The sequence below is a fragment of the Microbacterium sp. NPDC091382 genome, assembly GCF_044757025.1.
Lineage (GTDB): Bacteria > Actinomycetota > Actinomycetes > Actinomycetales > Microbacteriaceae > Microbacterium.
In genome coordinates, this window is record NZ_JBIVUD010000002.1 from 230,687 (window position 1) to 285,331 (window position 54,645).

Annotated in this window: 59 protein-coding genes, 3 tRNA genes and 1 other RNA gene (2 of these 63 only partly in view); 40 read left to right on the forward strand and 23 right to left on the reverse strand. The window is 68.7% G+C overall.

From position 1 onward, the window contains the following. On the reverse strand, positions 1-1,480 hold the 5' portion of the coding sequence (locus ACIQLK_RS08500; RefSeq protein WP_400364187.1) for an ATP-dependent DNA ligase. The gene continues 902 nt to the left of window position 1, outside the view; the window shows 1,480 of its 2,382 coding nt (coding positions 1-1,480); the start codon lies at positions 1,478-1,480; its stop codon lies off the left edge, out of view. A 61-nt stretch (positions 1,481-1,541) separates the two neighbouring features. Between ACIQLK_RS08500 and ACIQLK_RS08505 the strand changes: the two genes are divergently transcribed. Next, a complete protein-coding gene (locus ACIQLK_RS08505; RefSeq protein ID WP_400364188.1) occupies positions 1,542-2,456 on the forward strand; it encodes a Ku protein in 915 nt (304 codons plus the stop codon). Here the strand turns inward: ACIQLK_RS08505 and ACIQLK_RS08510 are convergent, their stop codons facing one another. The 3 genes from ACIQLK_RS08510 to ACIQLK_RS08520 form a co-directional block, all read right to left on the reverse strand. After that, positions 2,457-3,233 carry a DedA family protein gene (locus tag ACIQLK_RS08510; protein ID WP_400364190.1) on the reverse strand — a complete coding sequence of 259 codons (777 nt, stop codon included), beginning with the start codon at positions 3,231-3,233 and terminating at the stop codon, positions 2,457-2,459. 73 nt (positions 3,234-3,306) lie between these two features. Further along, positions 3,307-3,388: transfer RNA gene (locus tag ACIQLK_RS08515), tRNA-Leu, on the reverse strand. Between the two features lie 73 nt (positions 3,389-3,461). After that, positions 3,462-4,085: a flavin reductase family protein gene (locus tag ACIQLK_RS08520; protein WP_400364191.1), complete on the reverse strand. Its 624-nt coding sequence runs from the start codon at positions 4,083-4,085 to the stop codon at positions 3,462-3,464. Between the two features lie 104 nt (positions 4,086-4,189). On the opposite strand from ACIQLK_RS08520, the gene ACIQLK_RS08525 reads away from it, so the two are divergent. The 7 genes from ACIQLK_RS08525 to ACIQLK_RS08555 are packed head-to-tail and all read left to right on the forward strand — an operon-like array spanning position 4,190 to position 8,592. Further along, entirely contained in the window at positions 4,190-5,353 is a 1,164-nt protein-coding gene (locus tag ACIQLK_RS08525; RefSeq protein ID WP_400364192.1) for a CpaF family protein, read from the forward strand. Continuing rightward, a complete protein-coding gene (locus ACIQLK_RS08530; RefSeq protein WP_400364193.1) occupies positions 5,350-6,210 on the forward strand; it encodes a type II secretion system F family protein in 861 nt (286 codons plus the stop codon). Before ACIQLK_RS08525 ends, ACIQLK_RS08530 begins: the two co-directional genes overlap by 4 nt. Next, positions 6,207-7,118 (forward strand): type II secretion system F family protein, encoded by a 912-nt coding sequence (locus ACIQLK_RS08535; RefSeq protein WP_400364195.1) that lies wholly within the window; start codon positions 6,207-6,209, stop codon positions 7,116-7,118. Before ACIQLK_RS08530 ends, ACIQLK_RS08535 begins: the two co-directional genes overlap by 4 nt. Positions 7,119-7,141: 23 nt before the next feature. After that, entirely contained in the window at positions 7,142-7,345 is a 204-nt protein-coding gene (locus ACIQLK_RS08540; RefSeq protein ID WP_400364196.1) for a hypothetical protein, read from the forward strand. 11 nt (positions 7,346-7,356) lie between these two features. Continuing rightward, positions 7,357-7,746, forward strand: coding sequence for a TadE/TadG family type IV pilus assembly protein (locus ACIQLK_RS08545; RefSeq protein WP_400364198.1), 390 nt, complete (start codon positions 7,357-7,359; stop codon positions 7,744-7,746). Beyond that, a complete protein-coding gene (locus ACIQLK_RS08550; RefSeq protein ID WP_400364199.1) occupies positions 7,721-8,188 on the forward strand; it encodes a TadE family protein in 468 nt (155 codons plus the stop codon). Before ACIQLK_RS08545 ends, ACIQLK_RS08550 begins: the two co-directional genes overlap by 26 nt. Continuing rightward, the gene (locus tag ACIQLK_RS08555; protein ID WP_400364200.1) at positions 8,185-8,592 is read left to right on the forward strand and encodes a pilus assembly protein TadG-related protein; all 408 of its coding nucleotides are present in this window, start codon (positions 8,185-8,187) and stop codon (positions 8,590-8,592) included. Before ACIQLK_RS08550 ends, ACIQLK_RS08555 begins: the two co-directional genes overlap by 4 nt. 6 nt (positions 8,593-8,598) lie before the next feature. Here ACIQLK_RS08555 and ACIQLK_RS08560 read toward each other — a convergent pair whose 3' ends face one another. After that, complete coding sequence (locus ACIQLK_RS08560) at positions 8,599-9,873, reverse strand: MFS transporter (RefSeq protein ID WP_400364918.1); 1,275 nt, start codon at positions 9,871-9,873, stop codon at positions 8,599-8,601. A 26-nt stretch (positions 9,874-9,899) separates the two neighbouring features. Here ACIQLK_RS08560 and prfB point away from each other — a divergent pair, with 26 nt between their 5' ends. The 4 genes from prfB to smpB all read left to right on the forward strand — a co-directional run bounded on the left by prfB (position 9,900) and on the right by smpB (position 13,630). Then, on the forward strand, positions 9,900-11,012 hold the full coding sequence (gene prfB / locus ACIQLK_RS08565) for a peptide chain release factor 2 (RefSeq protein WP_400364201.1): 1,113 nt from the start codon (positions 9,900-9,902) through the stop codon (positions 11,010-11,012). 94 nt (positions 11,013-11,106) lie between these two features. Continuing rightward, a complete protein-coding gene (gene ftsE / locus ACIQLK_RS08570) occupies positions 11,107-12,177 on the forward strand; it encodes a cell division ATP-binding protein FtsE (protein ID WP_400364203.1) in 1,071 nt (356 codons plus the stop codon). Beyond that, positions 12,174-13,088, forward strand: a complete 915-nt coding sequence (gene ftsX, locus ACIQLK_RS08575; protein ID WP_400364205.1) for a permease-like cell division protein FtsX — start codon at positions 12,174-12,176, stop codon at positions 13,086-13,088. The genes ftsE and ftsX overlap by 4 nt, the downstream gene beginning before the upstream one ends. 65 nt (positions 13,089-13,153) lie before the next feature. Further along, entirely contained in the window at positions 13,154-13,630 is a 477-nt protein-coding gene (smpB, locus tag ACIQLK_RS08580) for an SsrA-binding protein SmpB (RefSeq protein WP_400364207.1), read from the forward strand. A 3-nt stretch (positions 13,631-13,633) separates the two neighbouring features. Here the strand turns inward: smpB and ACIQLK_RS08585 are convergent, their stop codons facing one another. Further along, on the reverse strand, positions 13,634-13,843 hold the full coding sequence (locus ACIQLK_RS08585; protein ID WP_400364209.1) for a hypothetical protein: 210 nt from the start codon (positions 13,841-13,843) through the stop codon (positions 13,634-13,636). Then, positions 13,840-15,330, reverse strand: coding sequence for an SDR family NAD(P)-dependent oxidoreductase (locus ACIQLK_RS08590; RefSeq protein WP_400364210.1), 1,491 nt, complete (start codon positions 15,328-15,330; stop codon positions 13,840-13,842). The genes ACIQLK_RS08585 and ACIQLK_RS08590 overlap by 4 nt, the downstream gene beginning before the upstream one ends. A gap of 38 nt (positions 15,331-15,368) precedes the next feature. Between ACIQLK_RS08590 and ACIQLK_RS08595 the strand changes: the two genes are divergently transcribed. Together ACIQLK_RS08595 and ssrA are read left to right on the forward strand one after the other, a co-directional pair. Then, positions 15,369-15,779 (forward strand): NUDIX domain-containing protein, encoded by a 411-nt coding sequence (locus ACIQLK_RS08595; RefSeq protein WP_400364211.1) that lies wholly within the window; start codon positions 15,369-15,371, stop codon positions 15,777-15,779. 101 nt (positions 15,780-15,880) lie between these two features. Continuing rightward, positions 15,881-16,253: a transfer-messenger RNA gene (gene ssrA, locus ACIQLK_RS08600) on the forward strand. 60 nt (positions 16,254-16,313) lie between these two features. Here the strand turns inward: ssrA and ACIQLK_RS08605 are convergent. Beyond that, on the reverse strand, positions 16,314-16,886 hold the full coding sequence (locus ACIQLK_RS08605) for a hypothetical protein (RefSeq protein ID WP_400364213.1): 573 nt from the start codon (positions 16,884-16,886) through the stop codon (positions 16,314-16,316). Continuing rightward, complete coding sequence (locus ACIQLK_RS08610; RefSeq protein WP_400364215.1) at positions 16,883-17,707, reverse strand: inositol monophosphatase family protein; 825 nt, start codon at positions 17,705-17,707, stop codon at positions 16,883-16,885. The genes ACIQLK_RS08605 and ACIQLK_RS08610 overlap by 4 nt, the downstream gene beginning before the upstream one ends. Positions 17,708-17,822: 115 nt before the next feature. On the opposite strand from ACIQLK_RS08610, the gene ACIQLK_RS08615 reads away from it, so the two are divergent. Then, positions 17,823-17,895: transfer RNA gene (locus tag ACIQLK_RS08615), tRNA-Lys, on the forward strand. Positions 17,896-17,972: 77 nt separating this feature from the next. Here the strand turns inward: ACIQLK_RS08615 and corA are convergent. From corA to ACIQLK_RS08660, 9 genes are all read right to left on the reverse strand, one after another. After that, positions 17,973-18,971 carry a magnesium/cobalt transporter CorA gene (gene corA / locus ACIQLK_RS08620; RefSeq protein ID WP_400364217.1) on the reverse strand — a complete coding sequence of 333 codons (999 nt, stop codon included), beginning with the start codon at positions 18,969-18,971 and terminating at the stop codon, positions 17,973-17,975. 102 nt (positions 18,972-19,073) lie between these two features. Beyond that, entirely contained in the window at positions 19,074-19,286 is a 213-nt protein-coding gene (locus tag ACIQLK_RS08625) for a DUF2945 domain-containing protein (RefSeq protein ID WP_400364219.1), read from the reverse strand. Further along, the gene (locus ACIQLK_RS08630; RefSeq protein ID WP_400364220.1) at positions 19,274-19,876 is read right to left on the reverse strand and encodes a DUF2238 domain-containing protein; all 603 of its coding nucleotides are present in this window, start codon (positions 19,874-19,876) and stop codon (positions 19,274-19,276) included. The genes ACIQLK_RS08625 and ACIQLK_RS08630 overlap by 13 nt, the downstream gene beginning before the upstream one ends. Next, positions 19,873-20,691: an endonuclease/exonuclease/phosphatase family protein gene (locus ACIQLK_RS08635; RefSeq protein ID WP_400364221.1), complete on the reverse strand. Its 819-nt coding sequence runs from the start codon at positions 20,689-20,691 to the stop codon at positions 19,873-19,875. The genes ACIQLK_RS08630 and ACIQLK_RS08635 overlap by 4 nt, the downstream gene beginning before the upstream one ends. Beyond that, positions 20,688-21,473 carry a glycosyltransferase family 2 protein gene (locus tag ACIQLK_RS08640; RefSeq protein WP_400364222.1) on the reverse strand — a complete coding sequence of 262 codons (786 nt, stop codon included), beginning with the start codon at positions 21,471-21,473 and terminating at the stop codon, positions 20,688-20,690. Before ACIQLK_RS08640 ends, ACIQLK_RS08635 begins: the two co-directional genes overlap by 4 nt. Positions 21,474-21,476: 3 nt before the next feature. After that, complete coding sequence (locus ACIQLK_RS08645) at positions 21,477-22,391, reverse strand: ABC transporter substrate-binding protein (protein WP_400364224.1); 915 nt, start codon at positions 22,389-22,391, stop codon at positions 21,477-21,479. Between the two features lie 39 nt (positions 22,392-22,430). Further along, entirely contained in the window at positions 22,431-23,153 is a 723-nt protein-coding gene (locus ACIQLK_RS08650; RefSeq protein WP_400364225.1) for an ABC transporter permease, read from the reverse strand. Then, a complete protein-coding gene (locus ACIQLK_RS08655; RefSeq protein ID WP_400364227.1) occupies positions 23,150-23,827 on the reverse strand; it encodes an ABC transporter permease in 678 nt (225 codons plus the stop codon). Before ACIQLK_RS08655 ends, ACIQLK_RS08650 begins: the two co-directional genes overlap by 4 nt. A gap of 7 nt (positions 23,828-23,834) precedes the next feature. Then, positions 23,835-24,671: an ABC transporter ATP-binding protein gene (locus ACIQLK_RS08660; RefSeq protein ID WP_400364229.1), complete on the reverse strand. Its 837-nt coding sequence runs from the start codon at positions 24,669-24,671 to the stop codon at positions 23,835-23,837. Positions 24,672-24,806: 135 nt separating this feature from the next. Between ACIQLK_RS08660 and ACIQLK_RS08665 the strand changes: the two genes are divergently transcribed. Next, entirely contained in the window at positions 24,807-26,222 is a 1,416-nt protein-coding gene (locus ACIQLK_RS08665) for a dihydrolipoyl dehydrogenase family protein (protein WP_400364231.1), read from the forward strand. Between the two features lie 6 nt (positions 26,223-26,228). On the opposite strand, the gene ACIQLK_RS08670 is transcribed toward ACIQLK_RS08665, so the two are convergent. Further along, positions 26,229-27,020, reverse strand: a complete 792-nt coding sequence (locus tag ACIQLK_RS08670) for an IclR family transcriptional regulator (RefSeq protein ID WP_400364232.1) — start codon at positions 27,018-27,020, stop codon at positions 26,229-26,231. A gap of 104 nt (positions 27,021-27,124) precedes the next feature. Here ACIQLK_RS08670 and ACIQLK_RS08675 point away from each other — a divergent pair, with 104 nt between their 5' ends. From ACIQLK_RS08675 to ACIQLK_RS08685, 3 genes are read left to right on the forward strand one after another with little or no spacing between them, the layout of a single operon-like run. Further along, entirely contained in the window at positions 27,125-27,898 is a 774-nt protein-coding gene (locus ACIQLK_RS08675) for a CoA transferase subunit A (protein WP_400364233.1), read from the forward strand. Between the two features lies 1 nt (position 27,899). Beyond that, entirely contained in the window at positions 27,900-28,550 is a 651-nt protein-coding gene (locus ACIQLK_RS08680) for a CoA transferase subunit B (RefSeq protein ID WP_400364235.1), read from the forward strand. Next, the gene (locus tag ACIQLK_RS08685) at positions 28,547-29,728 is read left to right on the forward strand and encodes an acetyl-CoA C-acetyltransferase (protein ID WP_400364237.1); all 1,182 of its coding nucleotides are present in this window, start codon (positions 28,547-28,549) and stop codon (positions 29,726-29,728) included. The genes ACIQLK_RS08680 and ACIQLK_RS08685 overlap by 4 nt, the downstream gene beginning before the upstream one ends. A 12-nt stretch (positions 29,729-29,740) precedes the next feature. On the opposite strand, the gene ACIQLK_RS08690 is transcribed toward ACIQLK_RS08685, so the two are convergent. After that, positions 29,741-29,995, reverse strand: coding sequence for a hypothetical protein (locus ACIQLK_RS08690; RefSeq protein ID WP_400364238.1), 255 nt, complete (start codon positions 29,993-29,995; stop codon positions 29,741-29,743). Positions 29,996-30,068: 73 nt separating this feature from the next. On the opposite strand from ACIQLK_RS08690, the gene ACIQLK_RS08695 reads away from it, so the two are divergent. From ACIQLK_RS08695 to serA, 9 genes are all read left to right on the forward strand, one after another. Then, entirely contained in the window at positions 30,069-31,481 is a 1,413-nt protein-coding gene (locus ACIQLK_RS08695; protein WP_400364239.1) for a trehalose-6-phosphate synthase, read from the forward strand. After that, the gene (gene otsB, locus ACIQLK_RS08700) at positions 31,478-32,245 is read left to right on the forward strand and encodes a trehalose-phosphatase (RefSeq protein ID WP_400364241.1); all 768 of its coding nucleotides are present in this window, start codon (positions 31,478-31,480) and stop codon (positions 32,243-32,245) included. Before ACIQLK_RS08695 ends, otsB begins: the two co-directional genes overlap by 4 nt. Positions 32,246-32,254: 9 nt before the next feature. Continuing rightward, positions 32,255-33,961 carry a dihydroxy-acid dehydratase gene (gene ilvD / locus ACIQLK_RS08705; protein ID WP_400364243.1) on the forward strand — a complete coding sequence of 569 codons (1,707 nt, stop codon included), beginning with the start codon at positions 32,255-32,257 and terminating at the stop codon, positions 33,959-33,961. A gap of 41 nt (positions 33,962-34,002) precedes the next feature. Next, positions 34,003-35,796: an acetolactate synthase large subunit gene (locus ACIQLK_RS08710; RefSeq protein WP_400364244.1), complete on the forward strand. Its 1,794-nt coding sequence runs from the start codon at positions 34,003-34,005 to the stop codon at positions 35,794-35,796. Positions 35,797-35,798: 2 nt separating this feature from the next. Beyond that, on the forward strand, positions 35,799-36,308 hold the full coding sequence (gene ilvN / locus ACIQLK_RS08715; protein ID WP_020097174.1) for an acetolactate synthase small subunit: 510 nt from the start codon (positions 35,799-35,801) through the stop codon (positions 36,306-36,308). 45 nt (positions 36,309-36,353) lie between these two features. Next, positions 36,354-37,379 carry a ketol-acid reductoisomerase gene (gene ilvC / locus ACIQLK_RS08720; protein WP_400364245.1) on the forward strand — a complete coding sequence of 342 codons (1,026 nt, stop codon included), beginning with the start codon at positions 36,354-36,356 and terminating at the stop codon, positions 37,377-37,379. 107 nt (positions 37,380-37,486) lie between these two features. Continuing rightward, positions 37,487-38,008 (forward strand): DNA polymerase III subunit gamma/tau, encoded by a 522-nt coding sequence (locus ACIQLK_RS08725; protein WP_400364246.1) that lies wholly within the window; start codon positions 37,487-37,489, stop codon positions 38,006-38,008. A gap of 4 nt (positions 38,009-38,012) precedes the next feature. Further along, positions 38,013-38,357, forward strand: a complete 345-nt coding sequence (locus tag ACIQLK_RS08730; protein ID WP_400364247.1) for a hypothetical protein — start codon at positions 38,013-38,015, stop codon at positions 38,355-38,357. A 122-nt stretch (positions 38,358-38,479) separates the two neighbouring features. Further along, positions 38,480-40,084, forward strand: a complete 1,605-nt coding sequence (serA, locus tag ACIQLK_RS08735; RefSeq protein WP_400364249.1) for a phosphoglycerate dehydrogenase — start codon at positions 38,480-38,482, stop codon at positions 40,082-40,084. 70 nt (positions 40,085-40,154) lie between these two features. Here serA and ACIQLK_RS08740 read toward each other — a convergent pair whose 3' ends face one another. Next, positions 40,155-40,697 (reverse strand): TetR/AcrR family transcriptional regulator, encoded by a 543-nt coding sequence (locus ACIQLK_RS08740; protein ID WP_400364250.1) that lies wholly within the window; start codon positions 40,695-40,697, stop codon positions 40,155-40,157. A gap of 65 nt (positions 40,698-40,762) precedes the next feature. Between ACIQLK_RS08740 and ACIQLK_RS08745 the strand changes: the two genes are divergently transcribed. The 8 genes from ACIQLK_RS08745 (at position 40,763) to ACIQLK_RS08780 (ending at position 48,544) form a co-directional block, all read left to right on the forward strand. Continuing rightward, positions 40,763-42,310, forward strand: a complete 1,548-nt coding sequence (locus ACIQLK_RS08745) for an MFS transporter (RefSeq protein WP_400364251.1) — start codon at positions 40,763-40,765, stop codon at positions 42,308-42,310. A 31-nt stretch (positions 42,311-42,341) separates the two neighbouring features. Beyond that, a complete protein-coding gene (locus tag ACIQLK_RS08750; RefSeq protein ID WP_400364253.1) occupies positions 42,342-43,394 on the forward strand; it encodes a 3-isopropylmalate dehydrogenase in 1,053 nt (350 codons plus the stop codon). A gap of 49 nt (positions 43,395-43,443) precedes the next feature. Then, a complete protein-coding gene (locus ACIQLK_RS08755; protein WP_400364255.1) occupies positions 43,444-44,538 on the forward strand; it encodes a branched-chain amino acid aminotransferase in 1,095 nt (364 codons plus the stop codon). A gap of 3 nt (positions 44,539-44,541) precedes the next feature. After that, positions 44,542-45,309 carry a fumarylacetoacetate hydrolase family protein gene (locus ACIQLK_RS08760; RefSeq protein WP_400364257.1) on the forward strand — a complete coding sequence of 256 codons (768 nt, stop codon included), beginning with the start codon at positions 44,542-44,544 and terminating at the stop codon, positions 45,307-45,309. Continuing rightward, positions 45,302-46,537 (forward strand): MFS transporter, encoded by a 1,236-nt coding sequence (locus ACIQLK_RS08765; protein ID WP_400364259.1) that lies wholly within the window; start codon positions 45,302-45,304, stop codon positions 46,535-46,537. Before ACIQLK_RS08760 ends, ACIQLK_RS08765 begins: the two co-directional genes overlap by 8 nt. A 42-nt stretch (positions 46,538-46,579) precedes the next feature. Continuing rightward, the gene (gltX, locus tag ACIQLK_RS08770) at positions 46,580-48,094 is read left to right on the forward strand and encodes a glutamate--tRNA ligase (RefSeq protein ID WP_400364261.1); all 1,515 of its coding nucleotides are present in this window, start codon (positions 46,580-46,582) and stop codon (positions 48,092-48,094) included. Positions 48,095-48,163: 69 nt separating this feature from the next. Next, positions 48,164-48,235: transfer RNA gene (locus ACIQLK_RS08775), tRNA-Gln, on the forward strand. An 87-nt stretch (positions 48,236-48,322) separates the two neighbouring features. Continuing rightward, positions 48,323-48,544 (forward strand): hypothetical protein, encoded by a 222-nt coding sequence (locus ACIQLK_RS08780; protein ID WP_400364263.1) that lies wholly within the window; start codon positions 48,323-48,325, stop codon positions 48,542-48,544. Between the two features lie 25 nt (positions 48,545-48,569). Here ACIQLK_RS08780 and ACIQLK_RS08785 read toward each other — a convergent pair whose 3' ends face one another. Together ACIQLK_RS08785 and ACIQLK_RS08790 are read right to left on the reverse strand one after the other, a co-directional pair. After that, positions 48,570-48,749, reverse strand: a complete 180-nt coding sequence (locus ACIQLK_RS08785) for a hypothetical protein (RefSeq protein ID WP_400364264.1) — start codon at positions 48,747-48,749, stop codon at positions 48,570-48,572. Positions 48,750-48,842: 93 nt separating this feature from the next. Then, a complete protein-coding gene (locus ACIQLK_RS08790) occupies positions 48,843-50,855 on the reverse strand; it encodes a DUF262 domain-containing protein (protein ID WP_400364266.1) in 2,013 nt (670 codons plus the stop codon). 123 nt (positions 50,856-50,978) lie between these two features. Between ACIQLK_RS08790 and ACIQLK_RS08795 the strand changes: the two genes are divergently transcribed. The 4 genes from ACIQLK_RS08795 to ACIQLK_RS08810 form a co-directional block, all read left to right on the forward strand. After that, positions 50,979-51,752, forward strand: coding sequence for a hypothetical protein (locus tag ACIQLK_RS08795; protein WP_400364268.1), 774 nt, complete (start codon positions 50,979-50,981; stop codon positions 51,750-51,752). Between the two features lie 114 nt (positions 51,753-51,866). Next, positions 51,867-52,649 carry a DeoR/GlpR family DNA-binding transcription regulator gene (locus tag ACIQLK_RS08800; RefSeq protein WP_400364270.1) on the forward strand — a complete coding sequence of 261 codons (783 nt, stop codon included), beginning with the start codon at positions 51,867-51,869 and terminating at the stop codon, positions 52,647-52,649. Next, positions 52,646-53,629 (forward strand): 1-phosphofructokinase family hexose kinase, encoded by a 984-nt coding sequence (locus ACIQLK_RS08805; RefSeq protein ID WP_400364272.1) that lies wholly within the window; start codon positions 52,646-52,648, stop codon positions 53,627-53,629. Before ACIQLK_RS08800 ends, ACIQLK_RS08805 begins: the two co-directional genes overlap by 4 nt. Then, on the forward strand, positions 53,622-54,645 hold the beginning of the coding sequence (locus ACIQLK_RS08810) for a fructose-specific PTS transporter subunit EIIC (protein WP_400364274.1). 1,049 nt of this gene lie beyond the right edge of the window; the window shows 1,024 of its 2,073 coding nt (coding positions 1-1,024); the start codon lies at positions 53,622-53,624; its stop codon lies beyond the right edge, outside the window. Before ACIQLK_RS08805 ends, ACIQLK_RS08810 begins: the two co-directional genes overlap by 8 nt.

Genomic DNA, 54,645 nt, shown 5'->3' on the forward strand with positions numbered 1-54,645 from the left:
TGTCGGCGGCGTGCCGGGCGAGAGCGGCGTTCGAGGTGGTCGCCAGCATGGGTGCAGGAGCGGGTACCGACGCCGGTGGTGGCGCCGAAGCAGCGTGAGTCGAAGCCGCCGGGGGATTCGCAGCATCCGTCTTCATCCGGTGCAGCAGCCACTGGGACTTCTCGCCGTCGCCGCTCGTGCGGATGAGCGCGAGCTTCACGGTGCCGAGCGGACCGTCGCCACGCCCGGTCGCGGTGACGATGACCTCGTCGTCGCGCCACTTCTCGAGGTCGAAGGTGCCGGTGTCCCAGATCGACATGGCGCCGGCACCGTACTCGCCGGCGGGGATGTCCCCGGCGAAGTCCAGGTACTCCATCGGATGGGGTTCGGTCATGACGGCCAGGTGGTTCGTCGAGGGCGACTCCGGGATGCCGCGGGGGACCGCCCAGCTGACGAGTACGCCGTCGCGCTCGAGCCGCAGGTCGTAGTGGAGCCGCCGCGCGTGATGCTCTTGGATGACGAAGCGGGAGGACGCCGGGCGAACCGAGCCGGCGGGGGAGTCCGGCACGGGCTCCGGGGTCTTCGCCGCCGTGCGCTTGGCGATGTAGGAGGCGAGCGGCCCCGTCCCCCTGGGGGCCAGCGGCGCGATCAGGTCGCCGTCCGCGGCGACCCGGTCGAGGACCTCGTCGAAGAGCAGATGACGAAGGCCCGGATCGTCGAGCTCCTTCCACGTGCGAGGCGCGGCGACCGTGGGGCGAGCGCGTCCGCGCAGCGAGTAGGGTGCGATCGTCGTCTTCTTGCCGTTGTTCTGACTCCAGTCCAGGAAGACCCTCCCCGGACGCGCCGCTTTGGACATCTGACTCACGACGAGATCCGGATGATCGGCCTCGAGCGCCCGCGCGAGCTCCTTGGCGAAGGCGCTGATCTCCTCGCTCGTGCGCGAGCCGTCGAGCGGGGCGTACAGGTGGATGCCCTTGCTCCCGCTCGTGACGGGGAGCGGTTCCATGCCCAGATCGGTCAAAATCTCCCGACACCATCGCGCGACCTCGGCGCACTCCGCGAGCCCGATACCCGGGCCGGGGTCGAGGTCGAGGACGAGCCGATCGGGGTTCCGCCGCGCACCCTCCGCGTCGAACCGCCACTGCGGGACGTGCAGTTCGATCGACGCGACCTGCGCGAGGTAGACGAGCGTCGGAACCCCGTCCACGAGGGGGTAGTCCTTCGCGCCGGTCGAATGCGCGATGGGTCTGCGCGTGATCCAGGCCGGTGCGCCCGCCTCGAGGTGCTTCGCGAAGAACGACCCCTCCGCGGTGCCGTCCGGCCAGCGGATGCGGGTGACCGGCCGCGCATCGAGGTGGGGAAGGATGGCCGGCGCGATCCGCGTCAGGTAGTCGATGACCTCGCCCTTGGTGGTCCCCGTCGCGGGGTACATCACCTTGTCGAGGTTCGTCAGCCGCAGTCGGCGTCCGTCGACGACGACCTCCTGCGGCGCGGCTGGCATGGGGCCAGATTAGTGCGCAACCCCCATTGGTCGTCGCGTCGGCGGGGTGTGTACTGAGGGCATGAGATCGATCTGGAAAGGCGCGCTGACCTTCGGACTCGTCAACGTGCCCGTCAAGGTGTACTCGGCGACGGAGGACCACGACGTGTCGCTGCACCAGGTGCACGCCGCCGACGGCGGCCGCATCCGATATCAGCGCATCTGCGAGATCGACGGCGAGGTCGTGCCGTACTCCGACATCGACAAGGCCTACGACGACGGCGAGCGCACCGTCGTCCTGACCTCCGACGACTTCGCGGCGCTGCCGAGCGAGCGCAGCCGCGAGATCGAGGTCGTCGAGTTCGTCCCCACCGAGCAGATCGACTTGCTCACCCTCGACAAGGCGTACTACCTCGAACCCGACTCGAAGAGCCCGAAGGCGTACGTGCTGCTGCGTCGGACGCTCGAGCAGACCGACCGCACCGCGATCGTCCGCTTCGCCCTGCGACAGAAGACGCGGCTCGCCGCGCTGCGGGTGCGCGGCGACGTGCTGGTTCTGCAGACCCTCCTCTGGGCGGATGAGGTCCGCGAGGCGTCCTTCCCGGTGCTGGATGAGCCGGTGAAGATCTCGAGCAAAGAACTGGAGCTCTCGGCATCCCTCGTCGACAGCTTCTCGAGCGACTTCGACCCGAGCGAGTTCACCGACGAGTATCAGAAGGAGCTGCGCACCCTCATCGACGCGAAGCTCGAGAAGGGCGACGCGTTCGACACCGCCGAGACCTTCGGGGAGAAGGCGGATGCCGAGGGCGGCGAGGTCATCGATCTGATGGCTGCCCTGCGGGCCAGCGTCGAGAAGAGTCGGGCGGCGCGGTCGGGGAAGGGTTCCGTCGGAGAATCGAAGGCCGACGCCGACGAGGAGTCGGCGCCAGCCACGAAGAAGGCTGCGAAGAAGACGGAGGCTGCGAAGAAGGTTCCCGCGAAGAAGAAGGCGTCCTGATCAGAGCCGCGGAGCGTCTCCGCGCTCCTCGGCCGGGTCATCGAACGCCTCGGGCTCGAGGACGAGCTCCTGCGCCTCGGCCGCGTCCGTCGTCCCATCGGGGCCGGCGGCCATCTCGCGCTTGACCTTGCGCTTCTCGGCGAAGTAATGCCAGACGATGAAGACGATGGTGCCTGCGACCGCGATGAGCAGGATGACGTCGATGTATTCGGCGACGAACTCTCCGACGCCGGGGATGAGGCTCACCAGGTAGCCGATGACGGTGAGACCGAAGCCCCAGATGACGGCGCCGATGAGGTTGTACAGCGAGTACTTGTGCCAGGCCATCTTGCCGACGCCGGCGGCGACCGGGGCGAAGGTGCGAACGATGGGGACGAATCGGGCGAGGATGACCGTCACGCCGCCGTACCGCTCGAAGAACGCGTTCGTGCGTTCGACGTTGCTCCGACTGAACAGGCCGGATTCCTTGCGCTCGAAGACCGCAGGACCTCCCTTGCGTCCGATCAGGTAGCCGACTTCTCCGCCCAGGAACGCGGCCAGGCCGATGAGGAGTCCGACGATCCAGACGTTGACGCCGAAGACGCCGTTCGGGGCGTGCGTGACCGGGTTGGAGAGGAGCCCCGCCATGATCAGGAGCGTGTCGCCGGGGAGCAGGAACCCGACGAGGAGTCCGGTCTCGGCGAAGATGATGAAGCAGACCACGACGAGCGCCCAGGGACCTGCGGCGTTGATGATGGTCTCGGGATCCAGCCAGGGGATCAGTGCCAAGGGATGCACGGAGGTCCTTCAGGTCGCGACGGCGGGCCGGCCGGCGGAATGGGCGCAAGGTGTGAGACACGACGGTGCCTCGTGCGGAAGGGGGGACTTGAACCCCCACGCCCGAAGGCACAGGAACCTAAATCCTGCGTGTCTGCCGATTTCACCACTCCCGCTGGTGGCTTCAGTCTAGGGCGCGCGGTGGGAGAGACCTGAGAGGGATAACCCCCGAATATCCGGTGATCCGGGTCAGACCCGCGCGTCCTCGTCGAGCAGCGGCGCCCGGAAGTTTGCCCCGACGTGTGCGCCCTGGGCGAAGTAATGCCGGAAGCTGTAGTAGAGCGGACGCCATCGCTCCGTGTCGACGCGGTCGCTGTGGTCATCCCGCAGGATCGTCTCGTGCGCGTGGACCTGCAGGACCTCCGCCTCGACCGCGACGGCATCGCCGCCGTCGATGTCGATGATCTGCACGGCCCGCGCCTCGATCTGCACCGGGCACTCGTCGACCCGATCAGCGGCGACCCGCTCAGACGCGACGGGCGTCAGTCCGCCGAGCGTCCACTTGTCGGCTTCGTGTCGGTAGGCGGGATGCTTGTCGGCGGGAACGGGGAACCGGCCCGTCGTCGGCGCGATGGCCTCGACGCTGCTCACGAGGTCCGACGACGGGAGGTTGACGACGAGATCGGGAACTCGGCGGAGATTCGCAAGCGCCTGCCCGCCCGATCCGAGCCCGAGCATGTAGCGGGACCCGAGAGACCACGCTGACGAGATCGGGCTGATGTTGGACGTGCCGTCGGGGTTGACCGTGGTGATCAGCGCCACCGGGGTTCCGAAGTACAACACCGGCAGATGGACGCTCCTCGTTTCAGGCATCCGTCCATTCTGGACTCTGCGAGGCGGGACGACGAAATGACGTCGAGCGCGGAGTGTGGATAACTCGTGCGCGGGCCGCAGCCCCCTTGCGAAGATCCCAGGCCATGAGCGTCGCCTCCTCTCAGCCGGGCACACGCGGAGTCACCGCGGTCGCCGAGCGCGTGCGCGAGCGCCTGCGGACGGAGGAGGTCGACCCCTCCCGCGACCCCGAACGCGCGTCGTTCATCGCTCGGGCCGAAGTGAGGCGTCACAACGATTTCGCCCTCGCGCGGGGCGTGGATGTCATCGAGGACGAAGCGGCGTCCGTCCGCGACATCCTCTCGACGGTCGCCGGTTACGGGCCGCTCCAAGCGCTGCTGGACGATCCGGACGTGGAGGAGATCTGGATCAACGCGCCGGACAAGGTGTACATCGCTCGCGATGGCCGCAGCGAGCGCGCGCCGATCGTGCTGAGCGACACCGCGGTGCGGGATCTGGTCGAGCGCATGCTGCACGCCACGGGCCGGCGCGTCGATCTGAGCCAGCCGTTCGTCGATGCCTCGCTGCCGGACGGATCACGGCTGCACGTGGTCATCCCGGACATCACGCGCCGCCACTGGGCGGTGAACATCCGGAAGTTCCTCGCTCGTTTCCGGACCCTCGACGACCTGGTCGCAGCCGGATCCGTCACCCCCGCGGCAGCCACACTGCTCCAGGGTGCGATGCGCGAAGGGACCAGCGTGATCGTCTCAGGCGCGACGCACGCAGGCAAGACGACCCTGTTGGGGGCGTTGATCGCTGCCGCGCCGCCGCACCACCGAATCGTGACTGTCGAGGAGACGTTCGAGCTCACCGTGCAGGCGCACGATCTGGTAGCGCTGCAGGGGCGTCAGCCGAGCTTGGAAGGTACCGGCGAGGTGTCGCTCCGACGCCTCGTCAAGGAGGCGCTGCGCATGAGACCCGACCGCCTCGTCGTCGGGGAGGTACGCGACGCCGAAGCCCTCGATCTGGTCCTGGCGCTCAACACCGGAGTCCCGGGAGCCGCCACCATCCACGCGAACTCGGCGACCGACGCGCTGCGCAAGCTCGGTTCGCTGCCGCTCCTGGCCGGCCGGAACATCGACCGCGACTTCCTGCTGCCGGCCATCGCCGCCTCCGTCGGCCTCGTCGTGCACTGCCGACGGGATGCCGAGGGTCGCCGAGCCGTCGTCGAGGTCGTCGCTCCGACCGGTCGCGTCCTCGACGGCGTCATCGAGACCCGTCGTGTGTTCGGGGGCGAGGCGCGATGACGACTGTTCTCGGAGTGACGTTGGCCGCGGGCATCCTCCTCGCACTCTCGCCGTGGCTGTGGCCGCCCCGTGCCGTCCGCAGTGACGGAGCTCGCCGGGACGGTCGATTCGCGCGGCTTCTGCAAGAAGCCGGGTTCGGTCATGCCACAGCCGGGCACCTCGCGACGATCTCGCTCGCGACAGCCGCCCTCGCAGGTGCGGTGGTCTGGTTGCCGACGTCGCTCCTCGCCTTCGCCGCGGTCGCTGCAGCGGCCGGCTTCTTCGCTCCGGCTGCGTGGTTGCGCGGAAGGGTGCGGCGCGTGCAGAAGGCTCGGCGGCAGCTGTGGCCCGACGTGTGCGACCTGCTCGTCGCCTCGGTCCGGTCGGGGATGTCGCTCCCCGACGCCGTCTCCGCACTCGCCGAGGTGGGGCCGCCGCCTCTCCGGCCGGCCTTCGGCGCCTTCGCATCGGACGTCGCCGCTTCCGGGCATTTCGATTCCAGTTCGCTGCGGCTGAAGGCTCGCCTCGCAGATCCTGTCGCCGATCGCATCATCGAGGCGCTGCGCATGGCTCGTCAGGTCGGCGGCACCGAGCTGACGAGCGTCCTGCGCGCGCTGTCGGCGTCCGTCCGCGCCGAGGCGGCGCTGCGCGCGGAGATCGAAGCGCGCCAATCATGGATCCGCGGCGCTGCCGTCCTGGGGGTCGTCGCGCCGTGGGTGATCCTCGGACTGCTCGCCCTGCGCCCCGAGGGCGCGACGGCGTACAGCAGTCCCGAGGGCGTGACCGTCATCGTCGTGGGCGCCGGGGTGTCCGCCATCGCCTTCCGGCTGATGGTGGGGATCGGTCGGTTGCCGGAGCCGCGGCGGTGGTTCGCATGAGCGGCGTCACGGAAATCGCCGTGGCGGTCGTCCTGGGCGGCACCTTCGCCGCCGGCCTCGTGATGGTCGCGACACGCATTCCGCGCCTGGCGGCTCCGACGCTCGCTCGTCGCATCGCGCCGTACCTCCGCGATATCGCGGATCCACGAGGCCTGACGCCGTTGGCGTCTGCACCGGGGGACTGGCGCGCCCGCAGGGATCGCTTCGTGGCATCCCTCGGCGGCGTGGCTCGACTCGAGCACCGGCTCCGCCAAGCGGGATGGGTACAGGATGCCGCCGGTTTCCGCGGGCGTCAGCTCACGTGGGTCGTGGCCGGCGCCCTCCTGGGCGGAGTCGTTCTCGTGATCCTCGCCCTTGCCGGCAGGCTCTCGCCGGGAGCGACGATCCTTCCGCCCGTCGCAGCACTGTCAGCCGCAGCTCTCGTCGATCTGCGCCTCACATCGGCAGCACGTCGTCGCCGGGCGCGCGTGGAGGAGGAGCTGCCCACGCTCCTGGAATTCCTCTCCCTCTGCCTGGCCGCGGGCGAAGGGCTGCGAGACGCGCTGCACCGGGTCGGCGAGATCGGGAGCGGCGAGCTCACCGTGGAGATCCGCCGTGCGGTCCTGGACAGCGGTACGGGATCGAACCTGTCGGACGCGCTCGTCGACCTCGGGCGACGTCTGGACGTTCCCGCGCTCTCGCGAGCCATCGAGCACCTCGTCGCCGCCATCGATCGCGGTGCTCCGTTGGCGGGTGTCCTGCAGGCTCAAGCAGGCGACGCCCGAGAGGACGCCAAACGCACGCTCATCGAGCAGGCCGGCAAGAAGGAGATCGCGATGCTCTTCCCGATCGTCTTCCTCCTGCTGCCGATGAGCGTCCTCTTCGCCGTCTTCCCCGGGATCGTGATGCTGCGACTCGGGGTCGGCTGACGCATGACCGAAAGGAGATCCTGATGATCCGTTCCACCTTCCAACGACTGCGGACGGCCTGGGGTGCCGTGTACACGGGACTTCGAGAGGACGAATGGGGGGACGTGCCGGGCTGGGTGCTCATCACGCTCATGACCGCCGGGCTCGTCGTCGTCATCTGGGCTCTCGCGGGGCCTGCGCTCGCCCAGCTGTTCCAGCAGGCGATCGACCAGGTGTCCAGTTTCTGAGGCGTCCCGAGATGCGGCGGCTGCTCTCCGACGAGCGCGGATCGACTCCGGTCGAATTCGTGCTCGTCGGCGTGCTGCTGACGGTGCTGACGCTCGGGGTGCTGCAACTCGGACTCGCCGTCTACGTCCGCAACGTCGTGCACGACGCCGCGGTCGAGGGCGCGTACTACGCCGCTCTGGCGGATGTCGAGACCGCTGCGGGTGCCGAGCGCGCGCGAGAGGTCGCCGAGCGTGCCGTCGGCAGCGACTTCGTCGAGAGTGCAACGGCGACGGACTCCCGCACCCTGGGATACGAGACGGTATCGGTGACTCTGAAGACGCGGCTACCGATCATCGGGCTCCTCGGCGTCCCGCGCGGATGGGAGGTGACCGTCCATGCCCCCGCGGAGAGCTTCGACTGATCCCCTCAGCCAGGACGAGAGGGGCTCGGCTGCTCTCGAGTTCATCGTCGGCGGAGTCGTCCTGCTCGTGCCCATCGTCTACCTGGTGGTCACGCTCGGATTGGTCCAGTCCCACGCCCTGGGCGTCGAATCGGCGTCGCGGCACATCGCCCGTGCGGTGGCATCCGCCGACAGCATCGATGATGCCGACGACCGTGCGGCGGCTGTCCTGGGCTCCCTCGTGCGCGAGTACGGCCTCGATGAGGACGCCCTCGAGGTGAACGTGTCGTGCGTCGATCAGTCGACCGCCTGTCCGACCGCCGGGGCGATCGTACGGGTGACGGTGTCCTCATCCGTCCCGCTGCCGCTCGTTCCGCCCGTTCTCGGTCTCGAAGAAGCCGCCCGGGTCGGCGTGGAGTCGGCCTCGGTGCAGAAGGTCTCGCGTTACTGGAGGGATCAGTGAGTCCGGACGACGACGACGGAAGTGTCCTTCTCCTCACGATCGGGTACGCGCTCCTGGCCCTCGCCCTGGTCTTCGTGACGGTCGACGCGACGAGCCTGTACCTGGCGCAGAAGCGGACCCAGGCGACGGCGGATGCCGCGGCCCTCGCGGCCGCGGATGGATTCACGCTCGACGTCGTCGACGACCGGCCCCGGGCGGTGCTCACCGACGGGGGAGTGCGGGAGCAGGCGCAGGCGATCATCGCCGCCGAGGGAAACGCGAGTCTTCTGGGGGCGAGCACTCCGGATGGCGTGTCCGCTCGAGTTGTCGTCGGCTCGGTGTGGCACCCGCCGATCTCGAGTCTGTTCATCCCCGATGGCGTCGCGCTGGAGGCGACGGCGACGAGTCGCACCGCGCTCGAGTAGTCCGGGTCAGCGGTTCACATGCGGCAGGAACCTGGGCAGCCAGCGGATGAAGGCGACAGCTCCGAGAAGGCCGATGACACCCACCGCGCCGGCCGCGAACGACAGGGACGAGATCGCGGTGACGCCGGTGACGATCAGTGGGGTGGTGGCGCCACCGGCATCCGTCAACGTGCGCCACGAGCCCAGGAACGGCGCCGGATCCTCCTTCGGAGCGAGGTCCGCGCCGATGGTCAGCAGGATGCCGCTGGACAGGCCATTGCCCACGCCGAGAACCGCCGCGAACATCGCGAACCACATCTCGGCGCCCGCGCCGTCGTGGGTGACGGACAGGGCGAGGAATCCACTGCCCATCAGGATCATCGCGGGGAGGGCCGCCCACAGACGTCCGAACCGGTCCATGACCTGACCGCTCGCATAGAAGAGGGCGAAATCGAGGGCGCCGGAGATCCCGACGATGAGGGCGATCGTCTGCGCGTCGAGCCCGATCGACACGCCCCACAGGGGCAGGACGACCTGTCGGGCGGAGCGGACCGCGGACAGGCACGCCGCCGCGAGACCGACACGCGACAGCACCCGCCGGTGCAGCCACATAGTGCGGAACACGCCGATGCGCTCGGCGACCGGGATCGACCCGGTGACGGGTTCGCCCGAATCCTCAGCGTCGTGGCCGCGCGTCGGCTCGGCGATGAACTGCTTCTCCGGGTCCGGCCCGAATGTGACCAGCACGATGAGGGCGACGAGGCACACGGCGAAGAACCAGATGGTCGACCGCTCGTCGCCGAACAGGCCGATGAGACCGGCGGCGATGAAGGGACCGGTGAACATGCCGAGGCGGAACGTGCCTCCCAGGAGCGAAAGTGCGCGAGCGCGGAACATCACGGGCACGCGCGTCGTCATGAACGAGTGGCGTGCCAGGCCGAACGCGGCCGCGCACGAGCCGATCAGGAACACCGCGGCTGCGAAGACCGGAAGCGAGGGCACCAGGGCCGCCGCCAGCGAGACGATGAGCGCGAGCGACCCCGCGACGATCATCGTCACGCGCTCACCGAACCGGGCGACCGACCAGCCCGCCGGCAGGTTGCCGATCAGCTGACCGACGACCAGCAACGAGGCGATGAGCGCCGACAGGGCGACATCCGCGCCGAGGCGGCCGGCCAGGATCGGGATGAGGGGCAGAACCGCTCCCTCGCCGATCGCGAAGAGAACGGTCGGCGCGTAGACCATCGGTCCGAAACGCCACAGCACCTCCCGGGCAGTGGGGGAGTCGGGTCGGTCGATCATCGCCATCCACGTTACTCTGGAGTGTCATGCTTGAATTCGATCCGTCTGCGGACATCCAGGCCCTCCGTTCCACCTTCGGTGAGATCAAGGCGGTCGTCGATGTCGACGCGCTCACCGCCGAGATCGCCCGTCTGTCCGACGAGGCGGGCGCTCCCGACCTCTGGGACGACGTCGAGAAGGCGCAGAAGGTCACCAGTGCCCTCAGCCACCGCCAGTCGGAGCTCAAGCGCGTCACCGAGGTCGAGCAGCGACTCGACGACGTCGAGGTTCTCGTCGAGCTCGCGCAGGAGATGGACGACGAGGACTCCGCCGAAGAGGCTCGTCGCGAGATCGCCGATCTCGAGAAGGTCATCAACCAGCTCGAGGTGCAGACGCTCCTCGACGGCGAGTACGACGACCGTGGTGCGGTCGTCACGATCCGCTCCGGTGCCGGCGGCGACGACGCCACCGACTTCGCCGAGATGCTCATGCGGATGTACCTGCGCTGGGCCGAGCGGCACAAGTACTCCGTGAAGGTGATGGACACGTCCTACGCCGAAGGCGCGGGCATCAAGTCCGCGACGTTCGAGGTGGACGCCCCCTACGCCTACGGCACGCTGTCGGTCGAGGCCGGCACGCACCGCCTCGCCCGCATCAGCCCGTTCGGCTCCGCCGACAAGCGACAGACGAGCTTCGCGGCCGTCGAGGTGATCCCGGTGATGGAGGAGGCCCAGGAGGTCGACATCCCCGAGGGCGACATCCGCGTCGACGTCTTCCGTTCCTCGGGTCCCGGTGGGCAGTCGGTCAACACGACCGACTCCGCTGTGCGCCTGACGCACCTTCCGACCGGGATCGTCGTCTCGATGCAGAACGAGAAGAGCCAGATCCAGAACCGGGCCGCCGCCATGCGCGTGCTGCAGACGCGACTCATGCTGCTCCAGAAGGAAGAGGAAGCGGCGAAGAAGAAGGAGCTCGCCGGCACGATCACGGCGAGCTGGGGCGACCAGATGCGCTCCTACTTCCTCTACGGTCAGCAACTCGTGAAAGACCTCCGTACCGGCCACGAGGTCGGGAACCCCGCGGTCGTCTTCGACGGCGACCTCGACGGGTTCATCGCTGCCGGCATCCGCTGGCGCAAGCGCAAGGACGACGACGACTGATCTGCGCCGGGTCCTGGGAACCCTGTCAGCCCCCTGAGTGATCGGGAGTGTCGCTGACGGATGCCGCAGGCTTCGCGCTTAGGCTCGTCAGGCCATGATCCGGTTCGAAAAGGTTTCCAAGCGCTATCGAGGCACCAGCAAACCCGCTCTCAGCGATGTCGAGTTCGACGTCCAGCGGGGAGAGTTCGTGTTCCTCGTCGGCGCATCCGGCTCGGGGAAGTCCTCGTGCCTGCGTCTCATCCTCCGCGAGGACACCCCGTCCGACGGGCGCGTCGTCGTGCTCGGCCGGGACGTGCGGGGGCTGAGCTCCCGGAAGGTCCCCTACTTCCGACGCCACATCGGGTCGGTGTTCCAGGACTTCCGCCTCCTGCCCAACAAGACCGTCTTCCAGAACGTCGCGTTCTCCCTCCAGGTGATCGGTTCCAGCCGCGCCTTCATCCAGCAGTCGGTTCCCGAAGCCCTCGCCCTGGTGGGTCTGGCGGGCAAGGAGAAGCGTCTGCCGCACGAGCTGTCAGGAGGTGAGCAGCAGCGCGTCGCAATCGCCCGCGCCATCGTCAACAGGCCGCAGATCCTGCTCGCCGACGAACCGACGGGGAACCTGGATCCCGCGACGTCGATCGACATCATGCAGCTGCTCGCTCGCATCAATGCCGGTGGCACCACGGTCGTCATGGCCACGCACGAGGCGGGCTTCGTCGATCAGATGCAGCGTCGCGTCATCGAGTTGCGCGGCGGTGTCGTGGTCCGAGACGAGCGTCACGGCGGATACGGCGACACGTCGGGCCTGCCCGTCCTGACCCCCGAGACCGTCAAGGGTGCCGCCGCCACCGCCGCGCTGACGGCGGTGCTCGAGCTCCAGAAGCAGATCGCCTCCTCCGGCGAGACCGGCGAGATCGAGCCGCTCCCGGAGCCGGTGGAGCCGCCCGCACCGCAGCCCGACAGAGTGCTTCCCGCCGTCCCGGTCGTGCAGGACGCCCCGGTGACGCCCGTGCACACCGGTGAGGAGGAGTCGGATGCCGCGGCGTCCGCCGAGCCCGACACCGGAACCCGCGGCATCCCGATCGCACCGGCCGACATCGATCTGGCCGGCATCGACGGGCTCGGCGCCGCCGACCGGCTGGGACTGGGACGCCGCGACGACGACGAAGTGGGGCCGACCGCATGAGAGTCCGTCTCGTCCTCGGCGAAGCGCTCACGGGCCTTCGCCGCAACGCCTCGATGGTGATCTCCGTCATCCTCGTCACCTTCGTCTCGCTCACCTTCGTCGGCGCGGCCATGCTCATGCAGATGCAGATCGCGAAGATGCAGGGATACTGGGCCGAACGCGCCCAGGTCGCGATCTTCATGTGCCGCGACGGGGCGACCCAGACCACCTGCAGCGACGGCGAAGCGACGAAGGAACAGCTGAAGGAGGTCGCCGACAAGCTGGAAAGCCCCGCACTCAAGGACATCGTCCGGAGCGTGCGTTTCGAGACGCGTGACGAGGCCTATCAGAACGTCCTCGACTTGATGGGTCAGGACTACAAGGACTTCATCACCCCCGCCCAGCTCAACGAGACGTACTGGGTCAACCTGGTCGACCCCACGCAGACGGACGTCATCAGCGAGGCGTTCAGCGGAATGAACGGCGTCGAGGAGGTGAAGGACCAGATGGAATATCTGCAACCGCTCTTCTCCGCCCTCACGATCGCCACCTACATCGCGATCGCCATCGCCGGCCTGATGCTGGTCGCGGCCGTCCTCCTCATCGCCACCACGATCCGGCTGTCGGCGTACGCCCGGCGCAAGGAGCTCGGCATCATGCGCCTCGTGGGTGCGTCGAACAGGTTCATCCAGACCCCGTTCATCCTCGAAGGCGTCTTCGCGGCGTTCATCGGATCGGCTCTGGCGAGCGCCGCCATCTGGCTCGGCGTCCACTACGGCGTCCGCGGATACCTCGTGGACGAGATCGACTTCGTGACCACCTGGATCGACGGACGCGACGCCCTCCTCGTGATACCGGTCATCATCGGGGTGGGCCTCGTCCTCGCCGCGCTGTCGGCGAGCTTCGCGATACGCAGATGGTTGCGTACCTGAACCACCACCTCCGTTAGACTGGCAGGCCGGTCGCGCGCGGAGCGCGGCCGCGTCGAGGAGTCATCATGCCCAGGGAACGCGGAGAGCAGGTCATCGCGACCAACCGTCGCGCGCGCCACGAGTACGCCATCGAGAAGACGTACGAGGCGGGGATCGTCCTCACCGGCACCGAGGTCAAATCGCTTCGGCAGGGACGCGCGAACCTCAGCGACGGCTACGCGTTCATCGACGGCGGGCAGGCCTGGCTCGACGCGGTGCACATCCCGGAGTACTCCCAGGGGCACTGGACCAACCATGCGACCAAGCGCACTCGCAAGCTCCTGCTGCACAAGGACGAGATCATCAAGCTGTCGCACGCGATCTCCGCGGGCGGGTACACGCTCGTCCCGTTGAAGCTCTATTTCTCGGACGGTCGGGCGAAGGTCGAGATCGCCGTGGCCAAGGGCAAGCGCGAGTTCGAGAAGCGGCAGACGATCCGCGAGCGCGAAGACAAGCGTGAGGCGGAGCGCGCGATGCGCAGCCGCAATCGTCTGGGCGAGTGACGCTCAGGCGCGTCGACGCGGTTCGGGTGGTGGCGGTACGGCCTTCGCAGCGATGATGGCGCCGCGCGGAATGCGCTCGACTCCGCGCTTGCCGTCGACGATCACCACGTCGCTCTCCGCGCGCACCAACTCGCCGAGCGCGTCCGTCGCGCGTCCGTCGGGCAGTAGGTAGCGCACGACGACGCGCGTACCGGGGTCGGGTAGCGCCGTCACCACCGGCTCGGTGCGTAGTCCTTCAGGAAGACGCCGAAGACGTCCTCGCCGGTCTCTCCGCGCACGATGGGGTCGTAGACCCGTGCCGCGCCGTCGACCAGGTCGAGAGGTGCATGGAACCCCTCCTCTGCCAGGCGCACCTTGGTCGGGTGCGGCCGTTCGTCCGTGATCCATCCGGTGTCCACGCTCGTCATGAGGATGCCGTCGGTCTCGAACATCTCGCGGGCACTCGTCCGCGTGAGCATGTTCACCGCCGCCTTCGCCATGTTCGTGTGCGGATGACCCGGCCCCTTGTATCCCCGTTCGAAAACGCCTTCCATCGCGCTGACATTGACGATGTACGTGCGCCGAGCCGGACTCGCCGCGAGTGCGGGACGCAGCTTCGAGACGAGCAGGAAGGGAGCCGTCGTGTTCGCGAGTTGCACTTCGAGCATCTCGAGGGGATCGACCTCCTCGACCCGCTGCACCCACGAGTTCGAGTGGTCGAGGTCCGGGATCAATCCGCCCGCGTCGATCGCGGTACCGTCCGCGAGCCGCTCGAGGGAGGTGGAGCCGGCGGTCATCGCCTCCCGGGTGAGCAGGTCGGCCCGGTCGGCTGCTGCGGCGAGGATCGGATGTGCGCTCACGGAACGCTCGAGGGCTTCGGGGTGCCGATCGTTCGTGTGCCCGAAGGTGACAAGGGCGGGGAGAGGGCCGTCGGGCAGGGGAGCGAGCTCGGCGTCGACGAGCGGCTGATAGGCGCCGGGGGAGCGTCGCACGGTCTGCGTGGCGTTGTTGATGAGGATGTCGAGGTGGCCCGCTGCGGCGACATCGTCGGCCAGGGCGATGACCTGCGCGGGATCGCGGAGGTCGATGCCGACGATCTTCAGACGGTCGATCCACTGCGCCGAGTCGGGCAGTGCGCGGAAGCGGCGCACGGCGTCTCGAGGGAAGCGGGTCGTGATGGTCGTGTGCGCGCCGTCGCGGAGCAGGCGCAGGGCGATGTACATGCCGATCTTCGCGCGACCGCCGGTGAGGAGCGCCCGCCTGCCGTACAGATCGGTGCGCGCGTCGCGCTTGGCATGGCTGAGTTCAGCGCAGTCGGGGCAGAGCTGGTGGTAGAAGGCGTCGACGACCGTGTACGGCTGCTTGCAGATGTAGCAGCCGCGAGCCTTCTTCAGGACGCCGGCGATGGGTGCGGCGGTGCGCGCCGCGATCGGGATGCCGCGGGTCTCGTCGTCGATCCGATCGGGCGCTCCGGTGGCCGTGGCATGGACGACGTCTCGGTCGGCCTGGGCGATCGCCTGTCGGATCTCGCGCCGCCGCTCTTTCTTGGCCGCCTTGAACATGGCGGCGCTCGCCTGACGGACAGCGATGAAGTCGGGGTGGATCCGGGGGAGTGACGGAAGCGTCGCGAGGACGCGGAGCGTCGTGGCGAGGTCGTCGGGGTCGATCCCCAGGTCGTCGGGGTCGATTCCGAGTTCGTCGGGTAAAGCGTCGGGAAGCACATGAGATTGTACGTCGGCACTCCTGTTAGCGTTTTCGCGTGACGCTCCCGGACGATCCTCCCGCCCCGTCGATCCGCGTGTCGGCGGCCGTCATCCGCGATGACACCGGCCGGTTGCTGCTGGTTCGCAAAGAGGGGACGAGCGCATTCATGCAACCCGGTGGCAAGCCCGAGGCAGGCGAGACGCCGGCAGAGACCCTCGTGCGCGAGTTGAGGGAGGAACTCGGCGTCTCCGTCGGGCGCGACCATCTGCGAGGCCTCGGAGTCTTCCGCGCAGACGCCGCGAACGAGCCCGGTCACTCCGTCATCGCCGATGTGTTCGAAGTCTCGCTGGAGGGTCAGCAGCCTGCCGCCGCCGCGGAGATCGCTGAGCTTCGTTGGGTCGCGTACGACGAGTCAGACGCAGTCGAGATCGCGCCTCTCGCGCTCGAATACTTCCTTCGCAGGTGAGAGCCCTCGCGGCGATGGTAGGCTGGGATGCTCGGACGCCACGGCGGACGAGTGATGACAACTCCACAGCGTGACAACGGTCCACGCGCCTCTGGCGTCTCGGGGATGATCGGTTTCGACATCGCCTGTGACTCTGCGGGAAGCGGGCCGAGGATGCAGGGTTATCTCGTAAACGATCTCTGCGAACCAATAACTGCCAATAAGAAGCAGTCCGACTTCGCCCTCGCTGCGTAAGCAGCGAGCCCGAGTCCGTCAGTCCGTGAGTGATCCCCTCACGGTCCCTGGCGTCATCTAAGGGGTCTCGCTGCGTGACGTCGCCTGAGCGTCACGCGGGACTTTTCTCAGGCTGGGCTCGTCGACTTATGTGTCTGTACTAAAGGTCGGAGCCGAGCAGAACGCCTTCTACAGACTGCGCCCGGAGAAGACGCCGTCTCTCAGCGATGGACGGGGGTTCGATTCCCCCCATCTCCACGAACCGTTGTCACGGAGCACGAAGCCCCTGATCCGTCGCCGGATCGGGGGCTTCGTCGTGCATCAGCCGATCTCGATGAGGTCGAGCCCCTGCCGCGTGTCCGAGACCTCCACCCAGCCGTCATGGAACAGGTAGGTCATTCCGTACCCCTCGTCGTCTAGCCGCAGGGCGGACGAGGGATCCTCCGTGATCATGACGCCGCGAGGATCCTCCTTGGAGAGCCACCCCTCCGCCGTGAGCGAGGCCTGCGCCGTGGCTGCATCGGCGGCACTGATCGGCGACCATCCGAACAGGATCAGGTCGTCATTCGTTGGCGAGCTGAAATCTCCCCACGTGCATGCGATGCCCTGGGGCAGCTCGAGGTCGAGGATGACGAAGGGATCCTCGCGCACCGTCCACCCGGTCGACCCGAAGGTGCCGACGGTGTCTGCGGACAGCATGTTCTCGCAGGTGACGTCGTCCGGGTCGATGGCCGCCGGACGTGCCGGTGTCGCCGACGCCTCGCCCGGAGCCGCCGTCGTGGGATCCGCGCCCGGTGCGGTCGCGGGCGCACACCCGCTGAGGGCGACGACGGAGCAGATCGCGAGCAGTGACGCGATTCCGGCGCCCCGCAGACGGGCAGATAGGGACGTCACGTGCGCAGCATCTCCAAGAAGGCGTCGTGCAGGATGCCGTTGGTCGCCAACGAGGACCGGGCATCGAGGCGGTGCCCCCCGTCGATGTCGGTGAAACGGCCACCGGCCTCGATGATGATCGGGATGTGAGCCGCGATGTCGTACTCACGGACATCGAACTCGGCGACGAGCTCGAGGCGGCCCTCGGCGAGAAGCATGTACGGCCACGCGTCTCCGTAGCCCCGATCGCGCCATACGGCGCGAGAGAGGCGCAGAAGGTCGTCGGTGCGGCCCGCGGCATCCCATTGCCCGATGCTCTGGAAACTCACGCTCGCGTCGCCCAGCGTGTCGACCCCGGAGGTCCGAATCCGGCGGGTCGCCCCGTCGGCGGTGCGCGTCCACGCGCCTGCACCTGTGGCGCCCCACCACCGGCGAGAGATGGCGGGCTGGCTGACGACGCCGATGCGGGGGACGCCGTCGACGACGAGAGCGATGAGGGTCGCCCACATCGGGATCCCCTTGAGGTAGTTCGCGGTCCCGTCGATCGGATCGATGATCCACTGGCGGCGCGTGTCGCCGCTCGTGCCGTACTCCTCGCCGAAGATCCCGTCGTGGGGCCGCTCCGCCGTCAACAGGTCGCGGATGGCTCGCTCGGTGGCGAGGTCCGCCTCGGTGACGTGGGTGGCGTCCGCCTTCGTCCTGATGTCGAGGTCGGGTGCGTCGAAGCGTTGCATCGAGACCTGATCGGCGGCATCCGCGAGGCGGAGGGCGAGTGCCAGGTCGTCGCTGAGGTCGTCGCCGAAGGGCGCCGTCCAGTCCGTCGAAGAGGGAGGGGGCGTCACGGGATCCAGGATACGGCGTGCACCTGTGTGGCTCGACGGTCCGGCGGTGCCTCGATTGGCGTAGGACGCGATCGTGATGCTAGTGTTGACCCTCGGTTCGAGTTCTTCGAATCACGCACCTCTAGCTCAATCGGCAGAGCAACTGACTCTTAATCAGTGGGTTCTGGGTTCGAGTCCCAGGGGGTGCACGGACGGCCTCGGTCACTCTCGCCAGTGACCGAGGCCCTCTGCTTTTCCGGAACGTCTCGTGCGCGAGAACGCGCCCTCAGAGCCAGTGTTTGCGCTTGAAGACGACGTACAGCACGACCGAGCTGGCGACCATCAGGCCGAGGGCCATCGGGTAGCCGTACGTCCAGTGGAGTTCGGGCATGTTCTCGAAGTTCATGCCGTAGACAGTCCCGACGAGGGACGGCCCGAAGAGGATCGCCGCCCACCCGGAGATCTTCTTGACCTGGTCGTTCTGCTCGAGCGAGGTGTCGGTCTGACGCTGCGTGACCAGCGTGGAATGCACCGTGAGCGCGTTGTCGAGGATGGAGCGGAATGCCACGATCCGTTCATTGAGGCGGATGACGTGGTCGAGGACGTCGCGCAATGAGCGCTGGAGCTCGATGTCGACCCCGTACTTGTCGGACCCCTGGAGCAGTCGCTGGAGCATGTCGTCGAGCGGCAGGGTCGATTTGTGAAGGGCGATCACCTCGCGCGCGAGAGCGTAGATGCGCTGCGAGAGCCCCGCATCGTCTCCGCCGAAGAGCTTCTCCTCGATCTCGTCGATGTCGTTCTCGACGCCCGCGAGGACGGGGGAGTACTCGTCGACGACCTGGTCGAGGATCGCGTAGAGGATCGCCTCGGGGCCCATGCGCAGCAACTCGGGCTGCTTCTCCATGCGCGCGCGAACCTGACTCAGATCCGGGGAATCCGCGTGCCGCACGGTCACGACGAAATCCGGGCCGACGAAGACGTGGAGCTCGCCGAAAGCGACCGACTCCGTCTGGTCGTCGTAGCGCGCGGGCCTCAGCACGGCGAACAGCACATCGCCGTAGCGCTCGAGCTTGGCCCGCTGGTGACCCGCCAGCGCATCCTCGACCGCGAGGGGGTGCAGCGAGAACTCGGACGCGACGGCGGCGACCTCCGCCTCGGTCGGCCGGTACAAACCGATCCACGCCATGCCGCTGTGATCGCGCATGTGCTCGAAGGTCTCGGTGAGGTTCGAGGGATCCTGGATACGGCGGCCGTCCACATACACGGCGTTGTCGACGATGGGCATGGGTAGATTCTGCGCCCTGCCGGATGAGCGGATGCCGCGCGCCGCGCCGCACGGCGTCGCCGAGTTCCCGAAGGCAGCAGAGGCGGGACGCGCGGCATCCCCTCAGGACGACAGCTTGTTCAACGCCGAACCCTTGTGGGCGGCTTTCGCGCCGGTCTTCTCCGACTCGACGATGAACGCAGGCTCATCCGCCGACGCCGTGAAATCCTGCCCGTCGAACGTGAAGTCGCTCGTCTTGCGCTCCGTGATCTTGCCTTGAGTGCGCCCCTGCGAGGTGTTCCAGCTGACGCGATCGCCCTTCTTCAGCTCCGCCATGATGCTTCCTTCCTGTCTGCCGCGGCGAGCGCGGTCCGTTCGATGGGGATCCGGGTGATGAGGATGCCGGCGAGCAGCGAACCGAGCCCGCCGACCGCCATATCGCCGATGGTGTCCTGGTAGGTCACGAAGATGTCCGGCGCGAGGAAGGTCTTGCCGGCCCACTCGACCATCTCCCACAGCGCACTGATCGCGAGGCCGATCGTCGGGACGAGGACGACGGTGGATCGTCGGGCGTCGCCTCGCGGCGCGACCTCCAGGCGTTGGAGGATGAGGAACACGATGATCGCGATCACACCGGTGGCCACGAAGTGGACGGCGATGTCCCACCACGCGATGGAACGGTACAGGTCGAGGACGTTGCTCCACGCCGCAACGGTGACCGTCACTCCGTAGAGCACGTCGAGACCGGGTCGTGCGCCGATCGCGCGGGGCACGAGGAGAGCGGGCAGGGCGAGCGCGAGGATCCCTCCGTCGGTCGGCGTCCACCAGAGGAATGCCGCCGCCACGCTCAGCAAACCGAGGACCCGGATGCCGTCGGCCGCCCACTCGGCGATCGACTGCGGCGACCGCAGGAAATCGGCCCTCATCGTGGTACCTCGATGGCGGCATGGACCGGCAGATGGTCCGACCCCGCCACGCCGTCCACCGGGCGTGCGTCGATGCCGACGCGGTCCACGGCGATGTCCGGAGTCGTCAGGATCCAATCGATGCGCGCGCCCCCGCGCACCGGCGCACGATATCCGGTGTACGTCCCCCACAGCGGTGTCACCCGCTCGTCTGCGGTGCCCCAGGCATCCGTGAGCAACTCACCGCGGGTCAGGGCCTCGAGGGCGGGAGAGCCTGCGGCTGCGTTCATGTCGCCCACCACGACCGCGGGGAGCCCCCGCCGTCGCACCTCCTGACGGATCTGCTCGGCGGCTCGGACGCGGGACCGCGCTGAGAACGGATCCAGGTGTGTGTTGATCATCGCGAAGGACGCCCGCGTACGCCGGTCCCGGAAGACTCCGACGACCATCGCCCGCGGCATGGGGTTGCCCCACGACCGGGAACCCGCGACCTCGGGTGAGTCCGACAGAGCGAATTGATGCTGCTCGACGAGCTCGAGCCGCGAATGGTCGAAGAAGATCGGACACCCCTCGCCGTTCCCCCGGGGTCCGCGTCCCACGCCGATCCGCGCATACGCCGTGCCCAGCGCACCGGCGATGTCACGCGCAGTTCCAGGAAGGACCTCCTGCAGGCCGAGAGCCGACGGGGACTCCCGCGAGAGCGTCACCAGGAGCGCAGCCCGGCGCCGGTCCCATCGATCGGCCCGGCGCGTGAGGGCACGCGGCAGCGGACGGCGCACGTTCATCGTCATGACGTGCAGGAGGTCTCCGTCGACCTCACCGAGGACGCGGTTCATGCGGATGCCCTCGCGCCTGCGCCGCGGGTCACGAGACGGCGAGCGGACCGTGCCCATCGGATCGGTGCGAACTCCTCCGGCCAGTGCCGGACGACAGTGCGGATGCCGCGGAGCACGCGACGGCGGAACGCCGATCTCGACGCGAAGGGTCGCATCGAGATGCCCATCGCCGACGGCACGAACCGGATGCGATGCTCCTTCCCGAGATGGAAGGAGAGATCGAGGTCGTCGTGGATCTCGGGATCGGAGCGGTGGACGGTCGCGCTCACCCGCACCCACGCCGGTCGGCGCATCGCGAGGTTGGAGCCGAAGAGGGGGAGGTGTCCGAGGGTCGGGGTGAGGACGGCGGCGTACGCGCCGAGGTAGGCGACCGCCAGCGGCGACCGCAGGAGGCGCGGTCCATCGATGAACCGGGCAGCGCCCACGAAGACGTCGACCTCGGGCCGCGCGCGGGCGTGCTCGCTCATCACCTCGATCCACGTCGATGCGGGAATGCAGTCCGCATCGAGGCGGAGGATGAGGTCGCCCATCGCAGAGTCGTACCCGGCCGCAGCTGCCGCGGGTATGCCGGGATGATCGCAGGAGACGACACGCGTCCCGTTCTCTCGGCCGACGCGGGCCGAATCGTCGGCCGAGCCGTTGTCGACGACGATGATCTCGTCCGGCTTGCGGGTCTGCAGCGCAAGGGCCCGCAGGCACCGCCGGAGCCCGTCCGCGTCGTCCTTCACGGGGATGACGACGGTCACGGATCCGGCGGTGGGCCGCGGGCCCCGGGCTGTCATGGGTCAGCCGAGATTGTCGGCGATCCACTTCTTGGCGATGTCGGCAGACGAGCGCTGGTCGACGGTGGACTCGACGTTCATGGCGACGAGTTCCTCTGGGCTCATGGCGGCACTCACCTTGTTGATGACGTCGGCGATCTCGTCGGCCTTGTCCGCGTTTGCGATCGGGACCACGTTCGCGGCGAGGAACAGGCCCTTCGGATCCTTCAGCGTCACGAGATCCTCGGTCTCGATGCGCGGGTCCGCGCTGTAGACGTTCGCGACCTGGATGTTGCCCGCGACGAGCTCGTCGACGGTCGTGTCCGCCGTCGCCTCGAACTTCGCGTCGACGCCGTAGACCTTCTTCAGGTTCGTGAAGTAGGGACGCTGCTCCAGCTCGGGCGCGCCGCCGAACGTGAGGTCCTTGATGCTGGCGAGATCGCCGATCTCGGTGAGGTTGTTCTCCTTGGCGAAGGCAGCGGTCACATTGTACGAATCCTGGTCGGTCGCCGGCGAGAAGTCGAGCGCCTTCAGGTTCTCGGGCAGGACCTTCTCCATGGCGGTGTAGACCTCGTCCGCCGATCCCGCCGTCGCCGACTTGTCGTAGTACTGCAGCAGGCTGCCGGTGTACTCGGGGAAGAGGTCGATCGAGCCGTCCTCGAGGGACGGCATGTAGGCGTCGCGCTGACCGATGGCGAACTTCCGCTCGACCGTGAAGCCGTCGCTCTCGAGGGCCTGCGAGTAGATCTCGGCGATGATCTCGTTCGACGGGTACGACTGCGAGCCGACGACGATGGTCTTCGACTGATCGCCGCCGCCCTCGTTGCCGTTCGAGCCGCCCCCCTGGAGGGAGTCGCTCGAGCCGCAGGCGGACAACGCGAAGACGGCCGCGGCGGCGAGGCCGACGACGGGAATGATGCGGGTGCGTGTGATGGACATGGATGCCTCCGGGTGGGGTGGTGGTCAGGACGTCTGTTGTCAGGTGGTCGGAACGGCGGCGCGCCGGGTGCGGCGGCGCGCGGGGGAGACGTGCTGGGCGGCTACGCCGCGGGGCACGACGATGCGCTGGAAGAGGGCGAAGACCCCGTCGAGCACGAGTGCGAGGATGACGACGACGATCGAGGCACCCAGGATCTGTGCGGCGTTGCGGGTCTGGATGCCTTGGATGAGGGCGAAACCGAGACCGCCGAGACCCACATAAGCGGCGATGGTGACCGTGGCCACGACCTGCAGCACGGCGGAGCGGATCCCGCCGATCAGGAGCGGCAGGCCGAGAGGGACCTCGATCTTCCAGAGGACCTGCATCGGGGTCATCCCGACGGCGCGCCCTGCCTCCACGGTCGACCGGCTGATCGCCTCGACCCCGGCGTACGCGCCGGCGAGGATCGACGGGATGGCCAGGAGGATGAAGGCCACCACTGCGGCCTGCTCTTTGAAGTTGACGCCGATGACGAGATACAGGAGGACGACGAGCCCGAGCGACGGGAGGGAGCGGGCAGCGCCGGAGAGGAAGACGGCGATCTCGCGCCCCTTGCCGGTGTGGCCGATCGCCCATCCGGCGGGGATCGCGATGACAGCCGCGATCGCCACCGAGCCGAAGGTGAATCCGAGGTGCTGCAGGATCGCTTCCCACAGCGGAAGGTAGCCGGTGGCGCGGTCGGGGGAGAAGATCCAGGCGAAGGCGTCGACGAAAACGTTCATGCCGTCACCTCCACGGCGCGCGAACGCTCGCGCGGGACCCGGGTCCGACGGGTCCACGGCATGAGTGCGCGTCCCGCCAGGACGAGGACGAGATCGATCACCAGTGCGATGACCACGACGGCCAGGACGCCGGCGAGCACTTCGGGGATGATCCGGCGCTGCGATCCGTTGGTGAAGAGGTAGCCGAGATTCTGCACGCCGATGAGGGCGCCCACCGTGGCGAGCGAGATCGTCGACACCGCCGTGACGCGCAGACCGGCCAGCATGACCGGTCCTGCAAGCGGGAAGTCGACCGTCCAGAAGCGCCGGACCGGCCCGAATCCGACCGCAACCGCCGCACTGCGGACCGCGGCATCCACCGACGCGAGGCCATCGGTCACCGATCGCGTCATGATGGCGACGGCGTAGATCGTGAGGGCGACGACGAGGTTCGTCTCGGAAAGGAGGCCGATGCCGGTCGTCGCACTGATGAGCGCGAAAAGTCCGAAGGACGGGATCGTGTACAGGATGCCGACCACGCCCAGCAGCGTGCCTCGCAGTCGCGAGTATCGGAACGCCGCCCAGCCGATGGGCACGGCGATGACGAAGCCGAGCAGGATCGCGACCGCGCTCTGTCGCAGATGGGCGAGCGTGAGCTCCCCGATCAGGTCGAGGTTCTGCCCCACCCAGTTCATCGGAAGCTCATCCCTCGTCGCCCGGCGCGCCAGGAAGCAGGACGCCCTGCGTACGGCCGGACCCGTCGACGAGCACCGTGCCCCGGTCGGTCTGCTTGGCGTGGAAGGCCCGCGCACCGCGGTCGGCGCCGATGAAGCTCGCGACGAACTCGTCGGCGGGGGCCTCGATGATCTCCGACGGCGTCCCGCGCTGCGCGATGCGAGCGCCCTTCTGGAGGATGACGACCTGGTCACCCAGGAGGAATGCTTCGTCGATGTCGTGGGTCACGAAGACGATCGTCTTGTCGAGTTCGCGCTGCAGCCGGATGACCTCAGCCTGCAGCTCCTTGCGCACGATGGGGTCGACCGCCCCGAAGGGCTCGTCCATGAGCAGGATGTTGGGGTCCGCGGCGAGTGCGCGTGCGACCCCGACGCGCTGCTGCTGACCGCCCGAGAGCTGAGCGGGATAGCGGTCGGCGAACGCCGTGTCGAGGCCGACGACCTCCATCAGCTCCAACGCGCGACGCCGGGCGCTCGCGCGGGTCTGGCCCGTGAGCACCGGCACGGTCGCGATGTTGTCGGCCACGGTGTAGTGGGGGAGGAGGCCGGCGTTCTGGAGGACGTAACCGATGCTGCGACGCAACTGCACGGCGTCGCGCGAGCGGATCGACTCGCCGTCGATCGTGATGTCGCCGGATGTCGGTTCGATGAGCCGGTTGATCATCCGGAGCAACGTCGTCTTGCCGCAGCCGGAGGATCCGACCAGCACCGTCGTCTTGCGAGCCGGCATCTCGAGGGAGACGTCGTCGACGGCGGCTGCTCCGTCGCCGAATCGCTTCGTGACGGATCGGAATTCGATCGCCATAGGGGTCCTTTCGGCCGGTGCTTCAGCAAACCACAGACCTCCGACATCCCGGCAGTCCCGGGCGTCCATTGACGTCATCTGCCCGATATGGCAAGGGGCGGCCTCGGGAGGCGTCCGCTCGGTACGGTGTGGGGCATGACCACACGCGAGTACGACCTCATCGTCATCGGAGCCGGCCCTGTCGGCGAGAACGTCGCCGACAGGGCCGTGCGCGGCGGATTGTCGGCCGTGATCGTGGAGAGCGAACTCGTCGGCGGCGAGTGCTCGTACTGGGCGTGCATGCCGTCGAAAGCGCTCCTGCGTGCACCCGCGGCACTGCGCGCCGCCCGTGACGTCGCCGGCGCCGCCGAGGCCATCAGCGGCGGCGTCGACGTCGCGGCGGTCCTCGCGCGGCGCGATCGCATGGTGCACGACTATCAAGACACCTCGCAGGTCGAGTGGCTGCAGGGCGCGGGGATCGATCTCGTCCGTGGCCACGGCCGGTTGTCTGCCGAGAAGGAGGTCACGGTCGAGGCAGCCGACGGTTCCACGACGGTCCTGAGGGCCACGCACTCGGTTGCGGTGTGCACGGGGTCGGCAGCCCTTCTGCCCGGCATCCCCGGTCTGCGGGATGCCTCGCCGTGGACGAGTCGAGAGGCGACGGGAGCGACGGAGATCCCGTCGTCGCTCATCGTGCTCGGAGGCGGGGTCGTCGGCGTCGAGATGGCCACGGCCTTCACGGCGTTCGGGTCGAAGGTCACGGTGATCGCGCGGTCGTCGCTCCTCGGCGGCCTCGAGAGCTTCGCCGGAGAGGCGGTGGGGAAGGCGCTCACCGCAGCCGGCGCGACCGTCATGACCGGCGTCGGCGTGACCGGCGTCGAGCGCGCGGACAGCCAGGTGACCGTGTCCCTCGACGACGGTTCGTCGGTTCGCGCCGACCAGATCCTCGTCGCGACGGGCCGGGTGCCCCGCACCGAGGATGTCGGGCTCGAGGTCGTCGGTCAGACGGCCGGCGCGTGGATCGAGGTCGACGACACGCTCCGCGTCCCCGGATCCGACTGGCTCTACGCCGTCGGCGATGTCAATCACCGTGCCCTGCTGACGCACCAGGGCAAGTACCAGGCGAGGATCGCCGGCGATGTCATCGCGCGCCGCGCGGCCTCTTCCGAGGTCGACACCACGGCGTGGGGTCCGCTCGCGGCGACGGCGGACCACAGCGCCGTGCCGCAGGTCGTGTTCACGGACCCCGAGGTCGCCGCCGTGGGGCACACCGAGGCATCGGCGCGCGCCTCCGGCATCGCCGTCCAGGTCGTCGACTACGACCTGTCGTGGGTCGCGGGTGCCAGCACTCACTCGGACCGTTACGAGGGCATGTCGCGGGCCGTCATCGACACCGAGCGGCGGGTGCTGGTAGGAGCGACCTTCGTCGGTCCCGATGTCGCCGAACTCCTGCACGCCGCGACCATTGCGATCGTCGGCGAGGTCCCGCTGGAGCGGTTGTGGCACGCTGTCCCGGCGTACCCGACGGTCAGCGAGGTCTGGCTCCGGTGGCTGGAGTCGGCCGGACTCTGACCCGCGTCACATCCGTCTCGCGGACTGGATGCGCGTCGTCAGCTGGTGCGCGTGGGCGAGCAGCAGCCTGCCCAGTTCCGGCAGCCGGTCTGCGCCGAACCGGAACTCGACCCCGGTGAGGCTGAGGGCCCACGACGGTCGTCCCGCGTGATCGAAGACGGCCGCGCCCAGCCCCCACGACCCCGGCACGATGAGTCCGGGATTGACGGCGTACCCGCGGTCGCGTGTCTCGGCGACTCGCCGTGTGAGGGACGCCGCATCGTGGGCCTCACCCCATCGTGCGACGAGTTCGGGATGTCGGACGAGGTAGGCATCCACGTCCTCCTGGGGCAGGAAAGACAGGATGGCGAGTCCGGCGGACGCCACGCCGAGGGGGAATCGGACGCCCTCGCTGAGAACGAAGGACCGGATCGGGAACGAGCCCTCCTCGCGCACCAGGCACACGGTCTCGTCGCCTCTCCGGACGGACAGAAACGCGCTCTCCTCCGTCTTGACTGCGAGGGAGCGGACGATGTCGCCCGCGAGATGGGTGACGTCATAGCGAGGGGCGGCCGCGGCGCCCATGAGGAACAGCTCCGGGCCTGCGAGCCAGCGCGCACTCCGTTCGTCCTGGTCGACGAGCCCCTCCGCGCGGAGGGCGGACAGGAGGCGGTGGGCGGTCGTGCGTGTGAGGCCGGCGTCGACGGCCAGCTCCCGCACACCCTTGCCCGTCGTCCCCGCCGCGCTCACGAGTCGCAGCAGGTGGGCGGCGCGCGCGATCGCCTGCGCGCCGGGGACGGATGCCGCGGGTCGTTCCACAATGTGGACCCTAGGCGCCGGCTCGCCCACATGGCAATCATCCGTTCCCGTTCCGGTGCACCGGCGGGAGACGCTGGACGGCGGACGACACGAAGGAGTGCGCAGTGATCGACAAGACGGTGGCAGGCGCGGCGGAGGCGGTCGCCGACATCCCGGACGGCGCGAGCATCGCCGTGGGCGGTTTCGGGCTCTCGGGCAATCCGATCGCCCTGATCGAGGCCCTGCTCGCGCAGGGCACCACGGACCTCTCGATCGTCTCCAACAACTGCGGGGTCGACGACTGGGGGTTGGGTGTCCTTCTGCATGCGCGCCGCATCCGGAAGATGACCTCGTCGTACGTCGGTGAGAACAAGGAGTTCGAGCGGCAGTTCCTCTCGGGTGAACTCGAACTCGAGCTGACGCCTCAGGGGACCCTCGCCGAGAAGTTGCGCGCCGGCGGCTCGGGTATCGCGGCGTTCTTCACGCAGACGGGTGTCGGGACGCAGGTCGCCGATGGCGGGTTGCCGCGGCGCTACGACGGGCGGGGCGGTGTGGCCGTGGCATCTCCGCCGAAGGACCTGCGGACGTTCGCGGTCGACGGAGTCGAAAGGGAGTACGTCCTCGAGGAGGCGATCACCACGGACTTCGCGCTCGTCCACGCGCTGCGCGGCGACCGGCACGGCAACCTCGTCTTCGCCAAGGCCGCCCGCAACTTCAACCCGCTGGCCGCGATGGCGGGGCGGGTGTGCATCGCGCAGGTCGAGGAGCTGGTCGATCCCGGCGACCTGGACCCGGATGCCGTCCATCTGCCCGGCGTCTTCGTCCAGCGGGTCGTGGAGGTCGGGACGGGCATCGAGAAGCGCATCGAGCGGCGCACCGTCGCGGCGGAAGGGGAGTGAGATGGCGCTGACCAGGGACCAGATGGCCGCACGGGCGGCCATGGAGCTGCAGGACGGGTCGTACGTGAACCTCGGGATCGGTCTGCCGACTCTCGTGCCCAACCACGTGCCCGACGGCGTCACGGTCGTGCTGCAGTCCGAGAACGGCATCCTCGGCGTCGGCCCGTACCCGCACGAGGCCGACGTCGATCCCGACCTGATCAACGCGGGCAAGGAGACCGTGACGACGCTTCCCGGAGCGTCGTTCTTCGACTCCGCAGTCAGCTTCGGGATGATCCGCGGCGGCAAGATCGACGCGGCCATCCTCGGCGCGATGCAGGTCTCGGGAACGGGCGACCTCGCGAACTGGATGATCCCCGGGAAGATGGTCAAGGGGCCCGGTGGGGCGATGGACCTCGTCCACGGCGCAGCCCGCGTCGTCGTGCTGATGGAGCACGTCGCCCGCGACGGCTCACCGAAGATCGTGGACACGTGCTCGCTGCCGCTGACCGGACGCGGCGTGGTGGATCGCATCATCACGGATCTCGCGGTGATCGACGTCACCGACGAAGGCCTCGTGCTGGTCGAGACCGCCCCGGGAGTGAGCGTGCAACAGGTCAGGGACGCGACGGAGCCCGAGCTCGTCGTGACCGATGCGAAGGTGGAGTCATGAGCGAAGAGATCGTCGTCGTCGGTGCGGCACGCACCCCGCAGGGCCGGCTGAAGGGCGCGCTGTCGTCGTTCTCGGCACCCGAGCTGGGGGCCATCGCGATCCGCGGTGCTCTCGAGCGCGGCGGGATCGACCCGAGCGCGGTGGACGCGGTCATCCTGGGCCAGGTCCTCCCGGCCGGCTCTGGGCAGAATCCGGCGCGGCAAGCGGCGCTCGGGGCGGGGATCGGATGGGACGTCCCGGCCTCCTCCGTCAACAAGGTGTGCCTGTCGGGCCTCACCGCGGTGATCGACGCCAAGCGCATGATCGCGTCCGGCGACGCCGAGGTCGTCGTCGCGGGCGGGATGGAGTCGATGTCGCGCGCGCCCCACCTCCTCATGGGTTCCCGCGACGGCTGGACGTACGGTTCCGTCGAGGTCCTCGACCATATGGCGCACGACGGGCTGACGGATGCCGCCGATGGGATCTCCATGGGGCTGTCGACCGAGCGGCGGAATCCCGACCTCGGTCTGACCCGTCACGAGCAGGACCGCGTCGCCGCTCTGTCGCACCAGCGAGCCGCCGCCGCGACGAGCGCGGGCGTGTTCGACGCCGAGATCGTGCCCGTCGAGGTTCCGCAGCGCAAGGGCGACGCGAAGCGCGTCCTCGCGGACGAAGGCGTTCGGCCCGACACGACGGTCGAGAGCCTGTCCGGCCTGCGACCCGCGTTCTCGGCCGAGGGTGACATCACCGCGGGGAACGCCTCTCCGATCTCCGACGGTGCGGCCGCGGTCGTCGTGACGACCCGGACCCGTGCCGATTCAGAGGGATGGACGGTCCTCGCTGTGATCGGTGCCGCCGGTCAGGTGGCCGGGCCGGACAACTCCCTGCACTCCCAGCCGGCGCGCGCGATCGCGCAGGCGCTCGAGCGGCAGGGGCTGGCCGCATCCGAGCTGGACCTCGTCGAGATCAACGAAGCGTTCGGAGCGGTCGTCGCCCAGTCGCAACGGGAACTCGGCATCGACGAGAACGTCGTGAACATTCACGGCGGCGGGATCGCCATCGGCCACCCCATCGGCGCCTCCGGTGCGCGACTGGTCGTCCACGCGGCACACGAACTCGCGCGCCGAGGACGCGGAACCGCGGCAGTGGGTCTGTGCGGTGGAGGCGGTCAGGGAGAAGCGCTCATCCTGACGCTCTGAGTCCGCCGGTCGTCAGCGGGACAGGCGACGCTTCAGCAGCTTGGCCTTCTCACCATCGCGCGGCGAGTCCATCGGGATCAGCTTTCCCCGAGAGGCTCGTCGAGTGTCGACGACCGAGCCGATCGCGAGCGCGAGAGTGATCCCCCAGCTCAGCCAGGCGAGGGCGGTGCGCCACGTGAACGGCTCCGGGCTGCGTGCGGAGCGCAGCAGCGTGACCCCGCCGGTGAGGGCTGACAGCAGTCCGGTTCCGAACAGGTATTTGCGCATAGCATCCACGGTACTGCGCCGGACGCATGCCGCGGCGGTTGTTAGCCTGAAGTCATCCATCGAGAGGAACATCGTGACCGTGGCTTCCGACTTCGTCGTCGTGTCCAACCGTCTCCCCGTCGACCGGACCGACGACGAGAACGAACCCTGGCGCCGCTCTCCGGGGGGACTCGTCACGGCTCTCGACCCGGTCATGCGCAGCACCCGCGGCGCGTGGGTCGGGTGGCCGGGACAGCCCGGCGTCGAGCTCGACCCCTTCGAGTTCGACGGCCTCCAGCTCGTACCCGTCACGCTCTCGGCCGAGGACATGCAGCTCTACTACGAGGGCTTCTCGAACGACACGATCTGGCCGCTGTACCACGATGTCATCGCCGCGCCCACGTACCACCGCACCTGGTGGGACGCCTACGTCCGAGTGAACACGCGCTTCGCGGAGGCCGCGTCGGAGCGAGCCGCCGAGGGCGCGACCGTCTGGGTCCACGATTACCAGCTCCAACTCGTCCCCAAACTGTTGCGCGAACTGCGCCCCGACCTGACCATCGGATACTTCCACCACATTCCGTTCCCCGCATACGGGCTCTACGCGCAGTTGCCGTGGCGCCGCCAGGTGCTGGAAGGCCTGCTCGGCGCTGACGTCATCGGCTTCCAAAGGGTGACGGATGCCGGCAACTTCGCCCGGGCGGTGCGCCGCCAGCTGGGGTTCGACACCAAAGGGGGCGCCATCTCCGTTCCCACCGAGGACGGGGGAGTGCGCACCGCGGTGGCTCGGGCGTACCCGATTTCGATCGACGCGGCGGAGTACGAGGATCTTGCCAAGCGGCCCGAGATCCGGGCCCGCGCAGAGGAGATCCGCTCCAGCCTCGGCAACCCGAAGGCCATTCTTCTCGGCGTCGACCGCCTCGACTACACGAAGGGGATCCGTCATCGCCTGAAGGCTTACGGGGAGCTGCTGGCAGACGGCCGCCTCTCGGTGCACGATGTGATCCTGGTCCAGGTCGCGAGTCCCAGTCGGGAGCGGGTGCAGACCTATATGGAGCTCCGGGACGAGATCGAGCTGACCGTCGGGCGGATCAACGGCGACGCGGACGAGCTCGGCTACAGCGCCATCCAGTACCTGCATCATTCCTACCCGCGCGAAGAGATGGTCGCGCTCTTCCTCGCGGCCGACGTGATGTTGGTCACGGCCTTGCGTGACGGCATGAACCTGGTCGCGAAGGAGTATGTCGCGAGCCGCGTCGACGGCGGCGGAGCTCTGGTGCTCAGTGAGTTCACCGGCGCTGCGGACGAGCTGACGCAGGCGATCAAGGTCAATCCGCACGACATCGCGGGACTCAAGGACGCCATCATGCAGGCGGTCGAGATGCCGCAGAAGGAGAAGGACCGCCGGATGCGGGCGCTCCGTCGCCGCGTCCGCGAGAACGACGTCGCGAAGTGGTCCGAGCGCTTCCTCTCGGACCTGACCGCCGCCCGCGAGAAGCGCTCGTGAGCGACATCGCCACGATCGCCCGTGCGGAGACCCTCCTCGTCGCGCTGGACTTCGACGGAACCCTCTCGCCCCTTGTGGACGAGCCCATGAGCGCGCGCATGGCGCCGTCCGCCCGCGCCGCCGTGGACGCCCTCGTCCGCGCACCCGCGACCGTCGTCGCGTTCGTGTCCGGCCGCTCGCTGAGCGACCTCCGCGTCATCGCCGAGCACACCGACGACTCGCCGATCCTGCTCGCCGGCTCGCACGGCGCCGAGTACCTCATCCCCGGCGCAGCGGGCGACGCGACGATCGATCCGGCCGACGCAGAGCTGCGCGACAGCCTGCGCAGGGAGGCGGAGGATCTGGCCCGCGAGGTGCCGGGAGCCTGGATCGAGCCGAAGACGTTCGGCTTCGGCGTCCACCTGCGCACCGTGTCGGATGCGGCATCCGCTGACCGCCTGCGGTCCGCCGTCGACGCTCTCGTCGCGGACCGGGCGCCCCACTGGCGCCGACGTCAGGGGCACGGCATCGTCGAGTACGCGTTCACGGATGTGGGCAAGGATGCCGCCGTCGCCCACCTCTGCGAGGCCGTCGCCGCCACGGCGGTCGTCTTCGCCGGTGACGACGTGACGGACGAGGACGCCCTCCGGTCGCTCGGACCCGGCGATCTCGGCATCCGAGTCGGTCCGGGTGAGACGGCCGCATCCGTCCGTGTGGCAGACATCGAAGAACTCGCCGCTTTGCTGTCGGCTGTCGCACGCGAGCGCGTGGCCGCGCGGCAATAGACTTCGAGAATGCCCTCACCCGACGAGAACATCGACATCAAGCCCCGCAGCCGCGCGGTCACCGACGGCATCGAAGCCACCACCTCCCGCGGGATGCTCCGTGCGGTCGGCATGGGCGATGAGGACTGGGACAAGCCCCAGATCGGCATCGCCTCCAGCTGGAACGAGATCACGCCCTGCAACCTGAGCCTCGACCGGCTCGCGCAGGGAGCGAAGGAGGGCGTGCACGCCGGCGGCGGCTACCCGCTCCAGTTCGGCACGATCTCCGTCTCCGACGGCATCTCGATGGGCCACGAGGGCATGCACTTCTCTCTCGTCAGCCGCGAGGTCATCGCCGACTCCGTCGAGACCGTCATGATGGCCGAGCGCCTCGACGGCTCGGTCCTGCTCGCCGGCTGCGACAAGTCGATCCCCGGCATGCTGATGGCCTCGGCGCGCCTGGACCTCTCGAGCGTCTTCCTCTACGCCGGCTCGATCGCGCCGGGCTGGGTCAAGCTCAGCGACGGCACCGAGAAGGACGTCACGATCATCGACTCGTTCGAGGCGGTCGGCGCGTGCCTGGCCGGCAAGATGAGCGAAGCCGACCTCAAGCGCATCGAATGCGCGATCGCCCCCGGCGAGGGCGCGTGCGGCGGGATGTACACCGCCAACACGATGGCATCGGTCGCCGAGGCGCTCGGCCTCAGCCTTCCCGGCTCCGCGGCCCCGCCCTCCGCCGACCGCCGCCGCGACTACTTCGCCCACCGCTCCGGCGAGGCCGTCGTGAACCTGCTCCGCCAGGGCATCACGACGCGCGACATCCTCACGAAGGAGTCGTTCGAGAACGCGATCGCCCTCGCCATGGCTCTCGGTGGCTCGACGAACGTCGTCCTGCACCTGCTGGCCATCGCGCGCGAAGCTGAGGTCGACCTGACGCTGCACGACTTCAACCGCATCGGTGACAAGGTCCCGCACGTCGCCGACATGAAGCCGTTCGGAAAGTACGTCATGAACGACGTCGACCGGCACGGCGGCATCCCGGTCATCATGAAGGCGATGCTCGACGAGGGCCTCCTGCACGGCGACGCGCTCACCGTCACCGGTAAGACGCTCGCCGAGAACCTCCGCGACCTCGACCCGGATCCCCTCGACGGTACGGTCATCCACACCTTCGACGACCCGATCCACGCGACCGGTGGCATCACGATCCTGCACGGCTCGATGGCACCCGAAGGTGCCGTCGTGAAGACGGCGGGCTTCGACGCAGCGGTGTTCGAAGGGCCTGCGCGCGTCTTCGAGCGTGAGCGTGCCGCGATGGACGCCCTCGAGGAAGGACGCATCGCCGCGGGCGATGTCGTCGTCATCCGGTACGAGGGCCCGAAGGGCGGTCCGGGCATGCGCGAGATGCTGGCCGTGACGGCCGCCATCAAGGGCGCTGGCCTCGGAAAAGATGTACTACTGTTGACGGACGGACGATTCTCAGGCGGCACAACCGGCCTGTGCATCGGCCACATAGCACCCGAAGCGGTGGACGCTGGTCCCATCGCCTTCGTGCGCGATGGTGATCTGATACGGGTCGATATCGCGGCTCGTTCTCTCGACCTACTCGTCGACGAAGCCGAGCTGAGCTCCCGACGTGAAGGCTGGGAGCCCCTTCCCCCGCGCTATACCCGTGGCGTGTTGGCCAAGTACTCGAAGCTCGTGCGCTCCGCTGCGGAGGGCGCGACGACGGGCTAGGCCCCACACACTCGTCATCCATCACCACAGAGGTCCTTCTCATGTCTTCTGACACCGTCGCCGCTGTGCCCCGGCCACCGGCCGGAGGCTCGTCCACGCCGATGCTCACCGGAGCACAGGCCGTCGTCCGCTCGTTGGAGCTCCTCGGCGTCACCGACGTCTTCGGGCTGCCAGGCGGCGCCATCATCGAGGTCTACGACCCGCTGATGGACTCCACCGACCTGCGGCACATCCTGGTCCGCCACGAGCAGGGTGCCGGTCACGCCGCCGAGGGGTACGCCGCGGCATCCGGTCGTGTTGGCGTCGCGATCGCGACGTCCGGCCCTGGAGCCACGAACCTCGTCACCGCGATCGCCGACGCCTACATGGACTCGATGCCGATCGTCTGCATCACCGGACAGGTGTACTCGACCCTCATGGGGACGGATGCCTTCCAGGAGGCGGACATCGTGGGCATCACGATGCCGATCACGAAGCACTCGTTCCTCGTGAAGGACCCCGCCGAGATCCCCGGCGCCATCGCGGCGGCGTTCGAGATCGCCTCGACGGGTCGTCCCGGTCCCGTCCTCGTCGACATCACGAAGGACGCGCAGCAGGCCAAGGCACCCTTCGTCTGGCCGCCGAAAGTCGACCTCCCCGGCTACCGGCCGGTGACCAAGGCTCACGGCAAGCAGATCCAGGCGGCGGCTCAGTTGATCGCGGAGGCCAAGAAGCCGGTGCTCTACGTCGGTGGCGGCATCGTGCGCGCCGGTGCGGCTGCGGAACTCCGCCGGTTCGCCGAGGCGACGGGCGCGCCGGTGGTGACGACCCTGATGGCGCGCGGCGCGTTCCCGGACTCGCACCCGCAGCAGCTCGGCATGCCCGGCATGCACGGCACGGTGCCGGCCGTTCTGGCACTGCAGGAGTCTGACCTCCTCATCGCGCTGGGTGCCCGTTTCGACGACCGTGTGACCGGCAAGGCGGCGCTGTTCGCCCCCGACGCCAAGGTGATCCACGTCGACATCGACCCCGCCGAGATCTCGAAGATCCGCACGGCGGACGTCCCGATCGTCGGCGACCTCAAGGACGTCCTCGTCGACCTCGACGCGGCGTTCGCCGGGGTCGCCACCCCGGACATCTCGGAGTGGTGGTCCTACCTCGAGGGGCTGCGGACCGAGTTCCCGCTGGGGTACGCGCCGACGACCGACGGCCTCATGTCGCCGCAGCACGTCATCCAGCGCATCGGCGAGCTGACCGGACCCGAGGGCGTCTACGCGTCGGGCGTCGGGCAGCACCAGATGTGGGCAGCGCAGTTCATCGGGTACGAGCGTCCGAACGCGTGGCTGAACTCCGGCGGTGCCGGGACGATGGGTTACGCAGTTCCGGCGGCGATGGGCGCCAAGGTCGCCGAGCCCGAGCGGACCGTGTGGGCGATCGACGGTGACGGCTGCTTCCAGATGACCAACCAGGAGCTCGCCACCTGCGCGATCAACAACATCCCGATCAAGGTGGCGATCATCAACAATTCGTCCCTCGGCATGGTGCGCCAGTGGCAGACCCTGTTCTATGACGGACGCCACTCGAACACCGACCTCAACACGGGCCACGACAGCATCAGGATCCCGGACTTCGTGAAGCTCGCCGAGGCGTACGGCTGCCTCGGCATCCGCGTCGAGAGGGCCGAGGACGTGGATGCCGCGATCCGGACCGCGCTCGAGACGAACGACCGCCCCGTCGTGATCGACTTCGTCGTGAGCGCCGACGCGATGGTGTGGCCGATGGTGCCGCAGGGCGTCAGCAACAGCTACATCCAGTACGCGCGTGAGCACGCGCCGGCGTTCGAGCAGGGGGACTGACGATGAGCAAGCACGTCCTGAGCCTCCTCGTGGAGGACAAGCCCGGCCTGCTGACCCGCGTGGCGGGTCTGTTCGCCCGTCGTGGATTCAACATCGACTCGCTCGCCGTGGGCGTGACCGAGGTGCCGGGGCTGTCCCGCATCACGGTCGTGGTCGACGTGGAAGAGCTGCCGCTCGAGCAGGTGACGAAGCAGCTGAACAAGCTGGTGAACGTCATCAAGATCGTCGAGCTCGACTACGCGACCTCGGTCCAGCGCGAGCACATGCTCGTCAAGGTGCGCGCAGACAACCAGACACGCTCGAACGTCATCGAGGTCGTCAACCTGTTCCGGGCGTCCGTCGTCGACTACGCGACTGACGCACTGGTCGTCGAGGTCACCGGCGACCGGGGCAAGGTCGACGCCTTCCTCAAGGCCCTCGAGCCCTTCGGTGTCAAAGAGCTCGCCCAGTCCGGCATGGTCGCCATCGGCCGCGGCGGCAAGAGCATCACCGAGCGCGTTCTGCGCGGTTGACCCCACAACTTCTCTACCGACATCTACAAGGAGACACACACGAACATGGCTGAGATTCTCTACGACGCCGACGCCGACATCTCGCTCATCCAGGGCAAGAAGGTCGCCATCGTCGGGTACGGCTCGCAGGGCCACGCCCACGCCCAGAACCTCCGCGACTCCGGCGTCGAGGTGGTCATCGCCCTCAAGGAAGGCTCGAAGTCCGCTCCCAAGGCGGAAGAGGACGGCTTCCAGGTGAAGTCCGTCGCGGATGCCGCCGAGTGGGCAGACCTCATCATGATCCTCGCGCCCGACCAGCACCAGCGCGGCATCTTCAACGACGAGATCAAGCCGCACCTCGCGGCGGGCAAGACCCTCGCCTTCGCGCACGGCTTCAACGTGCGCTTCGGGTACATCGAGGTGCCGGACGACGTCGACGTCATCCTCGTCGCCCCGAAGGCTCCCGGTCACACGGTGCGCCGCGAGTTCGTCGCGGGCCGCGGCATCCCCGACATCATCGCTGTCGAGAAGGACGCGTCGGGCCACGCCTGGGACGTCGCGCTCTCGTACGCGAAGGCCATCGGCGGCACTCGCGCCGGCGTCATCAAGACGACCTTCACCGAAGAGACCGAGACCGACCTGTTCGGTGAGCAGGCCGTCCTCTGCGGCGGCGTGTCGCAGCTCGTCCAGTACGGCTTCGAGACGCTCTCCGAGGCGGGCTACCAGCCCGAGATCGCGTACTTCGAGGTGCTCCACGAGCTGAAGCTGATCGTCGACCTCATGTGGGAGGGCGGCATCGCCAAGCAGCGCTGGTCGGTCTCCGACACCGCTGAGTACGGCGACTACGTCTCGGGCCCGCGCGTCATCGACGCGAGCGTCAAGGAGAACATGAAGGCCGTCCTCGGCGACATCCAGTCGGGTGCCTTCGCGAAGCGCTTCATCGACGACCAGGACAACGGCGCCGTGGAGTTCCAGGAGCTCCGCGCCAAGGCCGCCGCGCACCCGATCGAGGCAGTCGGCAAGGACCTCCGCGCGCTCTTCGCGTGGAAGCAGCAGGACGCTGACTACACCGAGGGGTCGGCGGCCCGCTGACCTTCGGCATCCAGCCCTCGGCGCATCCGCCGGGATCGGCTTGACATGAGCCACGGAGGCCCGACCCTTACAAGGGGTCGGGCCTTCGGCGTCGGTAGACTCGGCACGTGGCTTCCGACCCCCGAGACGACGAGGACGCCTTCCGCTGGGAAGGCGATGATTCCCCGACGCGCCCGCCGCGCCCCGCGCCCGCCGATGCGGCTCTGCCGAGCGGATGGCGTGCGGTGGGGAAGGGGAGTGCGTCTCAAGCGGCCGCCCCGGCTGCGGATCAGAAACCCGTGCCTGCGGCAGAGGAGCACCGTTCGGCGTCGTCGGAGGACGACGCCGAGCCGGAACCGCCGACATCCCTCGGAAACGTTGCCCTCGTCACTCTTGGTCTCCTTGGCGGCATCTATCTGCTGTATACCGTCGGATGGATTCTGGGCGGGGCCCGCACGGCGCTGGTGATCTCGGCGTTCCTCGCGCCGTGGGCTGTCGTCCCGGCGCAGTGGGCAGCGGTCGCGGCTCCCGCCCTCTGGTTCGGCGTGTCGATGCTCCTGACGCGCGCCTCGGCGACGTGGGTGCGTTTCATGTGGCTCGTCGTCGGGGTGTTCCTGCTCGTGCCCTGGCCCCTCGTGAGCGGAGTGTGATCCCGTGACGACGTCTTCCCCCACCGTTCATCGCGTACCGTCCTGGCTGCGGGCCACCGTCGCCGGCGTCTTCGGGCTCTTCTACGCGTACGCCGTCTGGACCGCTGTCGCCTTCCTCGTCGCGCAGGCCACGGCGGTCGAGGGTCTGACCGGAGCCGGGTGGGCGTTCCTCGCCTTTCCGGTCGTCTTCCCGATCATCGTCTACATCGCGGGGGTCGTCCTCGGTCGTCGACGCCCGCTGCTGCACCTCGCCGCGATCCTGCTCGTGGGCCTCGGCCTTGTCGGGGTCTTCTGGCTGAACGTCCTCACGTTCGCGATCACCAACGGGAACTCTCTCTTCGGCTCCTGAAGCCCGTCACACGGTCGGAGCGGTGCGATCCGATTCGCTAGGCTGACGGTGCCGCGTACCGTCGTCGGACCCAGCCCGGCCGGCCTCGCGGCGATCCACACTCGCGTACCCGAAGGTCTGCCGTGCCCAAGCCTGTCGTCCTGATCGCCGAAGAACTCTCTCCCGCCACGATCGAGGCCTTGGGCCCCGACTTCGAGGTCCGATCCGTGGACGGCGCCGACCGGGCCGCGCTCCTCCCGGCCCTCGCCGACGCGGACGCCGTCCTCATCCGCTCCGCCACGAAGATGGATGCCGAAGCGATCGCCGCGGCTCCGTCGCTCAAGGTCATCGCGCGCGCGGGCGTCGGTCTCGACAACGTCGACATCAAGGCGGCCACGAGCGCCGGCGTCATGGTCGTGAACGCGCCGACCTCCAACATCATCTCGGCCGCCGAGCTCACCGTCGGCCACATCCTGAGCCTCGCCCGTCACATCCCGGCCGCGCACGCCTCGCTCGCCGCGGGTGCCTGGAAGCGGTCGTCCTTCACCGGCACCGAGCTCTTCGAGAAGACGGTCGGCATCATCGGGCTCGGCCGCATCGGCGCGCTCATCGCCGCGCGGCTCCAGGCCTTCGGCGTCTCGGTCGTCGCCTACGACCCGTACGTCACTCCGACCCGCGCGCAGCAGCTGGGCGTCCAGCTCCTCGGGCTCGACGAGCTCCTGAAGACGAGCGACTTCGTCACGATCCACATGCCGAAGACCCCCGAGACGACAGGCATGATCGGCGCGGCGCAGTTCGAGATCATGAAGGACACCGCGTACGTCGTGAACGTCGCCCGCGGCGGCCTCATCGACGAAGAGGCGCTGCACACGGCGCTCACCACCGGCCAGATCGCCGGCGCGGGCCTCGACGTCTTCACGAGCGAGCCGCCGAAGGAGGACGGCACGGCCTTCCCGCTGCTGTCCCTGCCGAACGTCATCGTCACGCCCCACCTCGGGGCCTCGACCGAAGAGGCACAGGAGAAGGCGGGCGTCTCGGTTGCGAAGTCCGTCAAGCTCGCGCTCGAGGGCGACCTCGTCCCGGATGCCGTGAACGTCGCCGGCGGCGTCATCGACCCGTTCGTGCGTCCCGGCATCGCGCTCGTCGAGCAGCTCGGCCAGATCTTCACGGGCCTCGCCCCCAGCGCGCTCACGAGCCTCGACATCGAGGTCCGTGGCGAGCTGGCCGACTACGACGTCAGCGTCTACCGCCTGGCGGCACTCAAGGGGATCTTCACGAACATCGTGAGCGAGAACGTCTCCTACGTGAACGCGCCGCTGTTCGCCGAGCAGCGCGGCATCGAGACCCGGCTGATCGTCGAGTCCGAGAGCCCGCTGTACCGCAACATCACCATCCTGCGCGGCACGCTCTCGGACGGCACCGTACTCACCGTCGAGGGCACCCTCGCCGGCACCCGCATGGTGCCGAAGGTCGTCGGAATCAACGGCTACGAGGTCGAGGTCCCCATCGATCGATACCACGTCGTCATGCGGTACGCCGACCGACCCGGCATCGTCGCGATCTACGGCCAGAAGCTCGGTGAAGCGGGCATCAACATCGCGGGGCTCCAGGTCGCGCGTCCCGACGCGAGCGGCCGCGCCCTGTCGGTGCTGACGGTCGACTCGCCGATCCCCGAGCCGATGCTCGACGAGCTCCGCGCATCCGTGCAGGCCGACCTGTTCCGCCAGATCGAGCTCACCGAGGTCTGACCGACCGGCATCCCTCGTTCCCCTGTCGCGACACGCCGCGTACGGTCGTCCTTCGCGACGGGGGAGCGGGTCAGCGGGCGGCGCGCTCGACGAGAGCGATGAGCGCGTCGAGATCGTCGCCCTGCGGGATGGGCCCGGGGACCCCCTGCGTGGCGAGTGCGCTGTTGAAGTAGAGCCCGTCGCTGACGAGCAGGACGAGCTGCAACGCGCTCTCGTCGCGGGTGTGGGGGCGGAGGGCGTCCTCCCACACGCGTCGCGCGTCACGAAGAGCGACGGATGCCGCGTCGTGGCCCGTCTGCGCCAGGCGGGAGGTCGCGACGATCGCACGGTCGAGTGGGGTGTCCGACTGCACCGAGGTGCGGACGAAGACGTCGATGATGCCGTCGGGGGAGCGGAGCATCTCTTCGACGTCGGCATCGACGAGGCGACGCATCCGCTCGATCAGGGCTGCTTCGAGCGCCTCCTTCGTCGCGTAGTGGTACAGCAGACCGCCTTTGGAGACTCCCGCTGCCGCCGCGACGGCGTCCATCGTGGCGCCGCGGGCTCCGTCGTCGATCAGGGCGGCTTCGAAGGCGTCCAGGACGCTTTCGCGCGCCCGCGGTGGTCTGCTCACGTGTTCGATCCTCTCGCCGTCCGATGACGATTCTGTTACTATACCGGCTGGACGGTGTATAAATCATGACGTTGACGGAAGAGATCCGAGTGGCCGACGCGGCCGGAGCACGACAGGGATGGCGCGGCTGGGCCGCACTGGCGGTGCTGATGCTGCCGGTGCTCCTCGTATCGGTTGACAACACGGTGCTGAGCTTCGCGCTCCCCGAGATCGCACGCGACCTGACCCCCACGAGCGCGCAGCAGTTGTGGATCATCGACGTGTACCCGCTCGTCCTGGCCGGCCTCCTGGTGACGATGGGCTCCTTGGGGGACCGTCTCGGGCGTCGCCGGCTCCTGATGATCGGTGCGACCGGGTTCGCGACGATCTCCGCGCTGGCGGCGTTCGCAACCTCCGCAGAGCTGCTCATCGTCGCGCGCGCGGCGATGGGGCTGTTCGGCGCGATGCTCATGCCCTCGACGATGTCGCTCCTGCGCAGCATCTTCACCGACCGCGACCAGCGCCGGCTCGCGATCGCCGTCTGGGCGTCGATGTTCTCGGCGGGCTCCGCGCTGGGGCCGATCGTCGGCGGGTTGCTGCTCGAGCACTTCGCCTGGGGATCCGTCTTCCTCCTGGCCGTGCCGGTCCTCATTCCGCTGCTGATCCTCGCACCGATCCTCGTGCCCGAGAGTCGCGATCCGAAGCCCGGCCGCATCGACCCGCTCAGCATTCTGCTCAGCATGGCGACGATGGTGCCGATCGTCTACGCGATCAAGGAGTCCGCGGTCCACGGTCCCGGCGTCCTCCCGCTCGTCCTCGTCCTCGCGGGACTGGTCTTCGGCGGGATGTTCGTCCGCCGTCAACTGCGCTCAGACGCGCCGATGCTCGACATGCGACTCTTCGGAAAGGGCGCCTTCACGGGGGCCCTGCTCGTCAATCTGCTGAGCGTCGTCGCCCTGGTCGGCTTCCTCTACTTCGTGACTCAGCATCTGCAGCTGATCGTGGGTCTCAGCCCTCTGCAGGCGGGGCTCGCACTCGTCCCGGGGCTCGTGCTCATGATCGTCTCGGGTCTCACCGTCGTCCCGATCTCCCGCCGCGTCTCGCCGCGGATCGTCGTGCCGGTCGCGCTGGCACTGTCGGTCGCCGCATACCTCGTCATCGCCGTGTCGACGGATGCCGCGGCCCTCGGCACGCTCATCGCCGCCTTCGGCCTCCTCGGCCTCGGCATCGGTGCGGCCGAGACGGTCTCGAACGAGCTGATCCTCGCCACTGCTCCGCCGGCGAAGGCCGGAGCCGCGAGCGCCGTCTCGGAGACGGCCTACGAGCTCGGGGCCGTTCTGGGAACGGCGGTGCTCGGCGGCATCCTCACCGCCCTGTACCGCTCCGGTATCGTGCTGCCCGACGGTGTTCCGCCGGGGACGGCGGCAGCCGCCCGCGAGACGTTGGGCGGAGCAGTCACCGCCGCCGAGGGCCTGCCGACGGGACTCGGCCAGCGCGTGGTGGACGCCGCAGCATCGGCCTTCGACTCCGGTGTCGGCGTGACCTCGATCATCGGCGCGGCTCTCGTCGTCTGCGCGGCCGTCATCGCGGCCACTACGCTGAAGGGGACCCGCACCCCGCACGTCGAGCACTGACGCAGGGGGTCCCCCACACACGAGGAGAGCGATGTCGCGCGTCGTGAAGCTGGCCGTCATCCCCGGAGACGGCATCGGTCCCGAGGTCGTCGCAGAGGCCGAGAAGGTCCTCGACGCCGTCACCGACGGTACGGAAGTCCGCTTCGAGAGGACCCGGTTCTCGCTGGGCGCCGCGCGCTACCTCGAGACCGGCGACACCCTCACGGACGAGGACCTCGCCGCCATCGCCTCCCACGACGCGATCCTCCTCGGCGCGGTCGGTGGGACACCGGGAGATCCCCGGCTGAAGGACGCGAACATCGAGCGGGGCCTGCTCTTGACGCTCCGCTTCGCCCTCGACCACTACGTGAACCTGCGGCCCTCGGTGCTCTATCCGGGCGCGTCCGGGCCGCTCGCCGACCCCGGGGAGATCGACTTCGTCGTCGTCCGCGAGGGCACGGAGGGGCCCTACGTCGGCAACGGGGGCTCGATCCGCACGGGGACCCCGCACGAGATCGCGAACGAGACGTCCGTGAACACGGCGTACGGCATCGAACGCGTAGTTCGGTTCGCCTTCGCCCAGGCCGAGAAGCGTCGTCAGAAGCTGACGCTCGTCCACAAGACGAACGTGCTGGTCCACGCGGGCGGGATGTGGAAGCGGATCGTCGACGAAGTGGCGCAGGAGCACCCCGGCGTCGCCGTAGACTACCTGCACGTCGACGCGGCGACGATCTTCCTGGTCACGAACCCGGGCCGCTTCGATGTGATCGTCACCGACAACCTCTTCGGCGACATCCTGACCGACTTGGCCGGCGCCGTCACCGGAGGCATCGGCCTCGCCGCTTCGGGGAACATCAACCCCGACGGCGCGTTCCCGTCGATGTTCGAGCCCGTGCACGGTTCCGCGCCCGACATCGCCGGACAGCAGATCGCCGACCCCACCGCCGCGATCCTCTCCGTCGCCCTTCTCCTCGAGCACCTCGGGCTGAGCGACGAGGCGCAGCGCGTCACCCGCGCGGCCCGCGAGGACATCGAAGCGAGGGACGGCTCAGCCCGCACGACCGCGCAGGTCGGCGACGCCATCACCGCACGCCTCCGGGCGTAATCTGAGGGGATGCGCGTCGCGCAGACACCGCGCGAGGAACAGGAATGACATGACCCTCACCGACTCAACCGCCGCCCCGCTCACCTTCTCGGTGACGAAGAACCTGGCTGCGGCGTCGCCGTCCGCCCGCGAGGAGATCCTCGCCAATCCCGGATTCGGCACCAACTTCACCGACCACATGGTCGACATCTGCTGGTCGTCGAAGGGCGGCTGGCACCGCCCCCGCGTCTCGCCCTACGGCCCCATCTCGCTGTCGCCGGCGGCGGCCGTGCTGCACTACGGCCAGGAGATCTTCGAGGGCATCAAGGCGTACCGTCACGCGGACGGTTCCATCCACACCTTCCGGCCCGACGAGAACGCTGCACGCCTGCAGCGTTCGGCGCGACGGATGGCACTGCCCGAACTCCCGGCGGAGTACTTCCTGCAGTCGCTTCGCGAGCTGATCGCCGTCGACGGCGCCTGGGTCCCCTCTGGGGACGACCAGAGCCTCTACCTCCGCCCCTTCATGTTCGCAAAGGAGGCTTTCCTCGGCGTTCGCCCCGCGGAGAAGGTCGCCTACTACGTGATCGCCAGCCCGGCCGGCGCATATTTCAAGGGCGGCGTCACCCCCGTCAAGATCTGGCTGAGCGAGGATTACGCGCGTGCCGGCAAGGGCGGCACGGGAGCGGCGAAGACCGGCGGCAATTACGCCGCGAGCCTCCTGCCCCAGGCCGAGGCGTACGAGAAGGGCTGCGACCAGGTCGTCTTCCTCGATGAGGACGGCAACGTCGAGGAGCTCGGCGGCATGAACGTCGTCTTCGTCAAGAAGGACGGAACGCTCGTGACGCCCGAATCGGAGTCGATTCTCGCCGGCATCACGCGCAACTCGATCCTGCAGCTCGCGGAAGACAGGGGACATCGAGTCGAGCGCCGTCCGGTGTCTCTCGCCGAATGGCGCGAAGGTGTCGCGTCGGGCGAGATCGTCGAGGTGTTCGCGTGCGGCACCGCTGCGGTCGTGACCCCGATCGGTGCGCTGAAGGCGTCCGGTTTCGAGGAGGAGCAGCCCACCGGCACGCTCGCGCTCGAGCTGCGCCAGCATCTCACCGACATCCAGTACGGCCGCGCCGAAGACGTGCACGGCTGGCTGACCCGGCTGGACGGCTGAGCCGTGCGCATCGTCCGCTACAGCCGCAACGAAGCCATCCGCTACGGGATCATCGATGAGAAGGAGGTCGTCGAACTCGCCGGCGACCCCCTGTTCGCCGGTTTCGAGACGACGGGTGAGCGCATCCCGCTCGCCGAGATCACCCTCCTGGCTCCGTCGATCCCGCGATCGAAGATCGTGTGCGTCGGCAAGAACTACCGGGACCACGCCGCCGAGATGGGCGGGGAGGCCCCGACCGAGCCCCTGCTCTTCCTGAAGCCGAACACGTCGGTCATCGGTCCCGACGACGCCATCGTGCGGCCGCCGCAGTCCCAGCGCACCGACTACGAGGGCGAGCTCGCCGTCGTGATCGGCCGTGTCGCGAAGAACGTCCCGGCCGAGAAGGCCCTCGACTACGTCTTCGGATACACGATCGGCAACGACATCACCGCTCGCGACCTGCAGCGCTCCGACGGCCAGTGGTCGCGCGCAAAGGGCTTCGACACCTTCTGCCCGCTGGGTCCGATCATCGAGACCGAGTTCGACCTCGACGGCGGTGCGCGAATCGTCTCCCGCGTCAACGGCGAGGTGCGTCAGGACGGACCCATCTCCGACATGGTCCACTCGGTCCCCGAGATCATCGCCTACGCGTCGGCCGCGTTCACCCTCCTGCCGGGCGACGTGATCCTCACGGGCACGCCGGCGGGGATCGGCGAGTTCCACGCCGGTGATGTGCTCGAAGTGGAGATCTCGGGTCTCGGCATCCTGCGCAACACGGCGCGGAATGCCTGACGGGGGCGACCCCACTCTCTCGGCGCTCGACGTCGCCCGAATCCAGCGGCGCACCGTCGGCGTTCTCGCCGTCGGGCAGGTGCTGGGCGGCGTCGCCTTCGGGTCCACGGTGTCGCTCGGTGCCCTGCTCGCGGCTGACCTGTCGGGACAGGAGTCGCTCTCGGGGTTCGCGACGGCATCCGTCACCCTCGGTGCCGCGCTGTGTGCGATCCCGCTCGCACGTCTCGCTGCGGCGCAAGGACGCCGACGTGCTCTGACCCTTGGGAACCTCCTCGCCCTCGTCGGTATCGCGGTCGTCATCACGGCGGCAGCGCTCCGCCTCTTCCCGCTGCTGCTCGTCGGCGTCATCCTCATCGGCGCCGGGAATGCGGGCAACCTGCAGTCGAGATTCGCCGCCACCGATCTCTCGGTGCAGGGGCGGCGCGGACGCGACCTCGGGACCGTGGTGTGGGCGACGACAGTGGGCGGGGTCGTCGGCCCGCTCATGCTGACGCCCGGCGAGGCTGTCGGTCACTGGCTCGGGATGCCGCCGCTCACCGGCTCGTACGCGTTCTCGATCGTCGCGCAGACGCTCGCCCTCGTCCTTTACCTCGTCGCCCTCCGTCCCGATCCCCTGAAGGTCGCGCAGCAGCTCGCACGCACGAGGGATGCCGGTGCGACCCGCATCGTCGAAGTGGATCGCCCGGCCGCCGCCCGATACGCCGTGTTCGCCGTGGCCGGATCGCACGTGACGATGGCCTCAGTCATGGCGATGACCCCCGTGCACCTGTCCCACCTCGACCCCGCGAACGTGACGACGATCGTCGGCGTCACGATCGCCCTGCACGTGTTCGGGATGTACGGCCTGTCACCGGTGTTCGGCATCCTCGCGGACCGGTGGGGGAGGCTGCAGACGATCCTCCTTGGCCAGGCGATCCTCGCCGCATCGCTCGTCACAGCGGCGATCGCGCCGAACTCGCCCACGGCCGTGCTCGTGGCACTCCTACTGCTCGGTCTCGGGTGGAGCGCCGCGACGGTAGGTGGCGCCGCGTTGCTGACGGAGGCCACACCCACCGAGCTCCGCCCGCGCCGACAGGGGCGCAGCGACACGGCGATGACACTGTCGGCGGCGATCGGCTCGGTCCTGGCGGGCGGCGTCCTGAGCCTCATCGGCTACGGCGGACTTGCGCTCGTCGCTCTCGCGATCGTCGTCGCGATCACCGTCCTCTCTCCCTACGCCCGCCGCTGAGCTCGCTGGCCGGTCGGAGGCGCGGCCGTAGACTGGACGGCGATGTCGACTGCACCGCACACCCTCACCACGACCGCTTCCGGCTCGGACGTCCGCGTCCGTTTCTGCCCCTCACCCACCGGCCTCCCGCACGTCGGGATGGTCCGCACGGCCCTCTTCAACTGGGCCTATGCGCGGCACACGGGCGGCAAGATGATCTTCCGCGTCGAGGACACCGACGCCGCCCGCGACAGCGAGGAGAGCTACCGTCAGCTCGTCGACGCGCTCACGTGGCTCGAAATCGACTGGGATGAAGGCGTCGAGAAGGGCGGACCGCATGAGCCCTACCGGCAGTCGCAGCGTCACGACATCTACCGCGAGGTGCTCGACAAGCTGATCGCGAGCGGCGCCGTTTACGAGTCCTACTCGACCGCCGAGGAGATCGACGCGCGGAACGCCGCTGCGGGACGCGCCAAGCAGCTCGGGTACGACAACTACGACCGCACCCTCACCGACGAGCAGAAGGCCGCCTTCCGCGCCGAGGGACGCGAGCCTGCATGGCGCCTGCGGGTGCCCGACGAGGACGTCACCTACGTCGACCTCATCCGCGGCGAGGTCACCTTCCCCGCCGGATCGTTCCCCGACTTCGTGGTGGTCCGCGCCGGCGGCATCCCGCTGTACACGTTCACCAACCCGGTCGACGATGCGCTCATGGGGATCACCCACGTCCTCCGCGGCGAGGACCTCATGCCCTCGACGGCGCGTCAGCTCGCCCTCTACAGCGCGCTGATCGACGCCGGCGTGACGGACTTCGTGCCGCGCTTCGCGCACATGCCGTTGGTGCTGGGGGAGGAGGGCACCAAGAAGCTCTCCAAGCGCGACCCGAAGGCCGACCTCTTCCTGCAGCGCGAGAAGGGCTTCATCCACGAAGGTCTGCTCAATTACCTCTCCCTGCTCGGCTGGTCCATCGCCTCCGACCGCGATGTGTTCACGCGTCAGGAGCTGATCGAGGCCTTCGACATCGTGAACGTCAACCCCAACCCGGCCCGGTTCGACCAGAAGAAAGCCGAGTCGATCAACGGCGACCACATCCGGATGCTGGAGCCCGAGGACTTCGCTTCGCGGTTGGTGCCGTACCTGGTCGGTGCCGGTGTCGTCAGCACGCCTCCCACCGATGTGCAGCGCGAGATGCTCGCCAAGGCCGCGCCGCTCGTCCAGGAGCGCATGCAGATGCTCGGTGAGGCACCAGGACTCCTCGGCTTCCTCTTCCGCGACGTCGATACCTACGACGAGGACGCTTTGAAGGGTCTGCCCGCCAACGCAGCCGAGGTGCTCGCCGCATCCATCGATGCCCTCGACGGTGTTCCCGTCGACGATTTCCGCGCCGAGACGATCCAGGCAGCACTCGCGGGCTCGCTCATCGACGGACTGGGGCTGAAGCCTCGCGTCGCCTATGGGCCCGCGCGCGTCGCGCTCAGTGGACGACGTGTGTCTCCGCCGCTGTTCGAGTCGATGGAGCTCCTGGGCAAGGACGTGTCGATCGCCCGCCTCGAGAAATTGAAGGCGACACGCGGCTGATGCCTCGGTTTGGCCGGGACCGCGCCGTGGGCTAAGCTTGATCCTCGGAACGGTTCCGGCCGGATCCGGTGGGGTATGGTGTAATTGGCAACACGGCGGTTTCTGGTTCCGTTGTTCTTGGTTCGAGTCCAGGTACCCCAGCAAGACGAAAAACCCCCGCTCCGGCGGGGGTCTTTGCGTTTCCTGCAAGAGCTGTCCGAGCCTCCCGCGCAGGCGCACAATGGACGCATGGGACTCTTTACGCAGCGACCCGAAGAACCGTCCGAGTGGGGCGGACTCCCGTCCGAACCGTTGGAGCCGGCGAACCCGATCGATCGACTCGGGGAGGGACCGGCGGTCGGCGGGTGGACACCGGACCTCCTGTCTGCGACGCCCGCGACAGCGACGTGGATCGAGATCCCGGTCGGCTCCGCCGCCCCCGAGGGTGACGGCGGAGCCGACGGCGACTGATCTTCACCGCATCAGAACGACCGGCTCACTCGATGCCCACGCAGACCCACTGCTGCGCCCGCCACAGGATGTTGTAGAGGTTCCACGGCTCCTCGTCGACAGGCCGCCAAGCGCGCCCGACGCACGCGGTCCATTCAGGCAGGCGACAGCAGACGCGATGTCCGAAGAGGCGGAACAGCAGTCTGCACAGGGGTGAACGCACCATGGATGCGAGCCTTTCTCTCGATCGCCGCCCCGGGTCGGGGCTGGCGTTGGCTCGCAGGCATGGCCCCAACCTATCGCGTCGGGGTGTAGCGGGTCACCGCATCGCGTCGCCGATGTAGGAGTACTTGACGAAGACCTCCGACGCCCAGCCGGCCTCTTCAAGCACGCCCTGGACCGCGGAGAGCATGTACTTCGAGTCCCACCCGAGATACAGGTACTGACCATCACCCAACTGATCCCACTGGCCGTTCCACGCCATCGCGGGATACACCGGACCGCCCTGGCGCGCGCTGTAGTCGACGACGCTCCGGCGTGAGTCCGCCCACAACCGGGCGAACACGCGGTTGAAGAGGTAGCGCACGTCGCGGACGTCCCAGTGCTCGCCGCGGTACTCGACGTAGTCGAACTCCCGCTGCCAACCACGAGGCCACCCACGTCGCTTCTTCGCGTCGAGGATCGGGGTCAGGTTGTCGTCGTCGATGCCCACGACGGCGGGGCGGCGCCAGGCATCCATGAAACGGGCGGTCAACTGCTCGGTGCGCGCGGCGATCTGCGCCGTCGACCACGTCTCGGCTTCCGCGATCTCCCGGGTGAGGGCGACCGAGCTGCTGGCGTAGACACGGCGCTTCTGCGGGAACGACGCGTCGAATGCGCGGTCCGCAGCATCCTCCTCGAGCAGCGTGAGATTGCCGAGCGTGTTCGCCAGCGCCCGGTGCGCGTTCTGCTCGTCGTCGGTGAGATCCGTCCACCGGCGGATGCCGTCGCCGCTCCAGTCATCGGACGGGGACGCCGGCAGGACCTGGTCGAGGACGAGGTCCGCGTCGGCGTCGATCCCGGAGAGGCGCTCGAGCACGAAGGCCGCATGCGGGAGTTCGCCGTAACGGAGGCCGACCCGGGTGCGCTCATCCGACGGCGTGATGCGTGCGATGGCCAGGGTCAGTGCGTCCACGCCGTCGTCCGCCGCGCGACAGAACCGTGCCACGAGACGCTCGATCGGCAGGCCGACCACGGTCCGCCTCAGCAGGAGCGATTCGACGTGAGTGAGGGCGAGAGACAGATCGGATGCCGAGAGCTCACCGTGCAGGTGGTCGCGGTACAGCCGCATCGCGATCGGGTACATACCGCGGCCGAGCACATTGATGGCCCCGAAGTGGCGCGCGATGGCGGCATCGTCCGCTGCGGCCGGGTCGAGCTGGAGTCGGTAGATCTCGGACAGCTCGCGCCACCGGGCCGCGTGCGTCAGCAGAGTCCCGCGGTCGAGGCGGGGGAACTCGTGGCGGAAGGCGTCGTAAACGCCGCGCTCGCCCTCGACGAGGACTTCGCGACCCGTGAGCATCACCAGGTAGTCGCGCCAGAACGCGCCGATCTGCTCACCGGTGTTGGCCTCGATCGGAAGCCAGTATTCGCTCTCGATCTCGCTCTGCTCGGCGTGCGAGAGGCCCATGAGCACGTAGTTGTGGATGAGCTCGTGGTCGCGCAGCGGCTCGCCCGTCGAGTTGAGGCTCTCGAAGGTCTGCTGCGCGTTGGCTCCTGCGCCGAGGGTGATCGAGACGTGCTCGAGTTTGCGCAGCCCGCGCCAGATGCCGGCCGCCTCGTCGGCGCGGATCTGGCTGCGGAAGAAGGCGTAGTTGTCGTCGAAGCGCGACACCCGGTCCGCGTCCTCGGGGGAGCGGCGGTCGAGGACGACACTCTCGAAGACCTCCGCCCAGGCACGGTGCGGCCGGAGCTTGGTCCGCGCGGGATCGTCGCGGCGAACCAACACGGTTTCGAGTTCCACCGCGAGCGAGGGGTCGTCCTCTCGGAGCGTGTGATGGAGGGCGGCGATGAGCAGCATGAGCGTCGTGACGCGCTGCTGTCCGTCGATGAGGACGAGGTGCGCGTCGTCATCCGCCGACGTGCTCGCCGTCGACAGGATGGAACCGATGAAGTGCGTCTGCCCGTCGTCACTGGCAGCCACGGCGCGGACGTCGGCGAGCAGCTGCTCGCATCCGCCGATGTCCCAGCGGTACTGCCGCTGATACACCGGCACGACGATCGTGGTGTCCGAGGCGGAGAGCCAATCGATCGTGTTGACGGCGGTCGCATCGACGTTCGTGGCGCTGCTCATGTTCCTCGAATCGCTCCTCGAATTTTCCCGGTCGAGTCTACTGACGGTCTCAGAGCCGCTAGGTAGGCTGACCTAAGTCGGGCCTGTAAAAACTTCGCTCGTCCGACAGAAAGGTTGATCCGCATGGGTTACATCAAGAGTGCTCTGCTCGAGGAGACCGGGTACGTCGTCCTCGACATGTACGGCAAGGAAATCGATCCCAAGGAGTGGCTCGACATCGAGTACGTCGATTGGAAGTCCTCCGGCGACACTCGGTTCGCGCCGCTGGCGTCGGCCAAGGGTGAGATCGAGTGCAACGGATTCTGGAACCACCAGCCGCCGCGCACCGACAAGGACGGCGTCTGGATCCCGTCGCAGACCGAGAAGGCTCCCACCCTCACCGAGCGCGCCCTCGAGCCCGGCTCGAACGTCGGTCGGTGCCGGATCATCGAACTGCAGCCCAACACGTACGCCGACGCGCTGTACAACCTGCACCAGGATGACAACAACCGCCTGAACCCCGACGGGACCGGCTGGGTCGTCCGCAGCTTCTTCAACCTCACCGACGACAAGGACAGCTTCTTCGTCCTGCGCGACAACCGCACCGACCCGAACGGCGAGACGCGCATCGCTCTGCCTGCGGGCGCACAGCTCGTCATCGACACGCAGCGCCTCTGGCACGCCGCGTACCACCCGGGTGACGCTCCCCGGTACTGCCTCATCACGTCGTGGGAGTCGGGCCCCGAGCTCGACGCCTACATGGAGAAGTACAACGGCGTGAACAAGGTCGAGAGCGTTCCGCTCGACCAGGAGACCATCGACGCCGCGCAGGCGGAGCAGGAGCGTCGCATCGCCGCCCGTGCCGCCGCACTCGCGGCTCGCGGCCAGCGCGAGGTCCTCGCCATGAGCGAGGCCTGAGCCCCCGCCACCACGACGACGCCCCCGGCTCCGGCCGGGGGCGTCGTTCTGTATCTCATTCTTGTTTCGTGTTGGTTTCTGTTGTAACGTGTGGACTTGTTCGAGGAGGACCACATGTACGCAACGGAGCGCCAGCAGCAGATCGAGCAGCTGATCGCCAGCGACGGCCGCGTAGCCGTCATGGACCTCGCCGACCGCTTCAACGTCACGACTGAGACCGTGCGCCGCGATCTCGCCGCTCTCGAACGGGCCGGCGTCGTTCGGCGCGTCCACGGGGGAGCGGTCCACCGCGCCCGCGCCAGCACGGCCGAGGCATCCGTCGCCGAGCGCGCCTCGCAGCGCAGTGGATCCAAGCAGTCCATCGCCCGCGCGGCGGTCGATCTGCTCGGCTCCGAACTGGACGGTGCCCTGTACCTGGATGCCGGGACCACGACCGGTGCGATCGCACAGCTTCTCGCCACGGGACCGCATCCCGCCGGCGACCTCGAGGTCGTCACTCACTCGATGTCGGTCGCTCACATCTTGGCGGGCGCGCAGGGGATCGGTCTGACCGCGATCGGCGGGCGGGTCCGCGGACTCACCGCGGCGGCCGTCGGCGCTCAGACCGTGGAGGCCATCGCCCGCCTGCGGCCGGACATCGCCTTCATCGGCACCAACGGTGTCGCCGCCGGTTTCGGGCTCAGCACGCCGGATCCCGACGAAGCGGCCGTCAAGCGCGCCATTGTCACGTCCGCCCGTCGAATCGTCGTGGTCGCCGACGGCGACAAGTTCGACGCCGAGCTCCTCGTCTCGTTCGCGTCACTCTCGGACGTCGATGTGCTCCTGACCGATACGACACCCGAGGGCGCGCTCGCGGACGCGCTCCGCGAGGCCGACGTGGAGGTCGTCGTCGCATGATCGTCACGCTCACCACGAACCCGTCGCTCGACCGCACCATCTCACTCGAAGATCCGCTCCGCGTCGGCGAGGTGCAGGCGGCGCTCGGCGCGCGCGAAGACGCGGGCGGAAAGGGCATCAACGTCGCACGGGTCGTCGCTGCCGCTGGTCGTCCCACTCTCGCAGTGCTCCCGCTGGACCCCTCCGATGCCTTCGCCGGAGCCCTGGAAGCGACCGGCATCCCCGTGCAGACCGTTCCGCACGACGGTGCCACACGCGCCAACATCACGATCGCCGACGACGCCGGCACCACGACGAAGCTGAACCTCCCCGGCGCGACGTTCACCGAGTCGGATGCCGCGGCTCTCACCGCCGCCGTGGTCGCCGCCGCCGAGGGGGCCGACTGGCTCGTTCTCGCAGGTTCTCTCGCGCCGGGGCTTCCCGAGGACTACTACGTCAGCGTCATCGAGTCCGTCAGATCGGTGTGGGGTGCCGCCGCGCCGCGCATCGCCGTCGACACGTCGGGTCCCGCGCTGGCCGAGGCGGTGGCTTCGGGGCGTCCCGACCTCATCAAGCCCAACGACGAGGAGCTGGCGGAACTCGCCGGACGGGACCTGGATCCCACGCTCAGCCTGCCGCAGGCAGTCGTCGCGATCGCCTCGGACCTCGTTCCGGGGGCCGTCGGGGCAGCGCTCGTCACCCTCGGGGGCGACGGCGCCGTTCTCGTGACCGCCGACGGCAGCTGGCACGGGACACCACCGCCGACGCGGGTCCGGAGCACCGTCGGTGCCGGCGACAGCTCTCTCGCCGGGTACCTCCTCGCCGAGACGGTCGGTGCCTCACCGCAGGAGCGGCTGCGCTCCGGCATCCGCTACGGATCGGCCGCCGCCTCGCTTCCCGGAACCCAACCCCCGACCCCGAACGACCTGTCGACCGGCGAGGTGCCGGTCCGACGACTCACGCAGCAGGAAAACCCGACCACTGGAGGTCACCGTGACTGAGATCATCACCGCGGAACTCGTCAGCATCGACGAGCCGCTCGGCGCCGACAAGCGCGCCGTCATCGACGCGCTCGCGCAGCGCGTCGCCGCACAGGGGAGGGCCACCGACGGGGCCCGCCTCGCCGACGACGCGTGGGCGCGCGAGGAGAAGGACGAGACCGGGCTTCCCGGTGGCATCGCCATCCCGCACGCCAAGAGCGCAGCGGTCACGCAGGCGTCACTGGCCTTCGCCCGCCTGAACCCGGGAGTCGACTTCGGAGCGGAGGACGGCGGCGCCGATCTCGTCTTCCTCATCGCGGCTCCCGACACTGCCGCCGAGGAACACCTCGCGGTGCTGTCCAAGCTCGCTCGCAGCCTCATGCGCGATGACTTCACCGCCGGTCTCCGCGCCGCATCGAACGCCGACGAGGTCGTCGCCATCGTCCGCGACGCGATCTCCGGCGCCCCGGCCGCCGCGGAGGCGCCCGCCTCTCGCGCGGAGGCACGTGCGGCCGCTGCCGACACCGTCGATGCAGCCGCCGTCGACGACGCGCTCCTGATCGACGGGCGTCCGGCGCGGATCGTCGCCGTCACCGCGTGCGCGACGGGAATCGCGCACACGTTCATGGCCGCGGACGCGCTCACCGCGACGGGCAGGAAGGACGGCGTCGACCTCACCGTCGAGCCGCAGGGATCGAGCGGCTACAAGGCGATCGACCAGCGCATCATCGACGAGGCCGACGCCGTCATCTTCGCCGTCGACGTCGACGTCCGTGAGCAGGCTCGTTTCGCCGGCAAGCCGGTGGTCCGGGCCGGCGTGAAGCGCGGCATCGAACAGCCCGCGCAGATGATCCGCGAAGCCGTGGCCGCCGCGAAGAGCCCGAACGCGCCCCGCGTTCCGGCCGCCTCCGGCACCGCGACCGCCAGTGCCGCGGCACCGACCTCGCTCGGCGGCGCCATCCGGCGCGCGCTTCTCACAGGTGTGAGCTACATGATCCCGTTCGTCGCCGGCGGCGGTCTTCTCATCGCGCTCGGGT

What these genes read in the sequence shown, in the direction of transcription:
- ACIQLK_RS08520 (WP_400364191.1), bottom strand. Translation starts at nt 4,085, where the DNA reads ATGCCTGAAACGAGGAGCGTCCATCTGCCGGTGTTGTACTTCGGAACC.
- corA (WP_400364217.1), bottom strand. Translation starts at nt 18,971, where the DNA reads ATGCCCATCGTCGACAACGCCGTGTATGTGGACGGCCGCCGTATCCAG.
- ACIQLK_RS08790 (WP_400364266.1), bottom strand. Translation starts at nt 50,855, where the DNA reads ATGAGCAGCGCCACGAACGTCGATGCGACCGCCGTCAACACGATCGAT.
- ACIQLK_RS08630 (WP_400364220.1), bottom strand. Translation starts at nt 19,876, where the DNA reads ATGAGGGCCGATTTCCTGCGGTCGCCGCAGTCGATCGCCGAGTGGGCG.
- ACIQLK_RS08750 (WP_400364253.1), top strand. Translation starts at nt 42,342, where the DNA reads ATGTCGCGCGTCGTGAAGCTGGCCGTCATCCCCGGAGACGGCATCGGT.
- ACIQLK_RS08800 (WP_400364270.1), top strand. Translation starts at nt 51,867, where the DNA reads ATGTACGCAACGGAGCGCCAGCAGCAGATCGAGCAGCTGATCGCCAGC.
- ACIQLK_RS08640 (WP_400364222.1), bottom strand. Translation starts at nt 21,473, where the DNA reads ATGACAGCCCGGGGCCCGCGGCCCACCGCCGGATCCGTGACCGTCGTC.
- ilvD (WP_400364243.1), top strand. Translation starts at nt 32,255, where the DNA reads ATGCCCTCACCCGACGAGAACATCGACATCAAGCCCCGCAGCCGCGCG.
- ACIQLK_RS08625 (WP_400364219.1), bottom strand. Translation starts at nt 19,286, where the DNA reads ATGGCGGAGCTGAAGAAGGGCGATCGCGTCAGCTGGAACACCTCGCAG.
- ACIQLK_RS08635 (WP_400364221.1), bottom strand. Translation starts at nt 20,691, where the DNA reads ATGAACCGCGTCCTCGGTGAGGTCGACGGAGACCTCCTGCACGTCATG.
- ACIQLK_RS08550 (WP_400364199.1), top strand. Translation starts at nt 7,721, where the DNA reads ATGCCCCCGCGGAGAGCTTCGACTGATCCCCTCAGCCAGGACGAGAGG.
- ACIQLK_RS08710 (WP_400364244.1), top strand. Translation starts at nt 34,003, where the DNA reads ATGTCTTCTGACACCGTCGCCGCTGTGCCCCGGCCACCGGCCGGAGGC.
- ACIQLK_RS08755 (WP_400364255.1), top strand. Translation starts at nt 43,444, where the DNA reads ATGACCCTCACCGACTCAACCGCCGCCCCGCTCACCTTCTCGGTGACG.
- ACIQLK_RS08525 (WP_400364192.1), top strand. Translation starts at nt 4,190, where the DNA reads ATGAGCGTCGCCTCCTCTCAGCCGGGCACACGCGGAGTCACCGCGGTC.
- ftsE (WP_400364203.1), top strand. Translation starts at nt 11,107, where the DNA reads ATGATCCGGTTCGAAAAGGTTTCCAAGCGCTATCGAGGCACCAGCAAA.
- ACIQLK_RS08505 (WP_400364188.1), top strand. Translation starts at nt 1,542, where the DNA reads ATGAGATCGATCTGGAAAGGCGCGCTGACCTTCGGACTCGTCAACGTG.
- ACIQLK_RS08805 (WP_400364272.1), top strand. Translation starts at nt 52,646, where the DNA reads ATGATCGTCACGCTCACCACGAACCCGTCGCTCGACCGCACCATCTCA.
- smpB (WP_400364207.1), top strand. Translation starts at nt 13,154, where the DNA reads ATGCCCAGGGAACGCGGAGAGCAGGTCATCGCGACCAACCGTCGCGCG.
- ACIQLK_RS08535 (WP_400364195.1), top strand. Translation starts at nt 6,207, where the DNA reads ATGAGCGGCGTCACGGAAATCGCCGTGGCGGTCGTCCTGGGCGGCACC.
- ACIQLK_RS08665 (WP_400364231.1), top strand. Translation starts at nt 24,807, where the DNA reads ATGACCACACGCGAGTACGACCTCATCGTCATCGGAGCCGGCCCTGTC.
- prfB (WP_400364201.1), top strand. Translation starts at nt 9,900, where the DNA reads ATGCTTGAATTCGATCCGTCTGCGGACATCCAGGCCCTCCGTTCCACC.
- ACIQLK_RS08785 (WP_400364264.1), bottom strand. Translation starts at nt 48,749, where the DNA reads ATGGTGCGTTCACCCCTGTGCAGACTGCTGTTCCGCCTCTTCGGACAT.
- ACIQLK_RS08685 (WP_400364237.1), top strand. Translation starts at nt 28,547, where the DNA reads ATGAGCGAAGAGATCGTCGTCGTCGGTGCGGCACGCACCCCGCAGGGC.
- ilvC (WP_400364245.1), top strand. Translation starts at nt 36,354, where the DNA reads ATGGCTGAGATTCTCTACGACGCCGACGCCGACATCTCGCTCATCCAG.
- ACIQLK_RS08645 (WP_400364224.1), bottom strand. Translation starts at nt 22,391, where the DNA reads ATGTCCATCACACGCACCCGCATCATTCCCGTCGTCGGCCTCGCCGCC.
- ACIQLK_RS08690 (WP_400364238.1), bottom strand. Translation starts at nt 29,995, where the DNA reads ATGCGCAAATACCTGTTCGGAACCGGACTGCTGTCAGCCCTCACCGGC.
- ACIQLK_RS08765 (WP_400364259.1), top strand. Translation starts at nt 45,302, where the DNA reads ATGCCTGACGGGGGCGACCCCACTCTCTCGGCGCTCGACGTCGCCCGA.
- ftsX (WP_400364205.1), top strand. Translation starts at nt 12,174, where the DNA reads ATGAGAGTCCGTCTCGTCCTCGGCGAAGCGCTCACGGGCCTTCGCCGC.
- ACIQLK_RS08655 (WP_400364227.1), bottom strand. Translation starts at nt 23,827, where the DNA reads ATGAACTGGGTGGGGCAGAACCTCGACCTGATCGGGGAGCTCACGCTC.
- ACIQLK_RS08780 (WP_400364263.1), top strand. Translation starts at nt 48,323, where the DNA reads ATGGGACTCTTTACGCAGCGACCCGAAGAACCGTCCGAGTGGGGCGGA.
- ACIQLK_RS08650 (WP_400364225.1), bottom strand. Translation starts at nt 23,153, where the DNA reads ATGAACGTTTTCGTCGACGCCTTCGCCTGGATCTTCTCCCCCGACCGC.
- ACIQLK_RS08745 (WP_400364251.1), top strand. Translation starts at nt 40,763, where the DNA reads ATGACGTTGACGGAAGAGATCCGAGTGGCCGACGCGGCCGGAGCACGA.
- ACIQLK_RS08530 (WP_400364193.1), top strand. Translation starts at nt 5,350, where the DNA reads ATGACGACTGTTCTCGGAGTGACGTTGGCCGCGGGCATCCTCCTCGCA.
- ACIQLK_RS08560 (WP_400364918.1), bottom strand. Translation starts at nt 9,873, where the DNA reads ATGATCGACCGACCCGACTCCCCCACTGCCCGGGAGGTGCTGTGGCGT.
- ACIQLK_RS08680 (WP_400364235.1), top strand. Translation starts at nt 27,900, where the DNA reads ATGGCGCTGACCAGGGACCAGATGGCCGCACGGGCGGCCATGGAGCTG.
- ACIQLK_RS08545 (WP_400364198.1), top strand. Translation starts at nt 7,357, where the DNA reads ATGCGGCGGCTGCTCTCCGACGAGCGCGGATCGACTCCGGTCGAATTC.
- ACIQLK_RS08660 (WP_400364229.1), bottom strand. Translation starts at nt 24,671, where the DNA reads ATGGCGATCGAATTCCGATCCGTCACGAAGCGATTCGGCGACGGAGCA.
- ilvN (WP_020097174.1), top strand. Translation starts at nt 35,799, where the DNA reads ATGAGCAAGCACGTCCTGAGCCTCCTCGTGGAGGACAAGCCCGGCCTG.
- ACIQLK_RS08795 (WP_400364268.1), top strand. Translation starts at nt 50,979, where the DNA reads ATGGGTTACATCAAGAGTGCTCTGCTCGAGGAGACCGGGTACGTCGTC.
- gltX (WP_400364261.1), top strand. Translation starts at nt 46,580, where the DNA reads ATGTCGACTGCACCGCACACCCTCACCACGACCGCTTCCGGCTCGGAC.
- ACIQLK_RS08540 (WP_400364196.1), top strand. Translation starts at nt 7,142, where the DNA reads ATGATCCGTTCCACCTTCCAACGACTGCGGACGGCCTGGGGTGCCGTG.